Source organism: Aeromonas eucrenophila (assembly GCF_000819865.1).
GTDB classification, from domain to species: Bacteria; Pseudomonadota; Gammaproteobacteria; order Enterobacterales; family Aeromonadaceae; genus Aeromonas; species Aeromonas eucrenophila.
Window position 1 is genome coordinate 1 of the sequence record NZ_CDDF01000013.1, and the last position, 56167, is coordinate 56167.

Genomic DNA, 56167 nt, shown 5'->3' on the forward strand with positions numbered 1-56167 from the left:
AGAGCGTCACGCTTATCGCGCTGAGGAGGCGCATATTACGCCCCTCACTTCGAAAGTCAAGCGCTTGTTTTCGCTTTTCTTTCGGCGCCCACTTCACCAGGAAGCTAGCTCATCAGTCCGGCGTGTTCCGCCGTGCTGGTAGGGGCGCATTATAGGGAGCCAGCGCACGATGACAAGGGAAAATATGCAAAAAGATCCGTTTTTCGCGCTTTAGTGGCTCGAATGCCTATTTATCCAACAAAAAGCCCCGCATCAGCGGGGCTTCGGCCAGTAATGGCGCGGGTTTGCTATCTTTTTGACCAGAATTCCCGCGCAAAACTGCGTACCTTTTCCCAATCGGTGAACTCGAGGTCCTTGCTGGTATCCGTGCTGCCACCGGTCATCTTCATGATCAGCTGAATGATGCGGGTCTGCCACCAGTTATAGCGGGAGTATTGCAGCGCACCGGCGAAGACCCCCAGGGTTTTCGGCTTCCAGGGAGAGAGGCGCAGGAACTTCTTCATATAAGCATTGGTTTGTAGCGTCTGCTTCTCTGGCTTGCGCGCCGTCAGGTTGACGCAGAAGAAGGCGGCATTGGCCAGTTCCAGCTGTTCATGGTGAGCATTGATGAAGCTGAGCAGGCTGGGATGGAAGTTGCCATAGCGGATGGAGGCACCGATCAATACCTTGGCATACTTGCTGAGATTGCACTTGGGCAGAGTATGCAGATCCTGCATCACCACTTCGCATCCTGATATTTCCTCCAGCATGGCATCCACGATTTTCCGTGTTTGCCCGTCCCGGGAAGAATAAAGCACCAAAATCTTGTCCATACCTACCTCAACTACGCCAGAATGCGGGCGTAAACAGTACCAGAAGCGTGAAGATTTCCAATCGGCCAAACAGCATGGCGACGATCAGTATCCACTGCGCCGTCGCCGAGATCTTGCCGAAGTTGGCGGAGACCTCCCCCAGCCCGGGCCCCACGTTGGTGAAGGCGGCCGCCACGGCAGAGAAAGCCGTCACCTCGTTCAGCCCCGTCATCAGCAAGAGCAGCATAAAGATGAAGAACAGGATGATGTAGGTGGCGAAGTAACCCCACACCGCCTCGACGATCCGCTCCGGTACCGCGCGACGCCCCAGCTTCAGGGTATAGATGGCACGCGGGTGCACCAGTCGCTTGAGCTCGCGCATCCCCTGCAGGAACAGGATCATGAAGCGCATCACCTTGATGCCGCCCCCGGTGCTGCCGGCACAACAGCCAATAAAGGCAGAGAACATCAGCAGCATGGGCAGGAAGGAGGGCCAATCCGCGTAGCTGGTCGTGCTGTATCCCGTGGTGGTACCGAGAGATACCGCCTGGAACAGGCCGTGGTTGAGCGCCTCCTGCCAGGTGGCGTAGTGACCGTGGAACAACAGGGAGACGAAGCAGATCAGTATCAACACGCCCTGGATCCCCAGAAATACCTTGAGTTCGGAGTCGTGCAGATAACTGCTCAACCGCACCGGCTTGTGGGCAAACACCATGAAGTGCAGGGCGAAGTTGACGCTGGCCAGCAACAGGAAGACCACTGTGATCAGGTTGATGGCCGGGCTGTTGAAGAAACCGATGCTGGCGTCATGAGTCGAGAAACCGCCCACCGACAGGGTGGAGAAGGAGTGGCAGATGGCGTCGAACAGGCTCATGCCGGCCATCCAGTAGGCCAGGGCGCAGAGGGAGGTCAGCAACAGATAGATGAACCAGAGCGCCTTGGCCGTCTCGGCGATGCGCGGCGTCACCTTGTTGTCCTTGACCGGCCCCGGGATCTCGGCACGGTAGAGCTGCATGCCCCCGATGCCGAGCAGCGGCAGTATGGCGACCGCCAGTACGATGATCCCCATGCCCCCCAGCCACTGCAGCAGCTGGCGATAGAAGAGGAAGGCCTTGGGCAGGTTGTCCAGCCCGGTCAAGACGGTGGCGCCCGTGGTGGTCAGGCCGGAGAACGATTCGAAGAAGGCCTCGGAGACCGACATGCCGGGCACCTCGCCCAGCAAAAATGGCAAGGCCCCCACGCTGCCCAGCACGACCCAGAACAGCACCACGATGAGAAAGCCTTCCTTGGATCTGAGGTCTTTCTTCTGGTGACGGTTGGGGAACCAGAGCATGGCGCCGAGCAGCAGCGCGATGAAGAAGGAATTTACAAACTCGGCACCGCCGCCATCACGATACGCAAAAGCGACCAGCGCGGGCAGCAGCATGGTCGAACTGAACAGCGCGACCAGCAGGCCAACGATACGAATGATGCTCAGAACTTGCATTCTGGCTCCCTCTTCAGACTAAAAGAGCGATGGATTCTAGCCATCTAAGGGACGAAGAGATACCCGGCCATGGGTTCTATCGGTCAATTCCTGGGCCACTTGGCTCCAGATAGCGGTATCCCAGGCGATCTGCAAGCTGACCTGCTGACCATAGTCAGCCGCCAGCAGCTGGCCCTGATGGGCGGCGATCAACGCCTCCACCGCCCCCATGTCGGTATAGTCACAACAGATGAGAGAAGGTGTCTGCTGGCGCTTGACTCGAGTCTCGAGCAACTTGAGCGCCGCACCGACACCACCACCATAGGCCTTGACCAGGCCGCCGGTCCCCAGCAGCACGCCACCGTAGTAACGCACCACCACGGCGGCGATCTCGCCAATCCCCGCCCCCATCAGCTGGGCCAGCATGGGTTTGCCCGCCGTGCCCGAGGGTTCGCCATCATCGCTGAAGCCATAGACCTGGCTATCTTGGGGCGCTCCGGCGACGAAGGCCCAGCAATGATGCCGGGCCGTCGGGTGCTGCCGTTTCACTTCGCTTATCCAGGCTTTGGCGGCCTCCACCGTGGGCGTGTGGGCCAGCAGGGTGATAAAGCGACTCTTCTTGATCTCCTCGGTCAACTCCAGCGGTGCGGCGGGGATGGCGTAGTCTGCAACCATCAGATCCCTGCTTGCCGGGTCAGATTCTCCACCCCGTCCCCATGCAGCACTATGTTGTCTTCGATGCGAATGCCACCGAAGGGACGCAGCGCCTCTACCTTGTTCCAGTTGACGCGCTTGCCCTGCTCGCTCTGGCGCAGCGGCTCCAGCAGGCTGTCGATGAAGTAGAGCCCAGGCTCGATGGTGAACACCTGGCCCACCTCAATCACCCGGGTGCAACGCAGGTAGGGGAACTGCTCGGGGGCGGGCAGATGGGTGCCACGCTCGTCCTGCATGAAACCGCCCGCATCGTGTACCTGCAGGCCGAGGAAGTGGCCGAGCCCGTGGGGGAAGAAGGCGTTGGTCACGCCGGTATGGATCATCTCGTCCACCGACATGTCCACCAGCTCGACCGATTGCAGCAGCCGCGCCAGTCGGTGGTGCATCTGCAGGTGCAGCTCGCTGTAACGGCGGCCCGGCTTTATTTCCTCGATGATCTGCTGCTGTTGCGCATCCAGCGCTGCGATTAAGTCGGCAAACTCGCCGCGGCGCCAGGCCCAGGTGCGGGTGATGTCGGAGGCATAGCCGTGATAATCCACCCCGGCATCGATCAGGAAGGAGTGACGCTCCGCATCCGGCACCCGCTGGGTGGAAAGCTGGGTGTAATGGAGGATGGCCGCATTGCGGTTGATGGCGATGATGTTGCCATAGGGCGCCTCATTGGCCCCCTGCCCGACCGCCTTCATGTAGGCCAGGTTGATCTCGAACTCGCTCGCCCCCGCCATGAAGGCATCTTTGGCCGCGATGTGGCCGCGCACGCCGATGCGGTTTGCTTCCCGCAGGCACTCGAGCTCATAGGCGGTCTTGTAGGCGCGGTGATAGTGCAGGTAGTTGAGCACCGCCTCCGGGTTGGGTTGACCCAGCCCCAGCAGTTGGCCCACCTCGAGATGGCCCCCCAGATAAGCCCACTCCTGTTTGTCGGCGGGCAGGTGATCCGCCACCTGCTCCGGCCTCGTCAGGAAGCGGATATCGAAGAAATCGACCCAGAAGGCATTGGGCAGATCCGCCACCTTGTGCCAGAAGTCCACCGGCCGGTAGAACAGCAGCACCGGCTTGCTCACCCCGTCCACCAGCAACCAGCAGTGGGGGTTGTCCAGCACGGGCAACCAGGCCTTGAAGTGCGGATTGACCTTGAAGGGATAGTCCTGATCGTCGAGGAAGATGCGGTGGGTCTGGCCAGAGTGGATGGCCAGACCATCGAGCCCCTGCTGTTGCAGTATGTCGCGGGTGCGCTGCTGCAAGGTATCGAGATGCTGGGCAAAAAGTTGACTGTAGCTGCTCATGGCGTCCTGCTCCGGGCAAATGTGACTTCAGCATAACATCAAGCGGATCAAGGCTCGAGCCGTCAAGCTGTCGCTTCGTGAGGTAACGCATAGGTTACAGGGTTTTTGTTATGAAACGAAAACCAGTCATTAACAAATAAAGAACAATTCAATACACTGCCCGTAGACAGTCGATCTCAGCAGTCAGGAACGATTCATGCAAAACCTTTGTCTGTGGAAACCGGATCAGGACAGGATGCAACACTCCAACCTCCACCAGTTCATGGCCGAGGTTAACCACTTCCACGGCCTGCAGTTGCACAGCTACGCCGACCTCTATCAGTGGTCGGTCGAGAAGACGACCCGTTTCTGGCCGCTGGTGTGGCAACACTGCGGCGTCAAGGGCGAGCTTGGGGACATAGTGGCGGAGAACCGCCAGGAGATGCAGCGTGCCCGCTGGTTCCCGGACAGCCGCCTCAACTTCGCCGAGAACCTGCTGCGCCGTCAGGACGAGAGCCCGGCCATCATCTCCCGCATCGAGGGGGGCGCGAGCCAGACCTTGAGCTGGGCCGAGCTCGGCGATCGGGTCGCCCGCCTGAGTCAATGGCTGCGTGGCCAGGGCATAGGGCCTGGCGATGTGGTCGCCGCCTACCTGCCCAACATTCCCGAAGCCGTGATCGCCATGCTCGCCACCACCAGCCTGGGGGCGGTCTGGACCTCCACCAGCCCGGACTTCGGCGAGGCCAGCGTGGTGGAGCGTTTCGGCCAGACCCGCCCCCGCATCTTGTTCGCGGTGGATGGCTATCGCTACGGCGGCAAGGCCATCGACATCCAGGCCAAGGTGGCCAGCCTGGTCGGCCAGATCGACAGCATAGAGCAGACTGTGGTGATCCCCCTGCTCGGCAACCCCTTGCAGCTCGGCCAGGACTGGCGCCAGATCCTGGCGAGCCAGGCCGGGGCGACCCTGCGCTTCGAGTCCATGGGGTTCAACGATCCCCTCTATATCCTCTACTCCTCCGGCACCACGGGCAAACCCAAGTGCATCGTCCACGGCATAGGCGGTACCCTGCTGCAGCACCTGAAAGAGCACCAGTTGCATTGCGACATCAAGCCGGAAGAGCGGGTGTTCTACTTCACCACCTGCGGCTGGATGATGTGGAACTGGCTGGTGAGCGCCCTCGCCTCCGGCGCTACCTTGGTGCTCTACGATGGTTCCCCCTTCTACCCGGACGGCAACGTGCTCTGGGATCTGGCCCGCGATGAAGGAGTCTCGCTGTTTGGCACCTCGGCCAAGTACCTGGATGCCTTGCACAAGCAAGGCTATGCCCCGATCAAGACCCATGAGCTGCCGGCCTTGCGGCTGATCTGCAGTACGGGATCCGTGCTCTCCCCCGAAGGATTCGACTACGTATATCAAGGGATAAAGCAGGACGTGCTACTGAGCTCCATAGCAGGCGGCACGGATATCTGCTCCTGCTTCGTCATCGGCAATCCCATCAGCCCCGTCTATCGCGGTGAGAGCCAGGGGCGCGGGCTGGGGCTGGCGGTACAGGTGTTCAACGAGGCGGGCCAGCCGGTGCAGGGAGAGAAGGGAGAGCTGGTCTGCACCAAGCCGTTCCCGGCCCAACCCATCGGCTTCTGGGGAGACGAGAGCGGCGACAAGTATCGCGCCGCCTATTTCGAACGCTTCGACAACGTCTGGTGCCACGGCGACTGGATCGAGCTGACCGAACGCGGCGGCATCCTGTTCTACGGCCGTTCGGACGCCACCCTCAACCCGGGTGGCGTGCGCATCGGTACCAGCGAGATTTACCGCTACGTGGAGCAGCTCGACGAGGTGGAGGAGAGCATCGTCATCGGCCAGCAGTGGCAGCAGGACGAGCGGGTGGTGCTGTTCGTCAAACTCAAGGCCGGGCTCATGCTCGACGAGCCGCTGCGCGAACGCATTCGTCAGCAGATAAGGCAGCATTGCACCGCTCGCCATGTGCCCGCCCGCATCCTGCAGGTGGATGCCATCCCCCGCACCAAGTCCGGCAAGATAGTGGAGCTGGCGGTGCGCGAGGTGGTGCACAACAGGCCCGTCAACAACACCCACGCCCTCGCCGATCCCGCCGTCTTGAGCCAATACCGCGACCGGCCCGAACTGGCTTGCTGAATCCGACAACACAACATGAAGGCGCTCTCGGGCGCCTTCTTTCTATTCCGTCATCGGGGAACGGGTTTACATGAGATGTGTTAAACGAATGTTTTAAATAGGTGTTGTAATTGTCTTGTTTTGGATCAATATTGAGCCTCGCCCCCTGCTGGGGAGAAAGGAGCAAAGCCCCCCACCACGTGGGAATTAGGAGACACTCTCATGATCTACCAAGGCGAAACCCTGTCGGTCAGCTACCTCGAACACGGCATTGCCGAACTGAGGTTTGATGCCCCGGGTTCAGTCAACAAGCTGGATCGCGCCACCCTGCTCTCACTGAGCGAAGCGATCGCCACATTACAACAAGAACGTGAACTAAAAGGTCTGATCCTCACCTCCGGCAAAGACGCTTTCATCGTCGGCGCCGACATCACCGAATTCCTGGAACTGTTCGATCTGCCGCAAGAAGAGCTGCTCGGCTGGCTGAAGAAAGCCAACGACATCTTCAGCGCCATCGAAGATCTGCCGGTGCCGACCCTGTCCGCCATCAAGGGCCACGCCCTGGGCGGTGGCTGCGAGACCATACTCTCCACCGATTTCCGTCTGGCCGACACCAGCGCCAAGATTGGCCTGCCCGAGACCAAACTCGGCATCATGCCGGGCTTTGGCGGCACCGTCCGTCTGCCGCGGGTGATCGGCGCCGACAACGCGCTCGAATGGATCACCACCGGCAAGGATGTCCGTGCCGATGACGCCCTCAAGGTCGGTGCCGTCGATGCCGTGGTCGCCCCGCAAGCCCTGCAGGCCGCCGCCTTGCAGATGATAAAAGACGCCATCGCGGGCAAGCTGGACTGGCAGGGCCGCCGCGCCGCCAAGAAGGCACCGCTGCGTCTGTCCAAGCTGGAGGCCATGATGAGCTTCAGCACCGCCGCCGGCATGGTTGCCGCCGTGGCTGGCAAGCATTACCCGGCCCCGATGACGGCGGTCAAAACCGTCGAAGCCGCTGCCGGCATGAATCGCGATGAAGCGCTGGCCGTCGAGGCCCAGGGCTTCATCAAGCTGGCCAAGACCGATGTCGCCAAGGCGCTGGTCGGCATCTTCCTCAACGATCAGCACATCAAGGCGTTGGCCAAGAAGGCCGCCAAGCAGGCGAGCAAGGCCACCAGCCACGCCGCCGTACTGGGTGCCGGCATCATGGGGGGCGGTATCGCCTACCAGTCCGCCAGCAAAGGCATCCCGGCGGTGATGAAGGACATCAACGAGAAGGCGCTGGCGCTCGGCATGGGTGAAGCCACCAAGCTGCTCAACGGCCAGCTCGAGCGAGGCCGCATCGACGGCATCAAGATGGGCCAGGTGCTCTCCGCCATCACCCCGACCCTGAGCTACGACAGCGTCAAGCACGTGGACCTGGTGGTCGAGGCCGTGGTCGAGAATCCCAAGGTGAAGGCCGCCGTGCTCGGCGAAGTGGAAGCCATCCTGGGTGACGACGCCGTGCTCGCCAGCAACACCTCCACCATCCCCATCTCCCTGCTGGCCAAGGGCCTGAAGCGCCCCGAGAACTTCTGCGGCATGCACTTCTTCAACCCGGTGCACCGCATGCCCCTGGTGGAGATCATCCGCGGCGAGCAAACCTCCGCCGAGACCATCAACCGCGTGGTGGCCTACGCCGCCGCCATGGGCAAGTCCCCGGTGGTGGTCAACGACTGCCCGGGCTTCTTCGTCAACCGGGTGCTGTTCCCCTACTTCTTCGGCTTCACCAAGCTGGTTGCCGATGGCGCCGACTTCGCCGCCGTCGACAAGGTGATGGAAAAAGAATTCGGCTGGCCCATGGGCCCCGCCTACCTGCTGGACGTGGTCGGCATCGACACCGGTCACCATGCCGGTGACGTGATGGCGCAAGGCTTCCCGGCCCGCATGAGCAAGGATGGCCGTACCGCCATCGACGCCATGTATGACGCCAGCCGCTTCGGTCAGAAGAACGGCAAGGGCTTCTACGCCTACGAGCAGGACAAGAAAGGCAAGCCGAAGAAGGTGGCCGACGTCGCCGCTTACGAGCTGCTGGCGCCCATTGCCAAGCCGAAACAGGATTTCGACAAGGACGCTATCATCGCCCGCATGATGATCCCCATGATCAACGAGGTGGTGCTCTGTCTGGAGGAAGGCATCATCGCCACCCCGGCCGAGGCGGACATCGCGCTGGTCTATGGCTTGGGCTTCCCTCCCTTCCGTGGTGGCGTGTTCCGCTATCTGGACACCCTGGGTCTGGATCGTTACGTGGCCATGGCCGACCAGTATGCCAGCCTGGGCCCGCTCTACCGCGTCAGCGACCGCTTGCGCGAGATGGCCGCCCAGGGCAAAACCTTCTACTGATTGCGGAAAGGAGATCCATTCATGAAAGACGTAGTCATTGTCGACTGTATCCGGACCCCCATGGGCCGGTCCAAGGGCGGCGCCTTCCGCAACGTGCGTGCAGAAGATCTGTCCGCGCACCTGATGAGTTCCATCCTGCTGCGCAACCCCAACCTCGATCCGAACGAGATCGAGGACATCTACTGGGGCTGCGTGCAGCAGACCCTGGAGCAGGGCTTCAACATCGCCCGCAACGCGGCCCTGTTGGCCGGCATTCCGAAGCAGGTCGGCGCGGTCACCGTCAACCGCCTGTGCGGTTCGTCCATGCAGGCGCTGCACGACGCCTCCCGCGCCATCCAGGTGGGTGACGGGGATATCTTCATCATCGGCGGCGTGGAACACATGGGCCACGTGCCCATGAGCCACGGGGTGGACTTCCACCCCGGCATGGCGAAATCCGTGGCCAAGGCCTCCGGCATGATGGGGCTGACCGCCGAGCTGCTCGGCAAGCTGCACGGCATCAGCCGGGTGCAGCAGGACGAGTTCGCCGCTCGCTCCCATAGACGCGCCCATGCCGCCACTCTGGAAGGACGCTTCGCCAAGGAGATCGTGGGCCTGGAAGGTCATGACGCCAGCGGCGCCCGCTTCTTCTACGACTATGACGAGGTGATCCGACCGGAGACCACGATCGAAACCCTGGGCCAGTTGCGCCCGGTATTCGACCCGGTCAACGGCACCGTCACCGCCGGCACCTCCTCGGCCCTGTCCGACGGCGCCGCCGCCATGCTGGTGATGAGCGCGGACAGAGCCAAGGCGCTGGGGCTGACTCCCCGTGCCAAGGTGCGGGCCATGGCCATCGCCGGCTGCGACGCCGCCATCATGGGTTACGGCCCTGTGCCTGCCACCCAGAAGGCGCTCAAGCGCGCCGGCCTGACCGTGGGTGACATCGATCTGTTCGAGCTGAACGAGGCGTTCGCCGCCCAGTCCCTGCCCTGTGTGAAAGACCTGGGACTGCAGGATCTGGTGGACGAGAAGGTGAACCTGAACGGCGGTGCCATCGCCCTGGGTCACCCGCTCGGCTGCTCCGGCGCCCGCATCTCCACCACCCTGATCAACCTGATGGAAGAGAAGGATGCCACCCTGGGGGTCGCGACCATGTGTATCGGTCTGGGCCAGGGCATCGCCACCGTGTTCGAGCGGGTGTAATCACGCCCCCTGACTGGCTCACATCAGGGTCGGTCAGGGGATTGACCACACAAGCGATATCACCCCGCACCTTGAGCGGGGTGAACAAGCATTGTCACTTTTGGGGTCGGCCTTGCCGGCCCGTCATCGAGTCTGTGGGTGTCACCACACGGGGAACACCCTGCCGTCGGAATCTGCGCATTGGCCGCCCCGTTTGGGTCGGCCTTTTTTCGTTTTAACGCCCGATCATGCTCACTTCTGGGGCTATATTGCCCATAACCTCACATTAGAGGGGGGCCTTGCTTGCTTTTTGCCCCCTCGACAGGTTCAATCTGCACAAAAAATGGGTGGATGCACATACATATGTCAACGAGCAAACAACTGCTGATCGTCGACGACGACCAAGAGATCCGCGAGCTGCTCAACGAATACCTGACCCGGGCCGGCTTTCAGGTATTGACGGCGGCGGAGGGCAACGAGATGCACCGGCAACTCGCCGAGCACAGCCCGGACCTGATCATTCTCGATATCATGATGCCCGGCGACGACGGCTTTACCCTCTGCCAGCAGATCCGTCGCGACTCCCAGGTGCCCATCATCATGCTGACCGCGGCCTCTGACGAGGCGGATAGGGTGATCGGCCTCGAACTGGGGGCGGACGACTACATCGCCAAGCCGTTCAGCCCGCGCGAGCTGCAGGCCCGCATCAAGGCGCTGCTGCGCCGGGCCGAATTCCGTCAGCCGGAGAAAGAGAAAGAGCCGAGCCGTCGGCTGCGTTTCGCCGACTGGACCCTGGACACCCTGAGCCACCAGCTGACTCACGACGACGGCAGCCTGCTGGATCTCTCCGGCAGCGACGCCCTGCTGCTCGGCATGTTCCTGCAGCAACCCGGCGTGGTGCTGGACCGAGACACCATCTCGGACGCCACCCGTGGCCGCGAGAGCCTGCCGATGGAGCGGGGCATCGACGTGCAGATCAGCCGTCTGCGCCAGAAGCTGGGCGACAACGGCAAGAGCCCGCGCATCATCAAGACCATACGCGGCAGCGGCTACATGCTGATCGCCGAAGTCCACGAGATCCCATGAACGGCATGAAAGCGCAGACGTTCTGGCAGGCGCAGCGCCATCACAGCGGCCATTCGTCGATCGACAATAGGCGCGAGCTCCCATGAGCGGCCGGCGGTTCTGGCAGGCGCTGGTGCCGCGCTCCCTGCTGTCGCGGATGCTGCTGTTGCTGCTGCTCGCCATCCTGCTCTCCCAGACCATACTCACCGGCATCTGGATGCAGCAGATCCAGAAGCGGGAGCTGGAGGGCATGCTCAGCACCACCCGCAACCTGGCACTGTCGGCCGCCTCCACCGTCAGCTTCTTCAAGTCACTGCCCCTGCAATACCGTCACATAGCGCTGGACCAGCTGCGCAACATGGGTGGCAGCCGCTTCTTCGTGTCCCTGAACGAGGAAGAGATCCACATCAGCGCCATCCCGGACAGCGAGCGCAAGACGCTGGTGCTCAAGGAGGTGCAGGAGGTGCTCAGCCGCAAGCTCTCCGATGCCATGGCCATCAAGGTGGACTTCTCCCGCCCCGAAGAGCTGCACGTCTTCAACAACGACACCCTGCTGGCAGACTTGCCCTCCTCCTGGGCCCGCTACACCCTGTCGCTGGAACCGATCAATCCCCCGGTGCTGGTGACCCAGATCGAGATAGAGCCGGGAGAGTGGCTCTATCTGGCGGCCCTGCTGCCTGCCCCCTACATGACCCTGGATGACACAGTGATGCCGAGCAACCAGGTGCGCTTCATCGCCCTGATGACGGTGTTCCTCTGCTTCTTCACCTTCCTGCTGGTACGTTGGCAGACCCGGCCCCTGCGTCGCCTCGCCAAGGCGGCGGTCAACCTCGGCAAGGACATCGATCAGCCCTCCCTCAAGGAGGAAGGTGCCTCCGAAATAGTGGCGGCGACCCGCGCCTTCAACATCATGCAACAGCGTATCCGCCGCTTCATCGACGATCGGGAGCGGCTGTTCAGCTCCATCTCCCACGATCTCAAGACCCCCATCACCCGGCTGCGGCTACGGGTCGAGCTGCTCGATGACGAAGTTCAGATCGCCAAGTTCAACAAGGACCTGGACGAGCTGGAGCTGATGGTGAAGGGGGCGCTGCAGACGGTGAAAGAGACTGACATTCACGAGAACCTCGAGCAGATCGACGTCAACGCCCTGCTGGAGCAGATGGCGGAGTCCATGAACCTGCACCAGGACCTGCTCATCATCGAGGGGCACTGCAAATGGCCCTATCGCGGCAAGCTGCTGGCTCTCAAGCGCTGCATCGGCAACCTGGTGGACAATGGCATCAAGTACGGCCAGCGCGTGCGCATCATCGTCATGGACGATGAAGAGATGCTGATCCTGTTCATCATGGACGAGGGTCAGGGCCTGCCGGAGGATCAGCTCGAACGCATCTTCGAGCCCTATTACCGTTTGAGCACGGACGCTGCCGGCACCGGGCTCGGCCTCGGCATCGCCCGCAACATAGCCCACGCCCACGGCGGCGATCTGGTGCTGGAAAATCGCCCCCAGGGTGGCCTGCAGGCCACCCTCTCCCTACCAAGGCAGTAATGTTATGAAGTGGTTCCCGTTTGCTGTTGTCACCCTGCTCTCCCTGCCCGTCGGCGCCGCTCAGGTGGAGGTGCTGCACTGGTGGACCTCCGGCGGCGAGGCCAAGGCGGTGGAGGTGCTCAAGTCGGAATGGGCCGAGCGTGGCAATCAGTGGAACGACTTCGCGGTACAGGGCGGCGGTGGCAAGAGCGCCATGACGGTGCTCAAGAGCCGGGCTCTGGCGGCCAACCCGCCGGAGGCGGCGCACCTCAAGGGCTATGAGCTGCACGAGTGGGCCAGCCTCGGCTTCCTGCGCGACCTCAGCCCCATGGCCGAGCACCTCGGCTGGTATCCGCAGCTCTCCCCCATGGTGCGGGAGACCCTCAGCCAGAACGGTGCCCTGATGGCGGTCCCGACCGGCATCCACAGGGTCAACTGGCTGTGGCTCAACCGCAAGGTGTTCGAGCGGCTGGGGCTGCAACCGCCTACCGACTGGAACCAGTTCATGGCGGTGGCGGAGAAGATCAAGGCTCAGGGGGTGGCGCCGCTCGCCATCGGCAACGAGCCCTGGCAGCTGGCGGTGCTGTTCGAGACGGTGGCCCTCGGTGAAGGGGGCAAGACCTTCTATCGCAAGGCGTTTCTGGAACAGGACGAGGCCACCCTGACCGGACCCGACATGGTGCGGGTACTGACCCGCTTCCGCCAGTTGCGCGGTTTCGTGCCCGAGAAATACGCCGGGCTGAAGTGGCACCAGGCCACCAACCTGCTGGAGAGCGGCGGCGCCGCCATGCAGATCATGGGGGACTGGGTGAAGGGGGAGCTGAGTGCCGGCAACTACCGACCCGGAGAGGACATCGAGTGCCTGCCGAGCCCCGGCAGCCAGGGCATGTTCAGCTACAACCTGGACTCCATCGCCATGTTCAAGCAGCGGGATCCCGCCCAGTTGCAGGCTCAGGGTGAGCTGGCCCAGTTGCTGATGACGCCGAAATTCCAGGAGGAGTTCAATCGGGTGAAGGGCTCCATCCCCGCACTCACCGAACCGGACATGAGCAAGTTCGATCGCTGCGCCATCCGTTCCTATCAGGACTTCCAGCTGGCGGAGCGAGACGGCAACCTGCTGCCCAGCATGGCGGAGGGGATGGCCGTGCCGACCAACATGCGCCAGGCGATCATGGATGTGCTGAGCAGCTTCTTCAACGACTCCCGGGCCGACCCCGAGCAGACGGCGTTGCAACTGGAGCGAGCCATGCGCTCGACCCGCTCCGGCGCCGAGCAGAAATGACAAAGGCGGACCTGGTCCGCCTTTGAGTCATCGAAGCCTGAATGTTCAGGAGCGATCGTTCTCGTCCTCATCCTCGTCGTAGTAGTCGCTGAGCTCGATCCAGAGCCCCAGCCCTATCATCACCATGGACCCGAACCAGGTGCCGGTGTTTCCGATCGGGCTGCCCAGCACTATCATGGCGAACGACAAGAACCCCATGCCTGCGTAGGCTTGCAATCTGCCGTAGGAGACCTGCATATTCACACCTCCTTGTTGAATATGGTTCAATTTTTATATTACTCATCGGGCGGGGGCTGGATAGGGTCAGATCACATTTTGGTTACATATGCTGCATAACAGCCCTGTTGTTTGATTATTTTTTCGCCGTGAGTATCATTGGCAGCTGAATTGGTTGAAGGTTGATTATTGATGAGTGCTTTATTCTGCGACGCAACGCATGAGTTGGACGCAATCGGGCTTCGTTGCCCGGAACCTGTGATGATGGTTCGCAAGAAAGTGCGGCTGATGGCCGAGGGGGAGACCCTGCTGGTCAGCGCCGACGATCCCTCCACCACCCGCGACATCCCCAGTTTCTGCCGTTTCATGGATCACACCCTGATTGCCAGCGAAACCGAGCAGGCCCCTTACCGCTATCTGATCCGCAAGGGTCAATGATCTCCATGCAGGAAGAATCCATGACAACCATCACCCGAATCGGCACCACCCAGCGTTGGTCAGACGTGGTCATCCACAACGGCACCCTCTACGTGGTGGAAGTCCCCGCCACGGATGAAGCCGACATTCACCAGCAGACCCGCGAGGTACTGACCAGCCTGCAGCGCCTGCTGGAGGCCAACGGCTCCGGGGTCGACAAGATACTGATGGCCAACATCTATCTCAAAGACATCGGCGATATCGCCGCCTTCAACGCCCAGTGGGATGCCTGGTTGCCGGCGAGCACGGCCCCGGTACGCGCCTGCGTGCAGGCTCGCCTCGCCCACGAAGGCTACAAGGTCGAAGTGCAGCTGACTGCGGCGGTATAAACCGGAAGGGATCTATCTCCACGATAGGCAGGCAAATCGCCGCCCCCCATCCCCAGCCCTTCTCCCGCGAGGGGAGAAGGGAGAGAAGAACCCGAGCACCATTGGCTTCTGCGCCAATAGCAAAAGGCCCCGCCAGATTGGCGGGGCCTTTTTGTTTGCACGATCCGGACAGCTTAGGCGGTCGGGGTCAGGGTGATGGTCACCCGACGGTTCTGGGCCTTGCCCTCGGCGGTGCTGTTGCTGGCAACCGGCTGATCCGGGCCCACACCACTGGTGGCGATGCGGCTGCCGGTCACGCCCTGGCCGATCAGCTGGGCGGCGACGGCATCGGCGCGCTGGGCGGAGAGCTTCATGTTCAGCTCGCGGGAGCCGGTGCTGTCGGTGTGACCGACCACGTTCAGACGGGTCTTGTCGAACTCGGCGACCACCATGGCCACGCCGGACAGGGTGTTGGCACCGGCCGCCTTCAGCTGGGCGCTGGAGCTGTCGAAGGTGACGTTGTTCGGCATGTTGAGGATCAGCTGATCGCCATTGCGGGTCACGCTGACGCCGGTGCCTTGCAGCTTCTCGCGCAGCTTGGCTTCCTGCACATCCATGTAGTAGCCGATGCCACCACCCAGCGCGGCGCCGGCGGCGACGCCGGTCAAAATGCCCTTCTTGCGATCACCCTTGCTGGAGGACAGTGCCCCCACGGCGGCACCGGTGGCGGCGCCAGCCAGTGCGCCCCAGGCGCCCTTGGAGGTCTGGGATTCACCGGTATAGGGATTGGTGGTACAGCCGGTCATGGCGATGGTCAGTGCAAGCGCTGGAACGAGTTTCTTGAAATGCATGGGAAATACCTCTGAAAAAACCGACTCGGGCCGGATGGTCGCGCATTCTACCTCAGAGGGACGCCAGAGTGTGACGCGCGCATTGCGCGCCATGCACACAATATTCACACAACGAACAGGGGGGCCTGAGCCCCCCTGTTCATCGATCCCATTGCCTGCCCACGAGGGCAGTGAATCAATATTTGATGTCGCGAGCCTGGTCGCGCCCTTCCTGCTTGTTGTCGCGGTGTTTCTGGCGGCAATCGGCGTTGCCCACCAGACCATTGCGGCAATCTTGCTTGGCTTCACGGGAATCCTGACGGGTATCCTGGCGCACATCGCGGGCCTCACGACGCTGCTGCGCCTGCTTGGTGGCCTGCGCTGGCAGGGCAGTCAACAAGACGGTGGCGGCAAGCAGCATGAACACGGACTTCTTCATGGTGACTCCTAAAGTGGCTGAAACGCAGCGGATTGGCGTCTCTCAATTATACACGGGGCCCGGCGTTGGGCTGGCCAGCCCTGACTATCAATACTTGACGTCACGAGCCTCGTCACGGTTTTCTTGCTTGTTGTCGCGGTTGTCCTGACGGCAATCGGCGTTGCCCACCAGGCCCTCACGGCACTCCTGCTTGGCGTCACGGGACTCCTGACGGCCGTCCTGACGGATGTCGCGGGCATCCTGACGCTGCTCACCCTGATTGGTGGCTTGAGCCGGCACGGCGGCGAACAGGGTGCAAGCGGTCAACAGGGTGGCACTCAGGCGAGAGATGGAAATAGTCATGGGAACTCCAATAAATATAAGGGTTAATGGCGGGGGGAACGATCCCATCCCGACCTCAATATTTGATATCGCGAGCCGCTTCGCGCGCATCTTGCTTGTGATGGCGATGCTCCTGGCGGCAATCGGCGTTGCCAAGGAACTCTTCCTGACGGCAGTCGCGCTTCTGTTCGCGAGACTCCTGACGGACGTCCTGGCGCAGATCCCGCGCGTCGCGACGCTGTTGGGCTTGTTCGGTGGCCTGGGCTGGCAGGGCCGACAGGGTACAGCCGACCAGCAAGACTGACAGCAAAGCGCTGCGAGCCTGGTTAGGAGTTGAAATGTTCATGATGAGGCTCCCTGGTTGGTCGGGCTGAGGTCTGTGGTGCTGGATCAGTATTTGACGTCGCGGGACTTCTCGCGCACATCCTGCTTCACTTCACGCTTGTCCTGACGGCACTCGTAGTTGTCCTTATTGTTGGCCTCACGACAATCGATCTTGGCCTCACGGATCTCGGGACGGACTTCCTGACGAACATCACGGGCATCCTGGCGATCGGCCGCCTGGGCGGGCAGGGTCGCCAGCAGGGAACAACCCGCCAGGATCAGGGTGCCGAGGGTACGGTGACGAAATGAGTTCAGTGACATAGGTAAATCCTCGTGATGAATGTCCCAATTTTGAGCAGCAGTTACTGTATGCCGGCTGTACCGGGCGCCGAAAAGCGGGCTCCAGGCCCCGCAGGCAGGGGCCTGACGGAGGCTGGTGGCAAGATGATCGTTCATCAAGCCCGCGCCCTGCATGGAAGCGCGGCGGAGGATGCTGCCGACCGGGGATAAACCGAGCCACTTGAGTGCCTTCGCCATGGCGTCAGATCCTGACGAGCCGGCCGCAGGCCCCGGGACCAGAAAGAAAACAGGAGGCCGATGGCCTCCTGTTTTTTTGCGCTCCCGCACCGCCCTAGCATTGCTGGCAGGCGGCGTGACAGGGGCAGATGACGAGATGATCGTTCACCATGCCCACCGCCTGCATGAAGGCGTAGCAGATAGTGCTGCCGACGAACGTAAAACCCAGCTTCTTGAGGGCCTTGGCCATGGCATCCGACTCCGGCGAAGTGGCGGGAATATCGCCGTTGCCCTGGCGCTGGTTGACGATGGGGGCGCCGCCGACAAAGCCCCACAGATAATCTGCGAAGTCGATGCCCTGGGCCTCCAGCGCCAGATAGGCGCGGGCGTTTTTGATGACCGACTGCACCTTGAGGCGATTGCGGATGATGCCCTTGTCTTGCATCAGCCGCTCCACATCCTGCTCGTCGAAGCGGACGATGAGAGTGGGATCGAAGTCCGCATAGGCGCGGTAGTAGCTGTCGGTTCGCTTGAGAATGGTGATCCAGGAGAGGCCCGCCTGCTGGCCGTCGAGGCAAAGCTTGGCAAACAGCTCGCGCGGGTCGCGCACCGGCCGCCCCCACTGCTTGTCATGGTATTCGATGTATTCCGGGTCCTTGGTCACCCAGGCGCAGCGCAGTTCCATTTCTTGTCTCCTGTTATTTTTCTCTGTCCGACTCTCTGTCCGACAAGGGGATTTCGGCGGCGACATGAGAGGGCTTTCATCCCGGGCCGACCAGGCCCGGCGCAGCCCCGCCCCATGAATCCCCTACAATTTCGCCTATTATCCGACCATGCCAGACGGTATACTCCTTCGGTTCACATTCAGCAAATCTTGCTCTGATTTCACTTCGCGCGAAAAACACTATGCAAAAATTCGATGTCAAAACCTTTCAGGGCCTGATCCTGCAGCTGCAGGACTATTGGTCCCGCCAGGGCTGTACCATCATTCAGCCGCTGGATATGGAAGTGGGTGCCGGTACCTCCCACCCCATGACCTGCCTGCGCGCCCTGGGCCCTGAGCCCATCGCCTGCGCCTACGTGCAACCGTCCCGCCGTCCTACCGATGGCCGCTACGGTGAGAACCCGAACCGCCTGCAGCACTATTACCAGTTCCAGGTGATCATCAAACCGTCCCCCGACAACATCCAGGAACTCTACCTCGGCTCCCTCAAAGAGCTGGGCATGGATCCCGAGATCCACGACATCCGCTTCGTGGAAGACAACTGGGAAAACCCGACCCTGGGTGCCTGGGGTCTGGGCTGGGAAGTCTGGCTCAACGGCATGGAAGTGACTCAGTTCACCTACTTCCAGCAGGTTGGCGGCCTCGAGTGCAAGCCGGTCACCGGCGAGATCACCTATGGTCTCGAGCGTCTGGCCATGTACATCCAGGGCGTGGACAGCGTCTATGACCTGGTGTGGTCCGATGGCCCCCTGGGCAAGACCACCTACGGCGACGTCTTCCACCAGAACGAGGTGGAGCAGTCCACCTACAACTTCGAGCACGCCGACGTGGACTTCCTGTTCCACTGCTTCGAGCAGTACGAGAAGGAAGCCCAGCACCTGCTGGCACTGGAAAAACCGCTTCCCCTGCCCGCCTACGAGCGCATCCTCAAGGCCGCGCACTCCTTCAACCTGCTGGATGCCCGCAAGGCCATCTCGGTCACCGAGCGTCAGCGCTACATCCTGCGCATTCGCACCCTGACCAAGGCCGTGGCCGAGGCTTACTACGCCTCTCGCGAAGCGCTGGGCTTCCCCATGTGTCAGCGCACTGAGAACAAGCAAGGTTAAGGAACGGACATGGCACAACATACATTTCTGGTAGAGATCGGCACCGCCGAGCTGCCACCCAAGGCCCTGCGCTCCCTGGCCGAAGCCTTTGCCGACAACTTCAAGGCCGAGCTGACCAAGGCCGACCTGGCCTTCGGCGACGTCGAATGGTTCGCCTCACCGCGCCGTCTGGCGCTGAAGGTGAGTGCACTGGCCAGCGATCAGCCGAGCAAGAGCGTCGAGAAGCGCGGCCCGGCCGTCTCCCAGGCATTCGATGCCGACGGCAAGCCGACCAAGGCTGCCGAAGGCTGGGCTCGTGGCAACGGCATCACAGTCGAACAGGCCGAGCGTCTGGTCACCGACAAGGGCGAGTGGCTGGTCCACAACGCCAAGATCGAAGGTCGTCCGGCCAAAGAACTGTTGGGTGAGCTTGTAGCTTCATCTCTGGCCAAGCTGCCCATCCCCAAGATGATGCGCTGGGGCGACAAGACCATCCAGTTCGTGCGTCCGGTGTTCACCGTGACCCTGCTGCTGGACGGCGAGCTGGTGCCCGCCACCATTTTGGGTATCGACTCCGCCCGCACCATCCGCGGTCACCGCTTTATGGGCGAGCCCGAATTCCAAATCGACAACGCCGGCCAGTACCCGCAGATCCTGCTGGAAAAAGGCAAGGTAGTAGCCGACTTTATGGTACGCAAGGCCAAGATCAAGGCTGACGTCGAAGCGGCCGCCGCCGCCTTCGGTGGTGTCGCCGATCTGGACGACGCCCTGCTGGAAGAAGTCACCGCCCTGGTCGAATGGCCCGTGGTGCTGACCGCCAACTTCGAAGAGAAGTTCCTGGCCGTCCCCGCCGAGGCCCTGGTGCACACCATGAAGGGTGACCAGAAGTACTTCCCGGTCTACGACAAGAACGGCAAGCTGCTGCCGAAGTTCATCTTCGTCACCAACATCGAGTCCAAGGACCCGAGCCAGATCATCAGCGGCAACGAGAAGGTGGTTCGCCCCCGTCTGTCTGACGCCGAGTTCTTCTTCAAGACCGATCTGAAGCAGAGCCTGGCCTCGCGCCTGCCGCGCCTCGAAACCGTGCTGTTCCAGCAACAGCTCGGCACCGTCAAGGCCAAGGTCGAGCGCATCGAGACCGTTGCCGGCTTCATCGCCGAGCGCATCGGCGCCAACGTGGCTCAGGCCAAACGTGCCGGCCTGCTCTCCAAGTGCGATCTGATGACCAACATGGTCGGCGAGTTCGCCAGCACCCAGGGTGTCATGGGGATGCACTACGCCCGTCACGACGGTGAAGACGAAGTGGTGGCCGTGGCCCTGAACGAGCAGTACATGCCGCGCTTCGCCGGTGATGCCCTGCCGTCCGCTCTGGAAGCCTGCGCCGTCGCGTTGGCCGACAAGCTCGACACCCTGGCCGGCATCTTCGGCATCGGCATGCTGCCCAAAGGCGACAAGGACCCGTTCGCCCTGCGCCGCGCCGCCATCGGTGCCCTGCGCATCATGACCGAGAAGCAGCTGGATCTGGATCTGGTTGAACTGGTGGAAGAGGCGGTACGCGTCTACGGCGACAAGCTGACCAACAAGACCGTCGTCACCGACGTGGTCGACTTCATGCTGGGTCGCTTCCGCGCCGCCTATCAGGACGAAGGCATAGGTGCCGATGTGGTGCTGGCCGTACTGGCCCGCCGCCCGACCCGCCCGCTGGACTTCGATCGCCGCGTCAAGGCTGTCAGCCACTTCCGCAGCCTGGATGCCGCCCTGGCCCTGGCCGCCGCCAACAAGCGCGTCAGCAACATCCTGGCCAAGGTGGAAGGCGAGCTGCCGACCCTGGTCAAGCCTGAGCTGCTGCAGGACGCCGCCGAGAAGGCACTGGCCACCCAGGTTGCAGCACTGCAATCCGAGCTGGCTCCGCTGTTTGCCGCCGGTGACTATCAGGCTGCCCTCACCCGTCTGGCCGCCCTGCGCGAGCCGGTCGACACCTTCTTCAACGAGGTGATGGTGATGGCCGACGACGAGGCCCTTAAGGCCAACCGTCTGGCGCTGCTGAACAACCTGCGCAACCTGTTCCTGCAAGTCGCGGATATCTCCCTGCTGCAGTGATGTGGATTGAGTTAGTGAAATAAAAACGGCGCCGTTAAGGCGCCGTTTTTATTGGTGTCATATGTTTTGTTTTCTCATATAATACTTAGCTTTCTAAACTGGAGGTGCAAATGCCTAGTAATATACAACTTGTTCTCGAAAAAATGTCTCCTGACGTTTCAAACATTGTAATTACCGACGATAACATCGATAAAAACAATGTCAGCTCTGTTAAGGGGATATTTACTGCACACTCCTTATCCATGGGCTTTACAGAACAGAGTAGTGGTAATATGATTTCACTTTCTTTTGTTCTGACTTTTTCTTTTACAATTAAAGACAAAAAAGCCCGCAATAAAATAAATCAGTTACTTTTAAGTTTCAACAAGAGTGTTCCTGGCATAAAATCATATATTAGCCAACAAAACAAAGAAATATATTCAATAACATTTACTCATGAGGCTATATTCTCATCTGAAAACAGCGATAATGTTAGAACATCAATATCAAATACAATTATACCTATACTAAGCTATTGCCCATTAATGTTTAGTAATGAATTAACAAACTCCAAGATTGAACATAACAATATTGTAAGAGCATAGGTATTTATCTATGGGCATTGGCAATATATTACATTACAAGAATACAGGGAAGGTCGTTTCTCTCGTAATTACAGCTTTATACGCAGTCACATCATATTATTTCATGGCATTTATTAAGAAAAGCATTGATGAAAAAAGCATAAATACCTCACTTGCCATTATTCTTATTTTATTTGTTGTCGGTATAATTAACGTTATTAAAGATATTGCTACCGATGAATTAGATATGCAGTCACCAGCTAACAAAGAACGGGAAGCACATAATAAAACAAAGGAACTTCTATCAAAAAAAGAATCTGAAATTAAAGGCCTAGATAAATTACTTACTGAAAAAAAAGAAATAATACATGCTCTACAAAGCACGCTGAATAATACACTAATCAGTAAAAAAGACTCCGAAGAGGTTGTTGATGCCATTAAAGATATAATGATAAAAGTCAATCAGAACAAGAATGTCAATAATATTCAAAATATTAAGTCAAGTAAAGCTAATCCACCTCAAGACTATCTTTCTCTCTTCACCCCTCCCCCTAGTTAGCCTGTATTTACCTCGAATTATCATTCCCCCTCATCCCCAACCCTTCTCCCGCAAGGGGAGAAGGGAGCAAATTTCATCAACTCGGGGGCCGTAGGTTCGATTAGCACTGTAGAATCGGACCTTCGAGACACCAGTATCGTCTAAGGATGTCACTCTGCGTCCTCAGTGGCCTGCATCGGCACCATGATGCACCATAGCTATTGATCCTGCGACAAGGATCAATTATTTTTCCGCCCTCTTATTCAGCTCCAGTCAATATAAAAAAACCATGCCTTGATATAATGGTGCCGTATGTATCATCACATCTATACGAATAGTGCCGAGTCAGCACTGTTGCTCTATTAGAAAGGGTGATACCTCTCAAGAAAACAGATAATACCGCCACTCAAAAGGCGATCTTTATTTGACAACAAGCATCAATATCAAAACCAATACAATAAATAAACATACTGGCAATATTTACTATCGGTATCACTTTAAAGGACATCCGTATGCAACGTCACCTTATGGTGCTGGGCGCCGTGCTCGTACTGAGCGCCTGCTCTTCGACTCCCAACAGTGAATATATGAAAGAGGGCGCCTCCGAGGCCCAGAGAACGGATGCCCTGTCCGAATGCCAATATCAGGTCAAGCTCAACAAGATCGAGGAAGAGCAGCAGGAAGAGCTGATCAACCTGTGCATGCAGGGCAAAGGCTTCCGTCTGACCGCCATCGAGTAAGCTGCTGCCGTGATCGCCCTCTTGTCCCAATAAGAAGCCCCTATGATGACCGTCAGCGGGGCTTCTTTGCATTAGTCCTGAGGGCCCGCCACCGCCTGTTACGTCTGCACCCTCGCCGTTTCCGTGTACAATCCCCCACTCGTTCCAGCCTCTGTGACCCGACGGCAACCCCATGAACCGCACGCCCCTGTTGTTGATGATCTGCACCACCCTGTTGGCCGCCGCCGGCTGGTTCTTCTCCAAGGAAGCGATCCGCGAACTGCCCCCCGCCGCCTTTATCGGCAGCCGCTTCCTGCTGGCGGCCCTGATCCTGCTGCCCCTTGCCATCTTGTACGAACCCAGACCCAGCCGTGCCCAGCTGCTGCGCGCCCTCGGTTGCGGCTCCATGCTCGGCCTCAACCTGCTGCTCTGGGTGACCGCCATCAGCCAGAGCGATGCCCTCGGCAGCGGCGCCTTTATCATGAGCGTCGCCACCCTGATGGCGCCGCTGGCCGCCTGGGCCGGCTTCAAGACCCGGCCGGGCCGCCACTACTGGACCACGCTTCCCCTGGCCGTGGCGGGCTTGTTGCTGCTCTCAAGCGGCACCGACTGGGGTGTCTCCCGCTCCCTGCTCTGGTTTTTGGCCGCCGCCATGGCCCTCGGCACCCAGCTTGCGGTCCATCGTCACTTCGCCCAGTCGATCCCGCCGCGCTGGCTCACCTGCATCCAGCTGGCCATGACCGGCCTGATAGGAACCGTTCTCTCCCTGCTGACCGAGAGCTGGCCGCCCCTGATCAGCACCAGCACCTGGGGCTGGTTCGCCGCCAGCGTGCTGCTCGCCACCACCTTGCGCTACCTGCTGCTGACCCTGGCCCTGAGCAAGATGACCACCACCCACGCAGCGCTGTTGATGCTGCTCGAACCCGTCTGGACCCTGATGCTCAGCACCCTCTGCTATGGGGAGGCCCTCGGCGGCGCCAAGCTGGCCGGTGCCGGGCTGGTGCTCGGGGCTCTGGTGCTCTATCAGCTGCCCCTGCTGCGCAGCGGTGCACGGCTACCGGCGAAGGGGCCAAGCACCGACTAGCGTGGCACTCGTCGTGGCTTGAGCAGGGTTGTGCCGCCCCTGCTCACCGCCAGGTTGACGATCGGTTTTGTCGCAGACTCACGGCCGCACCGCGCGCCCCCTGCGTAAACACCGCGTTGACAAAATCCCCCCACCCGCCAAGCAATCCTCTGCATCCAATTCCACTGACGTTGCGTTTATCTGGCTGGCAGCCAAAGGGCATGATGTCCGCCTGCCAATACCCCAGATCTCGCAACATCCCCCACTCTCGCCTATGTATCGCGGCCTCATCAATTCGGTGGCGCCGCCGCCTGTTTCAGGCAACGCTTTCGCTCGAGGCCCCAAGCTGAGGGGCCCTGTCACAGGAGCAATGAGTAATGAAAAAAGCGGTAACGGCCGCCCTGCTGGCCATGATGATGGCCACCACGGCGCAGGCGGCAGACAAGGTGACCACGGTGCCGGTGCAATTCGCCAAGGGGGCGCACAGCGCCAAGGTGGATGGCAGCTTCTCCGGCTATGACAGCATCAACTACACCCTGAGCGCCAAGGCAGGCCAGACCATGACGGTCGACATCACCGGCAGCAACAACGCCAATTTCAATGTCTTCGCACCGGGGGATCTGCCCGGCCAGGCGGCGGCGCTGGGCAACGGCTATGTGGGTGCAAAATGGCAAGGCACCCTGCCCAAGTCGGGCAAGTACCTGATCCAGGTCTTCCAGATGCGCGCCACCGCCCGCAACGGCGCCAAGGTGCCCCATTCCCTGTCGGTCGGCATTCGCTAAACCGGCGCCTGCATTGCCCGTGTGAGCAACAAGAAGGAGCCCATGAGGCTCCTTCTTGGCACACGCCAACATAAAGCTCTTCTCGCGTGCACCCTCGTATCGGGGAGTGGGCACGACCCTCTCCCGCTGCTAGGGTAGAGCCATCCACTCATCGACGCTCGAGGCGTTATGCGACGCAAGACCCTGGCCCTGCTGCTGGCTACCCATCTGCTGGTAGGGGGCGCTGGCTTTGCCGCCGGCATCTATCTGCTGCCGATCCTGATAGCGCCACCCGCCCCGAGTGGCGAGCAGGTTGCGGCCAGCCAGGCGCAGGCGACCTATCAAGGCACCTTCAAGCGGGACTTGAAAGACAGCGATCGGCTGCACTGGGGAGAGGGGCGGGTGAGCATAGGGCCGGACGCCATCAGCCTGATGGGCCAGCTGGCACCTGGGCCCGACTATCAACTCTATCTGTCGCCGACCTTTGTGGAGACGGAGGCGGACTTCGTCCGCCTGAAGCCGCAGATGGTGCATATCGGGCCGGTGAAGACCTTCGACAACTTTATCGTGCCGCTGCCGACCAATGTGGATCCTGCTGACTACGACAGCGTGATCATCTGGTGTGAGACGTTCGGACAATTCATTACCGCTGCCCAGTATCAAAACCACTGATCATGCTGACTATCGGTGTGACCAGGGCAGCATAAAGCATTAAAACCCACAAAAACGGCGCCCGCAGGCGCCGTTTTGCTATTCCCCCGACTCGATGCGGGAGCTGAATATCATCTGCTTCAGCCGGTATAGGCCGGCAGCCAGCCCACCATGTTGAGCAGGTGGAAGGCGGCGGTCAGCACCCCGAACAGGATCACCAGGGCGATCATCAGCACCCCGCCCGGGGCACGGAAGCCTTCGCCCTTGTCACCCTGGGCCGAACGCACCTTCCAGGCCAGCAGGGGCGGAATGATGCAGGTCCAGAGGGTGGCCACGGCGCCCGCATAACCGATGGCGACCAGGAAGCCGAACGGGAACAGCAGGGAGAGCAGCAGCGGCGGCAGGAAGGTCAGGGCCCAGGACTTGGTACGGCCGCCGCGGTCGTTGTCGAACTTGAACAGATCCGCCAGGTAGTCAAACACCCCGAGCCCCACCCCGATGAAGGAGGAGAGGATGGCCGCCATGGAGAAGGCGTTGAGGGCGCTCGCCACCGCTTCGGATTCGATGACGGATCCCAGCGCCTTGAGCAGGGCATCCACGTTGCCGCCCTGCTCGATCACCGGACCGAACTCGCTGCGCGGCAGGTTGCCGAACACGCTGGCCAGCCAGATGAGGTAGAAGGCGAGCGCGATCACGGTGCCACCGAGGATGGCGCGACTGGCGCGGCGCTCCTCGCCGTAGTAGGCGCGCATGGACGACACCGAGTGGTGATAACCGAAGGAGGTGAGCGCCACCGGCAGCATCACCAGGGCATAGGGGGCGTAGCTGTGCTCACTGCCAACCCTGTCGAGCAGCAGATCCAGGCGGATGTTCATGGACATGCCGGAGATGCCGAAGGCGAAGCTCAGCCCCATCAGGATCACCAGCAGGATAGAGATGCGGTCCACCGCCCGGGTGGAGTGCCACACCACGAAGGAGAAGCCCAGGGTGAAGAGCACCGAGGCCCACTGGCTGCCGAGCCCGGTCATCCCCTCGATAATGAGGCCCGCCGAGGTGATGTAGGCGTAGAGCAGGATGCCGCCGACGAAATAGACGCTTAAGTTGTTGAGGGCGTTGACCTTGTTCCCCAGCAGATCCCGGGTCACGGTATCGAAGGAGACGCGCAGAGGATAGCCCCGATAGGATTCAAGCAGCATCCAGCCGGAGACCGTCATCACCACCATGGTCAGCGCCACCGCGAGCATGGACCAGAGGGCCCAGGCACCCGCCCCCGCACTCGGCAGCCCCAGCATGCCAGCTCCCACACAGACGCCGGCAATGATGCATGCCCCGCCCACCAACGATGGTTTATGTTCCATTTACTTCCCCAAAGACGATTGTTGATCTGGTCGCGACCGCGGACCGTTGCATCTGCTACGCCGGTTGTCATCGTAAGATCGCGCTCATCTGTACTATCGGTACCCAGCCGCTTGCTGCTGCGTCAGCGAGGCAAGACGTGAGGCTAGCTACCGATCCCAAGATGGCAGCAGGGCCGCCATTTTGGGGGTGTGACTTTACCCTGCTCACCCCCGGGTATCAAATGTTGGCGTCATCCCTGTGGGGTTATTCCCCGGCGAGCCCCCGTCTGCGGGAGGTGCGGCACTATACTCAAGCCGGTTTTCACGGCAAGGAGCCACCCCATGGACAGGAAGTTCGTCATCAGCGCCCTCTGCTATGCCCTGCTCGGCATGGTGCTCGGCATCTATATGGCCGCCAGCAAGGATCACAGCCAGTTCGTGACCCATGCCCACATCATGCTGGTCGGTTTCGTGGTCTCGTTTATCTATGCCCTCTGCCACCGATTGTGGCTCGGCAACCCTGGCGGACGGCTGGCGTGCATCCAGTTCTACCTGCACCAGCTGGGGGCGCTGGTGATGTCGGTTGGGCTCTACCTGCTCTACGGCCGGCTGATGCCGCCAGAGCGGCTCGATCCCTTGCTCGCCGTCTCCTCCCTGGCGGTGCTGATCGCCATGGGGATCATGCTGGCCCTGTTTATGCGACGCCAACCCCAGCCATAAGAAAACGGCGCCCGAGGGCGCCGTTTTACATCGTGACATCTAAGTATCCGACCCTCGATTCAGGGCCCTTATTTGGCAGCATAAGCAATTACCATGATTGCCTTTCACAACATAAGTCACTGCCTTGATGCCAAATGTCTTTACTCACCGTTTGCAGGGTGAAGGGAGGCAGCATAGTCCGCCCCTCGCCTTCGTCATGCCTCGATCAGGCTGCCTTGCTGTTTGCTGACGGTCGGCACCCCTGGCTCCACCTCTTTCAATCGGGCGGTGAAGTGGCGCAGCACCGCCGGCTCATAGATAAAGTCGAGACCCTTGACGTTTTTGGCGTTCTTCTTCACCTCGCCGAACGCCTCGATGACGAAGTCCATGTGGGTCTGGGTATAGGTGGCGCGCGGTATGGTCAGGCGCAGCAGCTCCGCCGGGCAGGGGTGCTGCTTGCCGGTGGCGGGATCGCGCCCCAGCAGCAATGAGCCGATCTCCACCGCCCGGATGCCGGCGACCTTGTAGAGCTCGCACGCCAGGGCGTGGGCCGGGAACTGATCCGCCGGAATGTGGGGCAACAGCTTGCCTGCGTCCACGAAGGCCGCGTGACCGCCGGCCTGCTGGCACACCACGCCGATGGCCTCCAGCCCGTTCACCAGGTACTGCACCTGGCCGATGCGATAGGCCAGCCAGTCCTGGCGCATGCCGTCGCGCAGGCCGACCGCGAGCCGCTCCATGGCGCCCCCCTCCAGGCCGCCGTAAGTCGGGAAGCCCTCCTGCACCACGCACAGGGTGCGGCACTCGGTGTAGACGTCCAGCATGCTGTCGTCCTTGAAGCAGAGCAGGCCGCCCATCTGCACCATGGCGTCCTTCTTGGCGGACATGGCGAGGCCATCCGCGTACTTGTAGGACTCCATGGTGATCGCCTCTATGCTCCAGTCGGCGTAGCCAGGCTCGCGCTGCTGGATGAAGTAGGCGTTCTCGGCGAAGCGGGCCGAATCCATGATCACCGGGATGTCGTACTTGCGGGCGATTTCATACACCGCCTTCAGGTTGGCGATGGAGACCGGCTGGCCGCCGGCGGAGTTGCAGGTTATGGTGCTGACGATGTAGGGCACGTTGGCCGGGCCCGCCTCCAGGATGGCCTCCTCCAGCTTCACCAGATCGAAGTTGCCCTTGAAGTCGGCGGTGACCGAGGTATCGAACGCCTCCTTGATATAGACGTTCTTCGCCACGCAGCAGTTGATCTGGGTGTGGCCCTGGGTGGTGTCGAAGAAGTAGTTGGAGAGCGCCACCATCTTCTTGCGATCCAGCCCCTTCTCCTGCTCCCGCTTCTTGATCAGCACGGGGATGTAGATCTGCTCGGCGCCGCGCCCCTGGTGGGTGGGGATGGTCAGCGAATAACCGAAGATCTCCTGCACCGCCTGCTGCAGCGCATAATAGCTGCGGCTGCCGCTGTAGGCCTCATCGCCGCGCAGCATGGCGGCCTGCATGTTCTGGGTGATGGCGCCGGTGCCGCTGTCGGTCAGCAAGTCGATGAACACGTCCTCGCTGTCCAGCAGGAAGGGGTTCATGCCCGCCCGGACTATGGCCTCGTCCCGGTAGGCGCGGGTGGTGCGCTTGACCGGCTCGATGACACGAATACGAAACGGCTCGGGAAGATGCTTGAAGTTTTCCATGGTATGGATATCCAACTTTAAATATTCAGGATGAGTCTCAGCCTCCGCCCTAATTAATAGTTGGCGGAAATAATGGCATGAGATCGGGTGCACGCCAGCGACCCACCAATCAATATGGCGAGCGAGGTTGCAGATTATTTAGATTCAGGAGTTTGGGCAGGCCTGGTTTATTGTCAGCAATAGCCAAGCGGCCACGGGGAATTACAGCGGGAAGAAGAAGGCGATCTTGTGATCCAGGGTAAACCACTTGGGGGAAGCAATCAGGGTAGCCATGTTATTGCTCATCTGGTGATTGAATAACGCCGAATTAACATGGGTCATTATGGTTGGCCTTTATTCATTCGCAATTGCCAGATGAGCAAATTGGGATGGCGTTAACAGTTTTATCGGGGGGAGGGATATATGGCCACTCCCCCGTTAACTCTATTGAGCCAGGAAAAACTCAATATTTCCCGGCCGAGCCGGCCTCAGTGGTTCAGCCAGGGTAGCCGTTGCAGCAGCCAGTGGCGCTGTTCCAACGACGTTTGGCTGACCCAGGTATCCAGCAGGCCATGGGAGAGCAGCGGCAGCACCAGCAGCAACAGGCAGAGCAACCCCAGCAGCCAGGCGGGGCTGAGCCGCCGACGCGGGCTGCCAAGGTGCAGTGCATCGGCCCGCTTGGGGCAGGCGGCGACGCAGCTCAGGCAGCTGGTGCACTCGAGGCTCTGCACCGCGATCAGCTGATGCACCTGGATGCGGGATGGGCAGGCCCGGCTGCACTTGTCGCAGTCGTGGCCCTGGCTACGCAGGCAGCGGGCCGGATCCCGGCGAATGCGCAGGGGAGTCAGCAGACCGAGCAAAGACAGCCAGCCGCCGTAGGGACAGAGGTAGCGGCAGAAGCCCTGCCGGAAGGCGACGGTGAGCAGCAGCACCCAGCCGAGGCAGAGGCTGGAGATCAGGTTCAGGTTGAAGAAGAAGGCCCCCATCTTCATGTCCGCCGCCTGATGGTAGGGGCTGATGAAGTAGCCGGGCAGGGCAATGCTTGGCACCGCGATCAACACGATAAACAGCAGGAAGCAGAGCACCAGGAACTTCTGGCCACGCAGGACAAGGTCCAGCCAGCGCGGCGGCGTCCACTCCCCCGGCAGCAGGCGCGAGCGCAGGCCGTGCAGCCACTCCCCCACCAGCCCGAGCGGACAGAACCAGGAGCAGAACGCCCGCCCCAGCAGCAGGGCCGACAGGCTGAGCACCAGCACCGTGATGGTCGCCGCCGGATGGTGGGGATCCTGAATGCCCTGGCTGAGCCAGGCCCGCAACCCGAGCCCGCCGGCGATGGGCAGGAAGCCGTCCACCACGTCCGGGCGCATCAGCAAGGGGGTCTCCCCCTGCCCCAGCTGCCAGATATAGATGCCGTACTGCACCGTCACCAGCCCCCAGCAGAACAGCAGCAGGTGGCGGGTCCACCCCCGCAGCGACTGGCTGTTGATCTCGGCCAGCGCCGGCAAGGGCCGGAGGCGATGCAGCAGGCCGAGGCCGCCGACCACCAGCCCCAGCGCGAGCCAGAGCACCGAGTCCGCCGCCACCAGCCAGACGGCACCGGCAAGCACGAGGGAGAGAGTCCAGACCCAACCGCTACGCCCCTGCCACAACAGCAGGACCAGATAGACCAGGCCAGAGGCCATGGTCACGGCTTCGATCACACTCATTCTTCCCCCACTGCGCTCATTCGGATCAGGGGCTCAGGATAACGAACATCTGAGTTGATTATTTTGATCTGCATGGGCAGTGGGGGTCATTCGCACCGATCGCCTCCCCCGGTGACTCACCCCTTGCGGCTGTTGAACCTTATTATTTCCGGCTGTTGAACAGGGGCTGATCCGACGAACCCTGCTCGGCCCAGAAGTGGATGTTGAAGCGGGCATCCTCGGACAGCTCGACCCTGTGCCAGTACTGGGGCGGACTGGTGGCAAACTGGCCGGCCCGGATCACCAGGCTTATCTCCGGCTCCTCGGCCTGCTCGTTGGCAAAGCCGTGGTAGGTGACTGTACCCTCCATCACGCAGAGCTGGCCGAACACGCCGGCCGCGGTGTTGTGATGGGTGAGCAGGGCCTGGGGCACGCTCTGACGGGTGAAGAAGGGAGTGGAGCGACGAACCACCCAGTGGGCGGGAATAAGGTGCAGTGACATCAGTTTTCTCCTCAGAGGGCCGGGTCGACCCGGCCTCAATCAATGAATCAACGGGGCAGCTGGCGCAGCAGCGGGAAGGCGGCACTCATCTGATCGCCCCCCACCACGAAGCCGCACAGCTCGCCATCGGCACCGTGGGCCTCGGCTACCATGCCCTGGCGATTCCAGCGGCATTGCCAGGCGAGATCCTCACCCAGGGTACGGCCTGCCAGTTGCAGCGGGTAGAGCGGCGTCTTCACCTTCACCAGCATGGGGGGCAGGGTCAGCGCGGTCGGCGTGCCGAGTAGGGTCTTGGCCAGGGCGTTGGCCCCCAGCACTATGGGTTGCAGGAAGGGAAGCAGCTGCCCCCGCCACTCGATGCCATCCCCCAGCGCGAAGATATGGGTATCGCTGGTCTGCAGCCTGTCATCGACCCGGATGCCACGGCCCACCTCGAGCCCGGCGCTCTCGGCCAGGGCCAGATTTGGCTTGAGACCGATGGCGGCAATCACCAGATCCTGTTCACTGATGCGGCCGTCGCTGAGGGTAACGAGCAAGCCATCGCTTGGACGATCCGGATCCTGCGGGCCTAAGCCGGCAATGCCCTGTCCCAGTTGCAGCTTCACTCCCTGCTCGCGCAGCGCCTGCAGCAACGGCTGGCTCAGGGCCGCCGGCAACAGGGTGCTCAGCGGGCTGTCGGCCAAGTCCAGCAGGGTGACCTCTTTCCCGGCGCTCGCCATGTCCATCGCCAGCTCGCAGCCAATGAGACCCGCCCCCAGCACCATGATGCGGCTGGCCTGCCGGATCCTGGTCTCGGCGGCGGCATATTCCTGCTGGCTGTTGAGGGTGATCAGCAACTCGGCTCCCGGGATGGGGGGACGGGCCGCGCTGGCACCGGTCGCCAGCACCAGCTGGCCATAGGGGAACTCCCCCTGCTCGGTCTTTACCACCCGCCGGGCGGGATCGATGGATCGCACCGGGCAGTGGGGCAGCAGCGTGATGCGCTGCTGCTCGGCAAATTCGGCACCGCTCAGTCGGGTCATGGCGGCGGCGGCGCAATCGCGGCTCACCACGTGGCTCAAGTCCGGCTTGTTGTACTCATCACCGCCATCGGCGGTGATAAGGCGGATGGGCTGCCCGGCATCCAGCTTGCGCAGGCTCTTGACCAGCTGCTGGGCGGCGAAGCCGCTACCGATCACCACAATCTCCCGGCTGGTGCCAGCGTCATTCAGGGTTGCTGCATTCATACGCAGGCCTCCAGCGCGCAGGGTTCGAACACCTCCTTGCCGATGCCGCAGCCGGGGCAGAGGAAGCTGTCCGGCACCCGGGCCCAGGGAGTGCCCGGCGCTACCAGCTGATCCGGCTCGCCCAGGGCCGGGTCATAGACCCACTGGCAGACCACGCAGAGCATGCTCTGGTCATCGTCCAGCGTGCTGGCAGCCGGGGCGGCGGCTTGAGAGGCCTGAGCTACCACCACAGGCGCCGCCGTCACGGCGGTTGTGGTGATCGGACGGGATGCCTCCAGCGGGTGCAGCGCCCACTGGCGGGCGAGTTGGCGGCCATGCTCGCGGCACTCGGCCAGCGCCGAGCCATCCGGCCGCCACTTGGTCTTGAGGGAGAGGCTGATGTCGAAGCCCGCGTCCATCAGCCGGGTCTGGATGCGGTCCACGGCGCCACCGGTCCAGCCGTAGCTGCCGAAGGCCGAGGCGCGCTTGTTACGGAACCGCAGGCCGGTGATCTCCTCGAGCATGCCCGCCACCTTGGGCATCATGACGTTGTTCATGGTGGAGGAGCCCACCAGAATGCCCTTGGAGCGGAACACCTGGGTCAGGATCTCGTTCTTGTCGTGGCGGGCCACGTTGAAGATCTTCACCGCCACGCCTGGGTCCACCTCGTGGATGCCCTGGGCGATGGCATCGGCCATCATGCGGGTGTTGTTGGACATGGAGTCGTAGAACAGGGTGATGCGGTCCTCCTGATACTGATCCGCCCACTCCAGATACTTGAGGATGATCTGGGTGGGATCCTCGCGCCAGACGATGCCGTGGGAGGTGGCCACCATGCTCACCGGCAGGTTGAAGCCCAGCACTTCCTTGATCTTGGCGGTCACCAGCGGGCTGAAGGGGGTGAGGATGTTGGCGTAGTAGCGCTGGCACTGCTCCATCAGCTCGGTCTGATCCACCTCGTCGTTGAACAGGTGCTCGTCGCAGTAGTGCTGACCGAAGGCGTCGTTGGAGAAGAGCACCGCATCTTCGGTCATGTAGGTCATCATGCTGTCGGGCCAGTGCAGCATGGGGGTCTCGATAAACACCAGCTGCTTGCCGTTGCCGATGTCCAGGCTGTCGCCCGTCTTGACCGGGTGGAAGTTCCACTCAGGGTGATGGTGGTGGCCGGTGATGGAGTCGATGGCGTTGTGGGTGCAATAGATGGGGGTGCCGGGGATGCGGGCCATCAGCTCGGTCAGGGCGCCGGCGTGATCCTCCTCGGCGTGGTTGATCACCACGAAATCGATGCTGGCGAGATCGATCTCTGCCGCCAGGTTCTGCACGAACTCCCGGCTGAACTTGTGATCGACGGTGTCGATCAGCACGTTCTTCCCTTCGCGGATGAGGTAGCTGTTGTAGCTGGTGCCCTTGTGGGTCTTGTACTCGGTGCCGTGGAAGTCACGAACTTCCCAGTCCCGTTGGCCGACCCAGTGAATGTTGTTTTTGACGTGGATGCTCATCAAGTTGTTCCTCAGAATACAATAGCGAATGTGCGACTGAACCAGCTATTGCAGTTGACGTGCCAACTTGTAACTCATTGTTTTTACAATGAACGCAAAACACTCATTGTCATTAAGACAGCCGATCTCTATAGTCAAAATCACAAACACACTGTCATTTGGACAATCACTGTGATCTCGACCGACAGCCTGGCGCGCATCGCCCTCGACCTGCAACTCGGCATCTCCCACCAGGACCGCTTTCACCGCCTGATCCAGAGCGTGCGCAGCCTGCTGCACTCCGATGCCTCGGCCCTGCTGCGCTACGAGGGGGGCCAGTTCATCCCGCTGGCCATCGACGGCCTGATGCAGGACGTGCTGGGCCGCCGCTTCGCGCTGGCGGATCACCCGCGCATGGAGGCCATCGCCCGCGCCGGCGACGTGGTGCGCTTCCCCGCCGACAGCAGCCTGCCCGACCCCTATGACGGCTTGATCCCGGATCACGACGACTTCAGGGTGCACGCCTGCGTCGGCCTGCCGCTGTTCGCGGATCAGGCGCTGATCGGCGCCCTGACCATAGACGGCATGAACCCGACCCAGTTCGACGGCATCAGCGACGAGGAGCTGCGCCTGGTGGGGGCCCTGGCCGCCGCCGCCCTCAGCAACGCCCTGCTGCTGGAGCGGCTCGCCCGCCAGAGCAGCGAGCCGCTGGCCCCCGGCGCCCAGCCCGGCCCGGGCCAGCCGGAGATGATAGGCCACTCCCCCGCCATGGCTCAGCTGCGCCACGAGATAGCCGTGGTCGCGAGCTCGGAGCTGAACGTGCTGATCCTGGGGGAGACGGGGGTCGGCAAGGAGCTGGTCGCCAAGGCGGTGCATCAGGGCTCGCCGCGCGCCAGCGCGCCCCTGGTCTACCTCAACTGCGCCGCCCTGCCGGAGTCGGTGGCGGAGAGCGAGCTGTTCGGTCACGTGAAGGGGGCCTTCACCGGCGCCATCCACAACAGGGCGGGCAAGTTCGAGCTGGCGGACAAGGGCACCCTGTTTCTCGACGAGATAGGTGAGCTCTCCCTGCCGCTACAGGCCAAGCTGCTGCGGGTGCTGCAATACGGCGACCTGCAGCGGATCGGTGACGACACCCCGCTCAAGGTGAACGTACGCATCCTGGCCGCCACCAACCGGGATCTGAAGCAGGCGGTGGTCGAGGGGCAGTTCCGGGCCGATCTCTATCACCGGCTGAGCGTCTTCCCGATCCACGCCCCCGCGCTGCGGGAGCGGCCGGACGACATCCCCCTGCTTGCCGGTTATTTTTGCGAACGCTGCCGGGTCAGCCTGGGGCTGGAGCGGCTGCGCATTCAGCCCCAGGCGCTGCAACTGCTCGGCCGCCATGACTGGCCTGGCAACGTGCGGGAGCTGGAGCACGCCATTCACAGGGCGGCCGTGCTGGCGCGGGCCGAGCAGGGCAACCAGGCCCCCACCCTCGCCAGTCACCACTTCAATCTGGCGGCCGGCCCCCTGCCCCCGTCCACCAGCCCCGGCGTGGCGCCGGTTGCCCCCTTGCCCGGCGGGCTCGGGCTGCGGGCCGCCACCGACGCCTTCCAGCTCACCCTGATAGAGCAGGCCCTGACGGCCCATGACGGCAACTGGGCCGCCACTGCCCGCGCCCTGGAGCTCGACAGCGGCAACCTGCACCGCCTAGCCCGGCGGCTCGGCCTCAAGGACTGAGACAAGGCGCGCAGCGCCCAAAAACAAAAACCCCCTCCTGACGGAGGGGGTTTTTCGTTGCACCTGATGCGCCCTGTCAGCGGCGCAGGGATCAGCGCAGGGATTTGACCGAGCGGCGGACGATCAGCTCAGGCTGAACCGTCATGGACTCGACTTCCAGGGCCTTGTTGCGGATCCGGCTCACCAGATGCTGCACCGCCAGCAGGCCGAGCTCGGCCTTGGGATGACGGATGGTGGTGAGCGGCGGGCTGGAGAAGCGCGCCATCTCCACGTCGTCATAGCCGATCATGGAGATGTCATCAGGCACCTTGACCCCGGCTTCCCAGGCGGCGCAGATGGCGCCGATCGCCATGGGATCGTCGAAGGCAAACACCGCGGTCGGGCGCGGGTTCAGGGCCAGGATGCGCTGCATGGCATCGAAGCCGCTCTGGCTCTCGTAGTCCCCCTCGAAGATCTGCTCGTCCTTCAGGGTCAGGCCATGTTCGCCCAGGGCATCGCGCACCCCGTCCAGCCGCTGCTGGGTGGTCGGCTTGGAGAGCTGGCCCGTGATGCAGACGATCTCTTTATGGCCCTGCTCCAGCAGATGACGCACCGCCAGACGCGCGCCTATGCGGGCGTTGTCGTTGATCACGTTGGCGAAATCGCACTCTGTGCCCCAGTCCAGCACCACCTGTGGCACGTTCTTGTGGATCCGCAGCATGTCGCGCAGCGGGGTGTCGATGTCGGTCCCCAGCACCAGCAGGCCATCCACCCGCTTCTCCATCAGCATGCGCAGATAGTGCTGCTGACGGGGCGGCTGGTTTTCGGTGTTGCACAGGATCAGGCTGTAGCCCTGCTCGAAGCAGTAGGCTTCCACCCCCTGCACCACTTCCGCGAAGAAGGGGTTGGCACTGGTGGTCACCAGCATGCCTATGGTCTTGGTCGAATTTATCTTGAGGCTGCGCGCCACCGAGTTGGGCGCGTAGTTGAGTTCTGCCACCGCCTCAAGCACTTTTTGAGTCGCATCTTCGCTGACCCGACGGGTGTGATTGAGTACATGTGAGACGGTGGAGATGGATACGCCTGCACGGGAAGCGACATCCTTGATAGTTGCCATCTCTGTCTCCTGAAGATCAAAAGCGGAACAGTAGCAGATTTCCCGAATAAAGGCTTGGTTTTAACGGGAGCTGCCAGCGAATTGTCAATGCTGGCTAATCTAGGCGGACATTTCTATTTGCGCAAACGAATTTTGGTCAAAATGAGAGCAGGCGCAGAGCGAAATATCGCCAGCTTTTTACTCTGACAATTGTCACCATGACAATTTGTTATATGTATGTTACGCCATCATGGCGATATTAAACTCCAAAAATAGACAACCAATAGCGCATTAGTTCTGAAAAATCACTACCACCCCCTCCCCGGTTAGTATCTTTAACATCTTGTCATCGCAGGGCGAGGGATGATAGAACCTTGTCTATTACCGGGCTGACGGGATACAGGCTCGGAATGATGCGCAAAAAACGAAACATTTCACTGATTAAGGGACGAATCAATGCATAACTTGAGCAAAATGGCAATCAGAGCAGCGGTTTCTTTGGCTCTGTTTGGATCGGTTTCCATGGCCAACGCGGCCGATACCATCAAGATCGGCATCGCCGGCCCGCTGACCGGCCCGGTCGCCCAGTACGGTGACATGCAGTTCACCGGCGGCAAGATGGCGGTCGAGCAGATCAACAAGGCGGGCGGCATCAAGGGCAAGCAGATCGAAGCCGTCATCTATGACGACGCCTGCGATCCCAAGCAAGCCGTGGCCATCGCCAACAAGGTGATCAACGACGGCGTCAAGTTCGTGGTCGGCCACCTCTGTTCCGACAACACCCTGCCCGCCTCCGACATCTATGAAGATGAAGGCGTGCTGATGATCACCCCGGCCTCCACCAACCCCAAGATCACCGAGCGTGGCTATCAGCTGACCATGCGTACCATAGGCCTGGACAGCGACCAGGGTCCGACCGCCGCCAAATACATCATCGAGCAGGTCAAACCCCAGCGCGTGGCCGTCATCCACGACAAGAAGCAGTACGGTGAAGGCATCGCCTCCAGCGTCAAGGCTGCGCTGGACAAGGCTGGCGTCAAGGTAGTGGCGTTTGAAGGCATCACCGCCGGTGACAAGGACTTCTCCGCCCTGATCGCCAAGCTGCAGAAAGAGAACGTGGACTTCGTCTATTACGGCGGCTACCACCCGGAGCTGGGTCTGATCCTGCGTCAGGCTGGCGAGAAGGGTCTGAAGGCCAAGTTCATGGGTCCGGAAGGCGTGGGTAACAAGGACATCTCCGCCATCGGCGGCCCGGCTTCCGAAGGCCTGCTGGTCACCCTGCCGAACAAATATGACCTGCTGCCTGCCAACGCCTCCATCGTCGAAGCGTTCAAGGCCAAGGGTCAGGACTCCTCAGGCCCCTTCGTCTGGACCACCTATGCCGCGGTGCAAACCCTGGCTGCCGGTATCGCCAAGGCGGGTGAAGATGATCCTGCTGCCGTGGCTGCCGCCATCAAGGCCGCACCGATCGACACCGTCATGGGTCCCCTGACCTGGGCACCGAACGGTGACCTGAAGGGCTTCGAGTTCGGTGTGTTCCAGTGGCACGCCGACGGTACCTCCACTCAACTCAAATAATCTGCCGGTTGGGGCGACGTGAGTCGCCCCTCCTTTCTTTGCGGGCAAGTACAGGGAACGCAGTATGTCCGAACACCTTCTTTATCTGGTTCAGCAGTTGCTGAACGGGTTAACCATTGGTAGCACCTATGCGTTAATCGCCATCGGCTACACCATGGTCTACGGCATCATCGGCATGATCAACTTCGCCCACGGCGAGGTCTACATGATCGGCTCCTATGTCGCCTTCATGGTGATGGCAGGGCTCGCCATGATGGGCATCGACAGCACTGTGCTGCTGCTGGGCGGCGCCTTCCTGGTCAGTATCATCATCACCGGCAGCTATGGCTGGACCATAGAGCGGGTCGCCTATCGCCCGCTGCGGGGCGGCAATCGCCTCATCCCCCTCATCTCCGCCATCGGCATGTCGATCTTCCTGCAAAACATGATGCGGATGGCCCAGGGCTCGCGCGATATCGCCATGCCCACCCTGATCTCCGGCGGCTGGAACTTCGGGGCCGAGGACGGCTTCCAGGCCAGCCTCTCCTACATGCAGCTCATCATCTTCGTGGTGACCTTCATCACCATGCTGGCGCTGACCCAGTTCATCGGCCGCTCCCGCATGGGCCGTGCCTGCCGCGCCTGCTCTGAAGACATCAAGATGGCGAACCTGTTAGGGATCGACACCCACGTGGTCATCTCCATCACCTTCGTGCTGGGGGCCGCCCTGGCCGCCGTGGCCGGGGTGCTGCTCGGCATGTATTACGGCGTCATCAACCCCTACCTCGGCTTCATGGCCGGCTTGAAGGCCTTCACCGCTGCGGTATTGGGCGGCATCGGCAGCATCCCGGGCGCCGTCATCGGCGGCCTGTTGCTCGGCGTAGTCGAGGCGCTCACCGCCGGCTACCTCAGCACCGAGTACAAGGATGTGATGGCGTTTGCCCTGCTGATCGCGGTGTTGTTATTCATGCCGACCGGCATTCTGGGTCGCCCGGAGGTCGAGAAGGTATGAAACATCTATTCATCCATGCATGTACCAGCTGTCTGGTACCGCTATTCATGACCATCACAGGCATCCTGGGTCGCCCGGAGGTCGAAAAAGTATGAAACGCCAATTTATTCATGCCTGTATCGCCAGCCTGATGCTGCTGGTGCTCTCCTTCTGGCTGCTCGGCTTCAAACTCGAGACCGACGGCAACCGCCTGCTGGTGGTGAGCCGGCTCGATGTGTCCCTCGCCTGGTTGCTGGGGGGCGCCACCATCGTCTTCTGGTTCCAGATGCTGCGTGGCCAGATATCCAGGCTGTTCCAGGCCTCCATCAGCGGCTTCTCCGTCGGCTTCACCAAGCTGGTGCTGCCAAGCCCGGAAGAGGCCCCCAAGCTCTATAACCTCACCGCCGTGCTGGTGTTGCTGTTCGCGGTGAGCTGGCCCTTCATGGCCTCGCGCGGTGCCATCGATCTGGCCACCCTGGCGCTGATCTACATCATGCTGGGGCTGGGGTTGAACGTGGTGGTGGGCTTGGCCGGTTTGCTGGATCTCGGCTACGTCGGCTTCTATGCGGTCGGTGCCTACAGCTATGCCCTGCTCAACACCTACTTCGGGCTGAGCTTCTGGGAGTGTCTGCCCATCGCCGGCCTGACGGCAGCCACCTTCGGCTTCCTGCTCGGCTTCCCGGTGTTGCGGCTGCGGGGGGACTATCTGGCCATCGTCACCCTGGGCTTTGGCGAGATCATCCGCATCCTGCTCAACAACATGACCAGCCTGACCGGCGGCCCGAACGGCATCTCCGGTATTCCCAAGCCGACCCTGGGCGGGCTGGAATTCAACCGTACCGTCAAGGACGGGGGCTTCGGCACCTTCCACGACTTCTTCGGCATCACCTACAACGCCAACCACAAGGTGATCTTCCTCTACCTGATGGCGCTGGTGCTGGTGATCGCCACCCTGTTCGTCATCAACCGCCTGCTGCGCATGCCGCTGGGCCGGGCCTGGGAAGCGCTGCGGGAAGACGAGATCGCCTGCAAGTCGCTGGGCCTCAACCCCACCATCATCAAGCTGACCGCCTTCACCATAGGCGCCTGCTTCGCGGGCTTCGCCGGCAGCTTCTTCGCCTCGCGTCAGGGCTTCATCAGCCCGGAGTCCTTCGTCTTCATCGAGTCGGCCATAGTCCTCGCCATAGTGGTGCTGGGCGGCATGGGCTCCCAGATCGGGGTGGTGCTGGCCGCCATCGTGATGACGGTGCTGCCGGAGCTGGCCCGTGAGTTCAACGAGTACCGCATGCTGATGTTCGGCCTGCTGATGGTGTTCATGATGATCTGGCGACCACAGGGACTGCTGCCGATGAGCCGCCCTCACCTGGAGCTACAAAAATGAGCAACATGAACAACACAAGCGGCAAGTTGCTGGATGTCTCTGATCTGTCGATGCGCTTCGGTGGCCTCTTGGCGGTTAACGGCGTCAAGCTGGACGTGGAAAGGGGGGAGGTGATCTCCATCATAGGCCCCAACGGCGCCGGCAAGACCACCATCTTCAACTGCCTGACCGGCTTCTACCGCCCGACTGGCGGCACCATCCGCTATCGTGGCGAGGAGATCCAGGGCCTGCCCGGCCACCTCATCGCCCGCAAGGGCATAGTGCGCACCTTCCAGCACGTTCGTCTGTTCAAGGAGATGACGGCAGTAGAAAATCTGCTGGTCGCCCAGCACAGGCACCTGAACACCAGCTTCGTCGCCGGTCTGTTCAAGACCCCGGCCTTCCGCCGCGCCGAGAAAGAGGGGCTGGAGCAGTCCGCCTTCTGGCTGGAGAAGGTGGGTCTCAAGGACCTCGCCAACCGCGCCGCCGGCAACCTGGCCTATGGCCAGCAGCGCCGGCTCGAGATCGCCCGCTGCATGGCGACCAAGCCCGATCTACTGATGCTGGATGAACCGGCCGCCGGCCTCAACCCCCACGAGACCGACGAGCTCAACGAGCTCATCACCAGCCTGAGGGACGAGTTTGGTGTCTCCGTTTTGCTGATCGAGCACGACATGAAGCTGGTAATGGAGATCTCCAACCGCATCTTCGTGGTCAATCAGGGCACGCCGCTGGCCCATGGCAAGCCGATTGATATCCGCAACAACCCGGCCGTGATCAAGGCCTATCTGGGCGAGTCGTAAGGAAAACAAGATGTTAGAACTTCGCAACGTATCGACCCACTACGGCAAGATCCAGGCGCTGCACGATGTCAGCGTCGAGGTCAAAGAGGGAGAGATAGTCACCCTGATCGGCGCCAACGGCGCCGGCAAGACCACCTTGCTGATGACGCTCTGTGGCGAGCCCAAGCCCAGCAGCGGCAGCATCTGGTTCGAGGGGGAGCAGATAAGCTCCCTCAGCACCGCCCGCATCATGCGCAAGGACATCGCCGTGGTGCCGGAGGGGCGCCGTATCTTCGCCCGCCTGACGGTGGAGGAGAATCTGCTGATGGGGGCCTTCTTCGTCGACAAGGAGGAACAGCACGGGTTGCTGGATCAGGTGTTCACCATGTTCCCGCGCCTGCACGAGCGACTCGAGCAGCGTGCCGGCACCATGTCCGGCGGCGAGCAGCAGATGCTGGCCATCGGCCGCGCCCTGATGAGCAAGCCGCGCCTGCTGCTGCTGGATGAGCCCTCCCTGGGGCTGGCACCCATCATCATCCAGCAGATCTTCGACACCATATTGCAGCTGCGGGAGAAGGGCATGACCATCTTCCTGGTGGAGCAGAACGCGAACCAGGCGCTCAAGCTGGCGGACAGGGGCTATGTGCTGGAGAACGGCCGGGTGGTGCTGCAAAACAGCGGCGCCGCACTGCTGGCAAACCCGGCGGTGCGTCAGGCTTACCTTGGCGGCTGACAACAGGCTGCCATCGTGCCCGTCATGAGCGGCACCAACCCAGGGCCGGATCGCCACCACTTCTGGTGCGATCCGGCCCTGCCATTTATCGAGACGCGGGCGGTGCAGGATGGCCGCCACGTCTGCTACGACAAACACAGCCACGCCCACTTCTCCATCGGCGCCATCACGGGTGGCCACAGTCACTACCTCAACCAGCGCAGCAATCAGGAGGTCGGCAGCGGCCACCTGGTGCTGATGAACCCGGAAGAGGTACACGCCTGCAACCCCATCGCCGACCAGCCCTGGTCCTATCTGATGTTCTACCTCGACACCGACTGGCTGCACGGCCTGCAGGAAGAGGCGGGACTGGGGGTCGAGTTCCGGCCCTTCGACATGACGGCGAGCCGGGATCCCGTGCTCTATCTGGCATTGCAGCGGCTGCATCGCACGCTGTTGCAGGGGCGGGATCCCCTGGCCAAGGAGGTAGCCTGCCAGCTGTTTGGCCACCAGCTGCTGGCCAGGCTGACCCCCGCCAGCTGGGATGATCGCCCGCCGCTGCACCTGCAAAGGGCCGCCGAGCTGATGCAGGACGACAGTGCCAGCGCGCTCAATCTGCAACAACTGAGCGCGGTCGCCGGGCTCAGTCCCTCCCACTTCGTGCGCGCCTTCAGCCACCATTACGGCATGACGCCCCACGCCTACCTGCTCGATCAACGCATCCGCCACGCCCGCACCCTGCTCAGGCAGGGGCAACCCCTGGCCGAGGTCGCGCTCGCGAGCGGCTTCGCCGATCAGGCGCACTTCCAGCGCCAGTTCAAACGACGGGTCGCCGCCACCCCGGGTCAATACAGGTTGCAGCTCAGCCCTCGGCCAACCCCAGGCAAGCGGCGCTGAACATCAGCAACAGGGCCATGGCGCGGTTGAACCAGCGCAGTCGACGGGGCTTGAGCAAGGCCTCCTGCAGACAACTGCCGGCATAGGCCCAGCAGGCGATGGAGCCCAGACAGATCACCAGATAAAGCGCGGTGAAGGAGACGACCTGCCCCATGCCACCGGCGCCGCCATAGGCCCCCATCCCCATGCTGGCAGCCAGCCAGGCCTTGGGGTTGAGCCACTGCATCAGGGCGCCGTACAGGAAGGCGGGTGGCTTCCCGTCAGCCCGCTCCACCCTGCCCCCGTCCATCACCAGCTGCCAGGCCATGTAACAGAGGAAGAGGATGCCGCCCCAGTGCAGGGTGCCAGCCGCCATGGGCCATTGTGACAGGGTGGCGCCGAGCCCCAACCCCATCAACAGGAGCAACAGGATAAAGCCAAGGGTCGCCCCCACCACGTGACGCAGGCTGGCACAGAAACCGTACTGGGCCCCCGTGCTGAGGGCGACCAGATTGACCGGACCTGGGGTGATGGACATGGCCAGGGCAAAGCCGGCCATGGATAACAACAGACTCGCGTCCATGGGTACTCCTCATCGATAGGGAGCCCCAGACTAGCCAGCGGGCGATGCCGGGTATTGAAGGAAATTGCGATCCCGCTCCCGCGGCATGAGAGTCCGCATTGCGGGCTTAGCGTCAGCCACCGCTTGCGGTAAACTGACCGCCAATCATCTATTTGCAGGACATCTCAATGGACCAGTTTGCCCATATCAGCGCCCAGGATGCCCACCAGAAGCTGGAGGCCGGTGAGGCCCGTCTCGTGGACATTCGCGATCCCCAGTCGTTCGAGGCGGCCCACGCGGTCGGCGCCTTCCACTTAACGAATGGTTCTCTGGTTCGCTTTATGAACGAGGTGGACTTCGACACCCCGGTGATAGTGATGTGCTATCACGGCAACAGCAGCCAGGGGGCGGCCCAATACCTGCAGCAGCAGGGTTATGACCAGGTCTACAGCCTGGATGGCGGCTTCGAGGCCTGGCGCAGGGAGTTCCCCATTCAGGCGGGGGACGCATGACGGAGGCAGGCAACTCACCCTCATCCGGCATGATCCAGCTGCTGGTGCTGGGGGACGCCCGCATGGCACAGGCATTGGTAGACTACCTCGCCACCCTGGGCATCTCCTGCGAGCTGACCCAGTCCGAGCTCGGCGTCTCTGTCTGGCTGGCGGACGAACGGCGCCTCGCCCAGGCCCAGCTGGAGGTGAAGCGCTTCCTGGCCGAACCGACTCACCCCCGCTACATGGAAGCCTCCTGGCAGTCCGGCCGGGCCGATGCCCGCATCGACTACAGCAAGGGGATGACGGACCCCATTACCGACTTTCTCCATCAGGCGGGGCCCCTGACCCTGGTGGTCATCATCGCCTGTCTGGCCATCTATGCCCTCGATGCCATCGGCCTGCCCATCTTCGACCAGCTGGCGTTCCATCCGACCCTGGCCCAGTTCACCGACTGGCAGGCGTGGCGCTACATCACCCCGGCCTTCATCCACTTCTCGGTGCTGCACCTGGTGTTCAACCTGCTGTGGTGGTGGTATCTGGGGGGACAGATAGAGCAGCGCCTCGGCAGCGGCAAGCTGTTTATCCTGCTGATCGTCGGCGCAGCCCTGCCCAACGTGGCGGAGTTCTTCGCGAGCGGCCCGCTGTTTGGCGGCCTCTCGGGGGTGGTCTATGCCCTGCTCGGTTACTGCTGGCTGCGCGCCAAGCTGCAACCGGATTGCGGCCTCAGCCTGCCGCCGGCGCTGATGGGCTTCATGCTGTTCTGGCTGGTGCTCGGCTTCTTCGACCTGCTCGGCACTCGCACCGCCAACATCGCCCATCTGGCCGGCCTCTTGGTGGGGCTGCTGCAAGGCTGGCTGGACAGGCATCACAGACCAGCCTGATGCTCTGCCATCCCGTGCTCTGATTGCCGAAAACGAAAACGCCGCCCCTTGGGGCGGCGTTGTTTTATGGCCGGCTAGCTTACTGCTTGAGCAGGCTGGCGTCGGTCACCTTGACCGCGGTGCCGCCACTCGCGAAGAAGCTGCCGAATTGGGTCTGCATCTCCGTGGTCACGGCGCCGGTCGGATCGAAGTTCTCATCCGGTGCTAGCAAGGAGCTGTGGCCACCGGCCACGAAGCGAGCCGCCTTGTGGTTGGCAGCCCCGCTGGCCGTCAGCGGTTGCAGTGCCAGCACCCGGAACAGCGGCTCTGTGCCCCCCAGCGGCGCGCTCGCGATGCTGTTCGGGATCACCTGATCCGACAGGCTCAGGGCGCCGTCACCGACGATCTCGGTGGCAAACAGCGGGAAGTCCGCCTTGATGCCGCTCGCCAGGTTGATCGGGTCAGCCGAATCCAGCACCGACTGGGCCGCGAAGACGTAGCTCTGCAGCGTACCGGCCGCGCTCGCCTGAGCGGTGGCGTCCAGGCTCGGCAGGAACTCGTTGACGAAGCAGCTCGCCACCGCCGTCTTGCAGTTCGGGGCATAGGCGGTGAAGGCCGCCTTCAGCTCGGCGCTGCCGCCGGTCAGCACGCCCATCTTGATGGTCGGGCCGAAGGTCGGCGAGTTCAGCAGCAGCGGCGCTATGCCGCCACCCGGCATGGCCAGGCCACCGGTGTCGAACTTGAACAGGGCATCCGCCTGGGGATTACCGATGGACTGGTTGGCGACCGCCAGCAGGTTGGCACCCGAGATGGCACCCAGGGAGTGACCCAGGAAGTGTACCTTGACGCCCGCTACGCCGATGGCTCCCTTGGCATTGGCCAGTCCCACCGCCAGACGCAGGCCCAGCAGATCCGCCACGCTCTGTTTCAGGTTGTCCCGCGCCACCGTCAGGTAGCTCAGGTTCAGATAGGGAGTCGGGTTCTCGGAGGTGGTCACGGTCGCCATGCTGCCGCTCAGGGCGAAGCCACGCTCACCGTGCAGCGGATGATCGATCACCACCACCGCGACTTTCTTGCCAGCCGCAGCACCGGCCGCGATCTGGCCCAGGGCCAGGGCGTAGGCGTTCTCCTTCACCGAGGTGACGCCGTGCTGATAGATGATCACATCGGTGATGGTCTTCAGGTCTGCCGTCGCAGCGAAGATCCGCATCGGTACGGACTGCACCTCTTCCAGCATCGGCAGCGGGTTGAAGCGGCCTATGTTCTGCTCCGCATCCAGCGGCTTACCGCCGGAGGTGAGGGTCACCCCAATCAGCTTGCTCGCCTCCGCCAGCAGCTCGGCCTGGCGGCTTGGATCAGCGATCAGCGCCCCCAGCAGGGCCGGATCCACGCCGGCGCCCACCAGGCCACCGATCACCTCGCTGTCCGAGGCTTTCAGGGCATTGGCGATGGCGTACAGGCTGGGGATGGCGCCGTGCCAGGACTGGGTCCTGGCCTTGTCCCAGGAACCGGCGGTGGCCGGCGAAGAGAGGAAGTAAGGTAGCTTGACCGTGCCGCTGTAAACCTTGGTGATCTGCGCCAGGCCGTTGAGCGGGGTACCGCTGCCGAAGGCGGTGGCGATCGCATCCTTCTGCTCTTGCGGCAGGAACTGCTCGGCCTCCAGCTGGGTCAGGAAGGCATTGCTGCCGGTCACCGCCAGGGTGTAGGTGCCGGGCAGACTGGTATTGCCCTTGGCATCCTGTTTCCACAGGACGGCGGCATCCAGCGTCGGGCTGCCCTTCAACACAGAGGCAGCAGCCCCTTTCACCGCCACCAGCACATCGGCACCGGACTGGGTACCGAACCAGTCGGAGAAGATCACGTGATCGCTGGTGATGCCGGTGGCAGCCTTGAACAGCCCTTCCTGCAGGGTGATCAGGCCGTTGATGGTCTGTTCCTGGGCATTGCTGCCGGTGTTGCTCTTGTAGTTGCTGTAGTCGCTGCCCGGCTTGAGGGGGTTACCGCTGCTGTCTTTGAGCGCATCGGTCGCCACTATCATGTAGTAGGAAGAGGGGTTGAGCGGCTTGAGCGGCACCAGGTTCAGCTTGCCGGCCGACTCGGCGACCACGAAGTCTACCCCGTAGACCAGCACCTTCTTCACACCACTCGGGCGCAGGGCGGCGCTGTCAAATGCCAGCTCCAGCAGATAGAGCGGGGCCACCGAGGCACCAAATTCGGTGGCCGTCGGCGCCTTGACGGTGATGCCGGAGGCTGTCACCGGCACTATCTGGATGGCCTGGGTCGTGGACCAGCCGTCCAGGGTGGAGAGTGCGGAGACCGGGTTGGAGAGATCCGCCGTTTCGGTCGAGAACTTCAGGGTGCCGTCGGTGGCGCGGGCGGCCAGGGCGCTGGGTCGGGTCGCATTGGAGCCACTCAGCAGGTAATCGAGATAGCTTGAGGTATCGCCTTTGTTATCGTCACTGCCACCACAACCGCTCAGTAGCGCACTGAGGACCGCTGCATAAATTAGCTTTTTTTTCATATCCTTATCTCTTTTATGTTGTTATCCATGATGAGCCTGACGGGGTAGCGTCCAAACCCGACCGAACCATATTAACAGAAACGCAACAATTTATAAGCATCTGGTCGGTCATCTGATCTGATTTTTTTGTGTACAACATCAAGGAATTGGCATTGACCCCGCCGGCGGAGGGTAACAGCATTCGGCGCAATTCCAGACCCGACCAGAGCCTGTTTGGGCCCGACACGCAAAAAGCCGCCCCGATCTCGGCAAAGAGGGGGATTTGTCGGTAGAATGGCCCATTGCTTAAGGAGAACCCCATGATCGACCCGAAGAAACTGGAAGAGATCGCCAAACAGGTACACAACGCCCTGCCGCCCGGCATTCGCAGCATGGGTGAAGAGGTGGAGAAGAAGACTCGTCAGGTGCTGCAGGCTCAGCTCAACAAGCTGGATCTGGTCAGCCGCGAAGAGTTTGATGTGCAGACCAAGGTGCTGCTGCGCACCCGGGAGAAGCTGACCGCCCTCGAGGCCAAGCTGGCCCAGCTGGAACAGCAACTCGGTGCCAAGGGCGAGTAATCACGCCGAACGTCGGGCTCGAACCACCTGCCTCGACGGCACATAAAACAAACCCCAGCCTGGCTGGGGTTTGTTGTTTTTGCTCCCACTAAGGGGCTCAAGCGTCGTCGCGAGAAGCCGTCAGCAAGGTGAGGTGAAGCGCAGCGCAGGAACCGGAGTGTATAGGAATACATGAGGCTTCCGAGCAGCACATAAGCCTTGATCACGGCTTCGCAGCAGGCGCTTAGATAAACTCGTAGGCGTCGCCGAAGATACGCTCCGGCTCGGCACCCAGCACCTTGAACTCTTCCCGCGCGGCACCCGCCATCTCGAAGCGACCCGCCACATAGATGTCGTAATCGTGCAGGCTGACGAAGTCATCCATGATGGCCTTGTGCACCAGACCCGTCTTGCCGGTCCAATTTGCCTCGGGTTCCTGCACCACGGGCACGAAGGTGAGGGGCGCATAGTCCCGCTCCCACTGCAGCATCTGCTCCTGCTCATAGAGCCAGTGCGCCTGGCGCACGCCCCAGTAGAGGAACACCGGGCGCTTGCTGTCGCTGGCGATCAGATACTCCAGGATGGAGCGGGCGTAGGAGAAACCGGTGCCCCCCGCCATCAGGATCAGAGGACGGGGCGAACTGTCGCGCAGGAAGGCCTTGCCCGCCGCCAGTTCAATCTCGATCTCGCCCTGCTCGCGCATGCGGGCCAGCACCTGGCCGGCGTAGGCGTTTTCAGGGGTGGCACCGATCTGCAGCTCCAGCACACCGGAGCGGGTCGGCGAGTTGGCGATGGAGAAGGGACGCTTGTCCGAGTCGCTCATCACCACCAGCAGATACTGGCCCGGCTTGAAGCTGATGGCTTGCTGCGGCGCCAGGGCCACGTGCCAGATGGTGTCGACATATTCGCGCAGTTCCTCTACGCGGCACTTGATACGTTGCATTCTTGTCCTTGTGACGGGCTCGCTCGGCCCGCTTCGCTCATTGATTCACTGTGATCTGGCGACCAGCGGCTGGTCAGGTCAGTCGAGCATACCCAATTCAGCCCGCTAATACCGATCTTTTGTGTCGGGACCAGCGGGCACACAGGCAGAGGCTCAGTCGAGGATCTTCAGCTCGGCCCAGATCTCATCGATCTTCGCGCTGACGGCGGCATCCTGGACTATGGGTTGGCCCCACTCCCGGTTGCTCTCCCCCGGCCACTTGTTGGTGGCATCCAGCCCCATTTTGGAGCCGAGCCCCGACACCGGCGAGGCGAAGTCGAGGTAGTCGATGGGGGTGTGCTCGATCAGGGTGGTGTCCCGCGCCGGGTCCATCCGGGTGGTAATGGCCCAGATCACATCTTTCCAGTCCCGGGCGTTGATGTCGTCGTCGCAGACGATCACGAACTTGGTGTACATGAACTGGCGCAGGAAGGACCAGACCCCCAGCATCACCCGCTTGGCGTGGCCGGGATAACGCTTCTTGATGGTCACCACTGCCATCCGGTAGGAGCAACCCTCCGGCGGCAGGTAGAAGTCCACTATCTCGGGGAACTGCTTCTGCAGCAGCGGCACGAACACCTCGTTCAGCGCCACCCCGAGCACCGCCGGCTCATCGGGCGGGCGACCGGTGTAGGTGCTGTGATAGATGGCATCGCGGCGCATGGTCAGGTGAGTGATGGTGAACACCGGGAACTCGTCCACCTCGTTGTAGTAGCCGGTGTGATCGCCGTAAGGGCCTTCCGGCGCCATCTCGCCCGGCTCCAGGTAGCCTTCCAGCACGATCTCGGCGCTGGCGGGCACCTCCAGATCGCAGCTCAGGGCCTTCACCACCTCGGTGCGGCTGCCCCGCAGCAGGCCGGCGAAGGCGTATTCGGAGAGGCTATCCGGCACCGGCGTCACGGCGCCGAGTATGGTCGCAGGATCGGCACCGAGCGCCACTGCCACCGGGAAACGCTCACCCGGGTGCGCCTCCTGCCATTCGCGAAAATCGATGGCACCGCCACGGTGATCCAGCCAGCGCATGATCAGCTTGTTCTTGCCGATCTTCTGCTGGCGATAGATGCCGAGGTTCTGCCGCTTCTTGTAAGGGCCGCGGGTGATGGTCAGGCCCCAGGTCACCAGGGGTGCCACGTCACCGGGCCAGCAGTGCTGGATCGGGATCTGGTCGAGATCCACCGCGTCCCCTTCCTGCACTATCTGCTGGCAGGGGGCGGAGGAGAGCCGCTTGGTCGGCATGTTGAGTACCTGCTTGAAGATCGGCAGCTTCTCCATCAGCTCCTTGAGACCGCGGGGCGGCTCCGGCTCCTTCAGATAGGCGAGCCAGGTCCCCACCTGGCGCAGGGCGCCGACGTTGGGCTGACCCATGCCCATGGCGACCCGATCCGGGGTGCCGAACAGGTTCGCCAGCACCGGCATGCCGTAGCCTTTGGGGTTTTCGAACAGCAGGGCGGGGCCACCCGCACGCAAGGTGCGATCGCTGATCTCGGTCATCTCCAGATAGGGGTCTATCTCGCGACTGATGCGCTTGAGCTGTCCGTTTTGTTCCAGCTGCGTGATGAAATCACGCAAGTCCTTGTATTTCATGCAGGTACCCTACCGGGTTCAGGAGGTGCCGCATTATAACCCCGGCCGCGCATCCGGTGTACCCGTATCGGGCAGCATGACGGACGAGGCGTGACGCCACTCCTGCCGGGTGAGCCTGTCGGCCAGCTGGGCCAGCAGCCTGGGCTCGTCCATCTGCAGCAGCAGACCGGCCACCAGGCCGCCATATTGATGCTTGCCGAGCTCGACCAGCAGATATTGCTGGGCCGTGTCCGGCAGCGGCGAGAGCTGGCTGAGCTGGTGCAAAGCGGGGATCATCAAGCGGTCGTTGCGGCTGGCGGAAATCAGCAGATCGCTCGCCTCCTGGCCTTTATAAAAGCGGGTAATAGTGTGCAGCGCCGCCACACTGTCGTGATCCACTGGCTGACGCCACAGTTTCTGGTAGAGGGCGGGATCGCCGGTGTGCTCGATGAGGTGCAGCAGCAGCTGGTTGTCCGGCAGGAAGAGGTTCAGGGAGGCCAACCGCCTTGCCTCACGCCTGAGCACGGGGGCGGGTTGGTCGTCGAGCACCGCCAGCAGCGCCTGCTGCTGCCGCGCCAGCTCCGGATTGCGGCTGTAGTAGAGTTGCTTGAAGTCGAAGCTGCCCTGCTCCAGCAGCTGGCGGTAGTTGTCCTGCCAGGCGAGCTGTTGCCAGCGGCTCAGCACCAGCCGCGCCTCGGCGGCAAAATCGTAAGCGGGCAGCTGAACCAGGAAACCGTCCACCTCCCCTTCCACCAGCCATTGCGGTGCCCTGGCGGCCTGGCCGCGCACCCAGGCCAGCAGCGCGGGGGACGGTGCCACCGCAGACTTGAGGCCGCCGAGCAGTTGATACAGCAGATACTCGCGCTGGCCCACCGCCAGAGTCTCGAGCAGGGAGTCCATGGCAGCAAACTGCCCCAGCTGCAAACGGCTGTTCAGATAATCGAGATGCCCCTGCACTCCCTCGTCCGCCACCAGCGGCGCCCGCAACTGCGGGGGAGAATCGGCCTGTACCGGGCCGGCCATCAGCCAGCCGAGCCATAAGAGAAATACCAGCTTCATGACGTCCCTGTCCTTGTGACATCGAGGCTTCACATACTACTCAGCTCGCCGGGAAATAGATAAACAAAAACCGCGACCAGGGCCGCGGTTTTGTCATGCCAGGATGCAGTTATTTCTGCTGACGCTTCATGGAGTCGAAGAACTCGTCGTTGGTCTTGGTGGCTGCCAGCTTGTCGATGAGGAACTCGATGCTGTCGATCTCGCCCATGGGGTGAATGATCTTGCGCAGGATCCACATCTTCTGCAGCTCGTCCGGAGCGGTAAGCAGCTCTTCCTTGCGGGTGCCGGAGCGGGTGATGTCGATGGCCGGATAGACACGCTTCTCGGCGATCTTGCGCGAGAGGTGCAGTTCCATATTGCCGGTACCCTTGAACTCTTCGTAGATCACTTCGTCCATCTTGGAACCGGTGTCGACCAGCGCGGTGGCGATGATGGTCAGGCTGCCGCCTTCCTCAACGTTACGGGCGGCGCCGAAGAAGCGCTTGGGACGGTGCAGGGCGTTGGCATCCACACCACCGGTCAGTACCTTGCCGGATGAAGGGATGACGGTGTTGTAGGCACGGGCCAGACGGGTGATGGAGTCCAGCAGGATGACCACATCCTTCTTGTGCTCGACCAGACGCTTGGCCTTCTCGATCACCATCTCGGCAACCTGAACGTGACGGGAAGCCGGCTCGTCGAAGGTGGAGGCGATGACCTCACCCTTGACCATGCGCTGCATCTCGGTCACTTCTTCCGGACGCTCGTCGATCAGCAGTACGATCAGCTCACAGTCAGGGTGGTTGTAGGCGATGCTCTGGGCGATGTTCTGCAGCAGCATGGTCTTACCGGCCTTGGGCGGTGCGACGATGAGGCCACGCTGGCCCTTGCCGATGGGGGATGCGAGATCCAGCACACGGGCGGTGATGTCTTCGGTCGAACCGTTGCCGCGTTCCATGCGCAGACGCTCGTTGGCGTGCAGCGGGGTCAGGTTCTCGAACAGGATCTTGTTGCGGGCGTTTTCCGGACGGTCGTAGTTGACGTCGTTGACCTTGAGCAGTGCGAAGTAACGCTCGCCCTCTTTCGGCGGCCGGATCTTGCCGGAGATGGTGTCACCGGTGCGCAGGTTGAAGCGGCGGATCTGGCTCGGGGAGACGTAGATATCGTCCGGGCCGGCCAGGTAGGAGCCGTCTGCGCTACGCAGGAAGCCAAAGCCATCGGTCAGGATTTCCAGCACACCGTCGCCAAAGATATCCTCACCACCCTTGGCGTGCGCCTTGAGGATTGCGAAAATAATGTCTTTCTTGTGCGCCCGAGCCAGATTTTCCAACCCCATGGATTCGCCAAGCTTGACCAGCTCGGACACAGGAGTGTTCTTTAATTCAGTCAGATTCATAGTGGTGAGAGTCTGTAAGCAAGGATTGAAATGAGGAGACAGTCTGCTGGATTGATGCTAATCGGGATTGACTGCCAGGCTGCTGTGAAGCATTGAATCGGCAAAATGGTTAGCAAACGAACGATAAACTAGCACCAATCGGGATGAGCGTCTAGGTGATAAAACACAAGGAGCGCATTATTGCAATGCGCTCCTTCTTAAATTATTACAGGTTACCGTCCAGGAACTCTTTCAGCTGAGTCTTGGACAGGGCGCCGACCTTGGTCGCTGCCACTTCGCCATTCTTGAACAGCAAGAGGGTCGGGATACCGCGAATGCCATATTTGGGCGGAGTGTCGGCGTTATGATCGATGTTCAATTTCGCCACGGTCACGCGACCGGCATATTCTTGGGCGACTTCGTTCAGGATCGGGGCAATCATCTTGCACGGACCGCACCATTCAGCCCAGAAATCGACCAGAACGGGGCTGTCGGCTTTGATTACATCGGCCTCGAAGCTGGCATCGCTCAGCTGAACAATCTTGTCACTCATCTCCAACTCCAGTCAGTAATTAAGGCTTTATTGATGGATCAACAAAGGCAATAGTTGCCCTATTTGAAATGATCCTGTTTATTATTGCAAGCCTAACCTGATAACCTACCGCCATGAGCAAAACACACTTAACGACCGAAAAATTCGCCCAAATGGGCCTCGAACCCGAAGTTCTGGCTGGTCTGGAATCAAAGGGATTTCACTATTGCACGCCCATCCAGGCACTGTCGCTGCCGCTGCTGGTAGAAGGCCATGACCTCGCCGGTCAGGCCCAGACGGGAACCGGCAAGACCCTTGCCTTCCTGGCCGCGACCTTCAACTATTTGCTGACGCACCCGCTGACCCAACCGCGCCTGATCAATCAGCCGCGCGCCATCATCTTGGCCCCGACCCGGGAGCTGGCGGTGCAGATCTACAACGATGCGGAAGGCATGGCTGCCTCCACCGGGCTGAAGCTCGGCCTCGCCTACGGTGGCGAAGGCTATGACAAGCAGCTGGCCGTGCTGGAACAGGGTGTCGACATCCTGATCGGCACCACGGGCCGCATCATCGACTACTTCAAGTCCAAGGTCATCGATCTGGGCAGCATCCAGGTCGTGGTGCTGGACGAAGCGGATCGCATGTTCGATCTCGGCTTCATCAAGGACATCCGCTTCCTGTTCCGCCGCATGCCGCCCGCCACCGAGCGTCTGAGCATGCTGTTCTCCGCCACCCTCTCCCTGCGGGTGCAGGAGCTGGCCTACGAGCACATGAACCACCCGGAACACGTGCAAATCGAGCCGGAACAGATGACGGGCGTGCGCATCAAGGAGGAGCTGTTCTATCCCTCCAACGAAGACAAGATGCTGCTGCTGCTCTCCCTGATGGAAGAAGAGTGGCCGGAAAAAGCCATCGTCTTCGCCAACACCAAGCATGTCTGTGAAGACGTGCATGCGTGGCTGGAGAACGACGGCCACCGCGTCGGCCTGCTGACCGGTGACGTGCCGCAGAAGAAGCGGATGAAGATCCTGGAAGAGTTCACCAAGGGAACGCTGGACATCCTGGTCGCCACCGACGTGGCCGCCCGTGGTCTCCACATCCCGGACGTGACCCACGTCTTCAACTACGACCTGCCCGACGATGCAGAGGACTACGTTCACCGTATCGGTCGTACCGGTCGTGCCGGCAAGAGCGGTCACTCCATCAGCCTGGCCTGTGAAGACTATGCCTTCAACCTGCCGGCCATCGAGGAGTACATCCACCACCCGATCCCGGTCAGCAAGTACGATCGCGAGTCGCTGCTGGATGACGTGACCGCCCCGAAACGGGTGTTCCGCAACCGCCAACCGGTGAACCGCAACATGCGGGATCGCCAGGGTGGTGGCAACAGCAACAACCGCCGCCGTCCGCCCCGCAAGAACTGATCAGGACTGGCCCAGTTGCACAACTCGCCGCTCTATGCCGCCATCGACCTCGGTTCCAACAGCTTCCATATGCTGGTGGTACGCGAGGTCGCCGGTGCCCTGCGTACCGTCACCAAGGTCAAGCGCAAGGTGCGCCTCGCCGCCGGTCTCGATCCCGAGTTTCGTCTCAGCCGTGCCGCCATGGAGCGGGGCTGGGACTGCCTGCGGCTGTTCTCCGAGCAGTTGCAGGACATCCCCTCCGACAATATCCGGGTAGTGGGCACCGCCACCCTGCGGCTTGCCACCAACGTCGATGAATTCCTGAGCGAGGCGGAACGGGTACTCAACCACAGCATCGAGATCATCTCGGGCGAGGAAGAGGCCAAGACCATCTACGAGGGGGTCTCCTGGACCTCCGCCGGGGAAGGCAACCGACTGGTGATCGACATCGGCGGTGCCAGCACCGAGCTGGTGATCGGCGAGCACAGCGAGGCCAAGCTGCTCAACAGCCTGCACATGGGCTGCGTCACCTGGCTGAACCAGCACTTCGGTGACGGCGAGCTGAGCGAGGCCCGCTTCAACCAGGCCATCGCCGCCGCCAAGGCGGTGCTGGAGAAGGTGGCAGCGGATTATCGTGCCCTCGGCTGGCGTACCTGTGTCGGTGCCTCCGGCACCGTCCAGGCGCTGCAGGAGATCATGCTGGCGCAAGGGAAGAGCGAACGGGTCACTCTGCCGAAGTTGCAGGAACTGATGGGTCAGGCCATCGCCTGCGGCAAGCTGGACAGGTTGCAGCTGGAAGGGCTGGCGGCCGAGCGGCTGACCGTGTTCCCCTCCGGCCTCGCCATCCTGATCGCCATCTTCGAGACCCTGGGGGTCGAGAGCATGACCCTGGCCGGCGGCGCCCTGCGCGAAGGCCTGATCTACGGCCTGCTCGGCAACAATCACGACTGTGACGCCCGGGATCGCACCGCCGACAGCCTGATCAGCCGCTATCAGCTGGACAAGGAACACGCCGAGCGGGTGCGCGATACCGCCGTCGAGGCCTTCACCCAGCTTCAACCGGCCTGGCGCCTCTCAAAGCGATACGGTCGCCCTATCCTGCGTTATGCGGCCCTGCTGCACGAGATTGGGCTCTGCATCGAGTACAAGAAGGCCCCGCAACACGCGGCCTACATCATCGACAACATCGACATGCCGGGCTTCACCCCCGCCCAGAAGAAGCTGTTGTCGGCCCTGCTGTTCAACCAGCGGG

At 61.7% G+C, this 56167-nt stretch carries 55 protein-coding genes and 1 pseudogene (1 of these 56 cut by a window edge); 29 read left to right on the plus strand and 27 right to left on the minus strand.

What is annotated here, in order from left to right:
• Positions 1-287: 287 nt before the first annotated feature.
• From hemG to pepQ, 4 genes are read right to left on the minus strand one after another with little or no spacing between them, the layout of a single operon-like run.
• Positions 288-812, minus strand: a complete 525-nt coding sequence (gene hemG / locus BN1124_RS13125; protein ID WP_042642615.1) for a menaquinone-dependent protoporphyrinogen IX dehydrogenase — start codon at positions 810-812, stop codon at positions 288-290.
• A 7-nt stretch (positions 813-819) separates the two neighbouring features.
• Entirely contained in the window at positions 820-2277 is a 1458-nt protein-coding gene (locus tag BN1124_RS13130) for a TrkH family potassium uptake protein (protein ID WP_042642617.1), read from the minus strand.
• Between the two features lie 36 nt (positions 2278-2313).
• On the minus strand, positions 2314-2931 hold the full coding sequence (locus BN1124_RS13135; protein ID WP_042642619.1) for a YigZ family protein: 618 nt from the start codon (positions 2929-2931) through the stop codon (positions 2314-2316).
• Positions 2931-4253, minus strand: coding sequence for a Xaa-Pro dipeptidase (pepQ, locus tag BN1124_RS13140; RefSeq protein ID WP_042642621.1), 1323 nt, complete (start codon positions 4251-4253; stop codon positions 2931-2933). The genes BN1124_RS13135 and pepQ overlap by 1 nt, the downstream gene beginning before the upstream one ends.
• Positions 4254-4449: 196 nt before the next feature.
• On the opposite strand from pepQ, the gene BN1124_RS13145 reads away from it, so the two are divergent.
• From BN1124_RS13145 to BN1124_RS13170, 6 genes are all read left to right on the plus strand, one after another.
• The gene (locus BN1124_RS13145; protein ID WP_042642623.1) at positions 4450-6387 is read left to right on the plus strand and encodes an acetoacetate--CoA ligase; all 1938 of its coding nucleotides are present in this window, start codon (positions 4450-4452) and stop codon (positions 6385-6387) included.
• Between the two features lie 201 nt (positions 6388-6588).
• Positions 6589-8736, plus strand: a complete 2148-nt coding sequence (fadB, locus tag BN1124_RS13150; protein WP_042642625.1) for a fatty acid oxidation complex subunit alpha FadB — start codon at positions 6589-6591, stop codon at positions 8734-8736.
• 21 nt (positions 8737-8757) lie between these two features.
• Entirely contained in the window at positions 8758-9921 is a 1164-nt protein-coding gene (fadA, locus tag BN1124_RS13155; protein ID WP_042642627.1) for an acetyl-CoA C-acyltransferase FadA, read from the plus strand.
• Between the two features lie 342 nt (positions 9922-10263).
• The gene (locus BN1124_RS13160) at positions 10264-10986 is read left to right on the plus strand and encodes a response regulator (RefSeq protein ID WP_042642629.1); all 723 of its coding nucleotides are present in this window, start codon (positions 10264-10266) and stop codon (positions 10984-10986) included.
• A gap of 82 nt (positions 10987-11068) precedes the next feature.
• Complete coding sequence (locus BN1124_RS13165) at positions 11069-12514, plus strand: ATP-binding protein (protein WP_042642631.1); 1446 nt, start codon at positions 11069-11071, stop codon at positions 12512-12514.
• A gap of 4 nt (positions 12515-12518) precedes the next feature.
• Positions 12519-13775, plus strand: coding sequence for an ABC transporter substrate-binding protein (locus BN1124_RS13170; protein ID WP_042642632.1), 1257 nt, complete (start codon positions 12519-12521; stop codon positions 13773-13775).
• 45 nt (positions 13776-13820) lie between these two features.
• Here BN1124_RS13170 and BN1124_RS13175 read toward each other — a convergent pair whose 3' ends face one another.
• Complete coding sequence (locus BN1124_RS13175) at positions 13821-14012, minus strand: hypothetical protein (protein WP_033132548.1); 192 nt, start codon at positions 14010-14012, stop codon at positions 13821-13823.
• Positions 14013-14183: 171 nt separating this feature from the next.
• On the opposite strand from BN1124_RS13175, the gene tusA reads away from it, so the two are divergent.
• Both tusA and BN1124_RS13185 read left to right on the plus strand, forming a co-directional pair.
• Positions 14184-14429, plus strand: coding sequence for a sulfurtransferase TusA (gene tusA / locus BN1124_RS13180; protein ID WP_042642635.1), 246 nt, complete (start codon positions 14184-14186; stop codon positions 14427-14429).
• A 20-nt stretch (positions 14430-14449) separates the two neighbouring features.
• A complete protein-coding gene (locus BN1124_RS13185) occupies positions 14450-14797 on the plus strand; it encodes a RidA family protein (protein ID WP_042642732.1) in 348 nt (115 codons plus the stop codon).
• Positions 14798-14970: 173 nt separating this feature from the next.
• Here BN1124_RS13185 and BN1124_RS13190 read toward each other — a convergent pair whose 3' ends face one another.
• The 7 genes and pseudogenes from BN1124_RS13190 to BN1124_RS13215 all read right to left on the minus strand — a co-directional run bounded on the left by BN1124_RS13190 (position 14971) and on the right by BN1124_RS13215 (position 17891).
• Positions 14971-15627, minus strand: a complete 657-nt coding sequence (locus tag BN1124_RS13190) for an OmpA family lipoprotein (protein ID WP_042642636.1) — start codon at positions 15625-15627, stop codon at positions 14971-14973.
• Between the two features lie 175 nt (positions 15628-15802).
• Positions 15803-16045, minus strand: a complete 243-nt coding sequence (locus BN1124_RS13195; protein ID WP_042642638.1) for a hypothetical protein — start codon at positions 16043-16045, stop codon at positions 15803-15805.
• Positions 16046-16132: 87 nt separating this feature from the next.
• A complete protein-coding gene (locus tag BN1124_RS13200) occupies positions 16133-16387 on the minus strand; it encodes a hypothetical protein (protein WP_042642640.1) in 255 nt (84 codons plus the stop codon).
• 55 nt (positions 16388-16442) lie between these two features.
• Positions 16443-16712: a hypothetical protein gene (locus BN1124_RS20955; RefSeq protein WP_082041629.1), complete on the minus strand. Its 270-nt coding sequence runs from the start codon at positions 16710-16712 to the stop codon at positions 16443-16445.
• A 44-nt stretch (positions 16713-16756) separates the two neighbouring features.
• Complete coding sequence (locus BN1124_RS13210; RefSeq protein ID WP_025328798.1) at positions 16757-17011, minus strand: hypothetical protein; 255 nt, start codon at positions 17009-17011, stop codon at positions 16757-16759.
• A 117-nt stretch (positions 17012-17128) separates the two neighbouring features.
• A pseudogene (locus BN1124_RS21765) lies at positions 17129-17317 on the minus strand (DNA-3-methyladenine glycosylase I); the annotation flags it as partial.
• 4 nt (positions 17318-17321) lie between these two features.
• Positions 17322-17891 (minus strand): DNA-3-methyladenine glycosylase I, encoded by a 570-nt coding sequence (locus BN1124_RS13215; protein ID WP_042642646.1) that lies wholly within the window; start codon positions 17889-17891, stop codon positions 17322-17324.
• Between the two features lie 221 nt (positions 17892-18112).
• Here BN1124_RS13215 and glyQ point away from each other — a divergent pair, with 221 nt between their 5' ends.
• The 8 genes from glyQ (at position 18113) to BN1124_RS13245 (ending at position 25431) form a co-directional block, all read left to right on the plus strand.
• A complete protein-coding gene (gene glyQ, locus BN1124_RS13220; RefSeq protein ID WP_025328800.1) occupies positions 18113-19036 on the plus strand; it encodes a glycine--tRNA ligase subunit alpha in 924 nt (307 codons plus the stop codon).
• A gap of 9 nt (positions 19037-19045) precedes the next feature.
• Entirely contained in the window at positions 19046-21115 is a 2070-nt protein-coding gene (gene glyS, locus BN1124_RS13225; protein WP_042642650.1) for a glycine--tRNA ligase subunit beta, read from the plus strand.
• Between the two features lie 110 nt (positions 21116-21225).
• On the plus strand, positions 21226-21699 hold the full coding sequence (locus BN1124_RS21345) for a hypothetical protein (RefSeq protein WP_156128354.1): 474 nt from the start codon (positions 21226-21228) through the stop codon (positions 21697-21699).
• A 10-nt stretch (positions 21700-21709) separates the two neighbouring features.
• The gene (locus BN1124_RS21350; protein ID WP_156128356.1) at positions 21710-22237 is read left to right on the plus strand and encodes a hypothetical protein; all 528 of its coding nucleotides are present in this window, start codon (positions 21710-21712) and stop codon (positions 22235-22237) included.
• A gap of 491 nt (positions 22238-22728) precedes the next feature.
• Positions 22729-22956, plus strand: coding sequence for a putative periplasmic lipoprotein (locus BN1124_RS13230; protein WP_042642652.1), 228 nt, complete (start codon positions 22729-22731; stop codon positions 22954-22956).
• A gap of 172 nt (positions 22957-23128) precedes the next feature.
• Positions 23129-24019: a DMT family transporter gene (locus tag BN1124_RS13235; protein ID WP_042642654.1), complete on the plus strand. Its 891-nt coding sequence runs from the start codon at positions 23129-23131 to the stop codon at positions 24017-24019.
• A 356-nt stretch (positions 24020-24375) separates the two neighbouring features.
• The gene (locus BN1124_RS13240; protein ID WP_042642656.1) at positions 24376-24780 is read left to right on the plus strand and encodes a hypothetical protein; all 405 of its coding nucleotides are present in this window, start codon (positions 24376-24378) and stop codon (positions 24778-24780) included.
• A gap of 168 nt (positions 24781-24948) precedes the next feature.
• Positions 24949-25431 carry a DM13 domain-containing protein gene (locus BN1124_RS13245; RefSeq protein ID WP_042642658.1) on the plus strand — a complete coding sequence of 161 codons (483 nt, stop codon included), beginning with the start codon at positions 24949-24951 and terminating at the stop codon, positions 25429-25431.
• Positions 25432-25550: 119 nt separating this feature from the next.
• On the opposite strand, the gene BN1124_RS13250 is transcribed toward BN1124_RS13245, so the two are convergent.
• Entirely contained in the window at positions 25551-26768 is a 1218-nt protein-coding gene (locus tag BN1124_RS13250; protein WP_042642660.1) for an aromatic amino acid transporter, read from the minus strand.
• Between the two features lie 321 nt (positions 26769-27089).
• Between BN1124_RS13250 and BN1124_RS13255 the strand changes: the two genes are divergently transcribed.
• Positions 27090-27467 carry a hypothetical protein gene (locus BN1124_RS13255; protein ID WP_042642661.1) on the plus strand — a complete coding sequence of 126 codons (378 nt, stop codon included), beginning with the start codon at positions 27090-27092 and terminating at the stop codon, positions 27465-27467.
• A 194-nt stretch (positions 27468-27661) separates the two neighbouring features.
• Here the strand turns inward: BN1124_RS13255 and tnaA are convergent, their stop codons facing one another.
• The 6 genes from tnaA to norV form a co-directional block, all read right to left on the minus strand.
• The gene (gene tnaA / locus BN1124_RS13260; protein WP_042642663.1) at positions 27662-29128 is read right to left on the minus strand and encodes a tryptophanase; all 1467 of its coding nucleotides are present in this window, start codon (positions 29126-29128) and stop codon (positions 27662-27664) included.
• Between the two features lie 201 nt (positions 29129-29329).
• Positions 29330-29449 (minus strand): tryptophanase leader peptide, encoded by a 120-nt coding sequence (gene tnaC / locus BN1124_RS20960; RefSeq protein ID WP_082041631.1) that lies wholly within the window; start codon positions 29447-29449, stop codon positions 29330-29332.
• A gap of 146 nt (positions 29450-29595) precedes the next feature.
• Positions 29596-30813, minus strand: coding sequence for a 4Fe-4S binding protein (locus tag BN1124_RS13265; protein WP_042642665.1), 1218 nt, complete (start codon positions 30811-30813; stop codon positions 29596-29598).
• Between the two features lie 142 nt (positions 30814-30955).
• The gene (locus tag BN1124_RS13270; RefSeq protein WP_042642667.1) at positions 30956-31294 is read right to left on the minus strand and encodes a TehB family protein; all 339 of its coding nucleotides are present in this window, start codon (positions 31292-31294) and stop codon (positions 30956-30958) included.
• Positions 31295-31341: 47 nt separating this feature from the next.
• Positions 31342-32520: an NADH:flavorubredoxin reductase NorW gene (gene norW / locus BN1124_RS13275; protein WP_042642669.1), complete on the minus strand. Its 1179-nt coding sequence runs from the start codon at positions 32518-32520 to the stop codon at positions 31342-31344.
• The gene (norV, locus tag BN1124_RS13280) at positions 32517-33998 is read right to left on the minus strand and encodes an anaerobic nitric oxide reductase flavorubredoxin (protein ID WP_042642671.1); all 1482 of its coding nucleotides are present in this window, start codon (positions 33996-33998) and stop codon (positions 32517-32519) included. Before norV ends, norW begins: the two co-directional genes overlap by 4 nt.
• A 171-nt stretch (positions 33999-34169) precedes the next feature.
• Here norV and norR point away from each other — a divergent pair, with 171 nt between their 5' ends.
• Positions 34170-35696 (plus strand): nitric oxide reductase transcriptional regulator NorR, encoded by a 1527-nt coding sequence (gene norR / locus BN1124_RS13285; protein ID WP_042642673.1) that lies wholly within the window; start codon positions 34170-34172, stop codon positions 35694-35696.
• Positions 35697-35787: 91 nt separating this feature from the next.
• Here the strand turns inward: norR and BN1124_RS13290 are convergent, their stop codons facing one another.
• Positions 35788-36792, minus strand: coding sequence for a substrate-binding domain-containing protein (locus tag BN1124_RS13290; RefSeq protein WP_042642675.1), 1005 nt, complete (start codon positions 36790-36792; stop codon positions 35788-35790).
• Positions 36793-37227: 435 nt separating this feature from the next.
• On the opposite strand from BN1124_RS13290, the gene BN1124_RS13295 reads away from it, so the two are divergent.
• From BN1124_RS13295 to BN1124_RS13320, 6 genes are all read left to right on the plus strand, one after another.
• On the plus strand, positions 37228-38349 hold the full coding sequence (locus tag BN1124_RS13295) for a branched-chain amino acid ABC transporter substrate-binding protein (protein ID WP_042642677.1): 1122 nt from the start codon (positions 37228-37230) through the stop codon (positions 38347-38349).
• A 64-nt stretch (positions 38350-38413) separates the two neighbouring features.
• Positions 38414-39340, plus strand: a complete 927-nt coding sequence (gene livH, locus BN1124_RS13300) for a high-affinity branched-chain amino acid ABC transporter permease LivH (RefSeq protein ID WP_033132525.1) — start codon at positions 38414-38416, stop codon at positions 39338-39340.
• 91 nt (positions 39341-39431) lie between these two features.
• Positions 39432-40700 carry a high-affinity branched-chain amino acid ABC transporter permease LivM gene (locus BN1124_RS13305; RefSeq protein ID WP_042642680.1) on the plus strand — a complete coding sequence of 423 codons (1269 nt, stop codon included), beginning with the start codon at positions 39432-39434 and terminating at the stop codon, positions 40698-40700.
• On the plus strand, positions 40697-41482 hold the full coding sequence (livG, locus tag BN1124_RS13310) for a high-affinity branched-chain amino acid ABC transporter ATP-binding protein LivG (RefSeq protein WP_269429051.1): 786 nt from the start codon (positions 40697-40699) through the stop codon (positions 41480-41482). Before BN1124_RS13305 ends, livG begins: the two co-directional genes overlap by 4 nt.
• A 10-nt stretch (positions 41483-41492) precedes the next feature.
• Positions 41493-42194: an ABC transporter ATP-binding protein gene (locus BN1124_RS13315; RefSeq protein ID WP_042642682.1), complete on the plus strand. Its 702-nt coding sequence runs from the start codon at positions 41493-41495 to the stop codon at positions 42192-42194.
• A 24-nt stretch (positions 42195-42218) separates the two neighbouring features.
• Positions 42219-43070 (plus strand): helix-turn-helix transcriptional regulator, encoded by an 852-nt coding sequence (locus tag BN1124_RS13320; RefSeq protein ID WP_042642684.1) that lies wholly within the window; start codon positions 42219-42221, stop codon positions 43068-43070.
• Here BN1124_RS13320 and BN1124_RS13325 read toward each other — a convergent pair.
• Complete coding sequence (locus BN1124_RS13325; protein ID WP_231553647.1) at positions 43036-43632, minus strand: LysE family translocator; 597 nt, start codon at positions 43630-43632, stop codon at positions 43036-43038. The genes BN1124_RS13320 and BN1124_RS13325 overlap by 35 nt on opposite strands.
• A 167-nt stretch (positions 43633-43799) precedes the next feature.
• On the opposite strand from BN1124_RS13325, the gene glpE reads away from it, so the two are divergent.
• Both glpE and glpG read left to right on the plus strand, forming a co-directional pair.
• Complete coding sequence (glpE, locus tag BN1124_RS13330) at positions 43800-44123, plus strand: thiosulfate sulfurtransferase GlpE (RefSeq protein WP_042642686.1); 324 nt, start codon at positions 43800-43802, stop codon at positions 44121-44123.
• Positions 44124-44152: 29 nt separating this feature from the next.
• Positions 44153-44986, plus strand: coding sequence for a rhomboid family intramembrane serine protease GlpG (gene glpG, locus BN1124_RS13335; protein WP_042642688.1), 834 nt, complete (start codon positions 44153-44155; stop codon positions 44984-44986).
• A 79-nt stretch (positions 44987-45065) separates the two neighbouring features.
• Here glpG and BN1124_RS13340 read toward each other — a convergent pair whose 3' ends face one another.
• Complete coding sequence (locus tag BN1124_RS13340; RefSeq protein WP_042642690.1) at positions 45066-47486, minus strand: VolA/Pla-1 family phospholipase; 2421 nt, start codon at positions 47484-47486, stop codon at positions 45066-45068.
• Between the two features lie 299 nt (positions 47487-47785).
• On the opposite strand from BN1124_RS13340, the gene ubiK reads away from it, so the two are divergent.
• Positions 47786-48043 (plus strand): ubiquinone biosynthesis accessory factor UbiK, encoded by a 258-nt coding sequence (gene ubiK / locus BN1124_RS13345; RefSeq protein ID WP_033132519.1) that lies wholly within the window; start codon positions 47786-47788, stop codon positions 48041-48043.
• A 223-nt stretch (positions 48044-48266) separates the two neighbouring features.
• Here ubiK and fre read toward each other — a convergent pair whose 3' ends face one another.
• From fre to trxA, 5 genes are all read right to left on the minus strand, one after another.
• Entirely contained in the window at positions 48267-48965 is a 699-nt protein-coding gene (gene fre, locus BN1124_RS13350) for an NAD(P)H-flavin reductase (protein WP_042642692.1), read from the minus strand.
• A gap of 153 nt (positions 48966-49118) precedes the next feature.
• Positions 49119-50588 carry a 4-hydroxy-3-polyprenylbenzoate decarboxylase gene (ubiD, locus tag BN1124_RS13355; protein ID WP_042642694.1) on the minus strand — a complete coding sequence of 490 codons (1470 nt, stop codon included), beginning with the start codon at positions 50586-50588 and terminating at the stop codon, positions 49119-49121.
• 33 nt (positions 50589-50621) lie between these two features.
• Entirely contained in the window at positions 50622-51626 is a 1005-nt protein-coding gene (locus BN1124_RS13360) for a hypothetical protein (RefSeq protein WP_042642696.1), read from the minus strand.
• Positions 51627-51735: 109 nt separating this feature from the next.
• Complete coding sequence (rho, locus tag BN1124_RS13365; RefSeq protein WP_042642698.1) at positions 51736-53001, minus strand: transcription termination factor Rho; 1266 nt, start codon at positions 52999-53001, stop codon at positions 51736-51738.
• 205 nt (positions 53002-53206) lie between these two features.
• Positions 53207-53533 (minus strand): thioredoxin TrxA, encoded by a 327-nt coding sequence (gene trxA / locus BN1124_RS13370; protein ID WP_025328829.1) that lies wholly within the window; start codon positions 53531-53533, stop codon positions 53207-53209.
• Positions 53534-53646: 113 nt separating this feature from the next.
• On the opposite strand from trxA, the gene rhlB reads away from it, so the two are divergent.
• Positions 53647-54936: an ATP-dependent RNA helicase RhlB gene (rhlB, locus tag BN1124_RS13375; protein WP_042642701.1), complete on the plus strand. Its 1290-nt coding sequence runs from the start codon at positions 53647-53649 to the stop codon at positions 54934-54936.
• A gap of 15 nt (positions 54937-54951) precedes the next feature.
• Positions 54952-56167, plus strand: the 5' portion of a protein-coding gene (gene gppA / locus BN1124_RS13380) for a guanosine-5'-triphosphate,3'-diphosphate diphosphatase (RefSeq protein WP_042642702.1). The gene runs 275 nt beyond the window's last position; 1216 of the gene's 1491 nt are visible here — the first part of the coding sequence; the start codon lies at positions 54952-54954; the stop codon falls past the right edge of the window.

Bases quoted from the DNA above. Each gene is read 5' to 3' on its own strand.
- hemG (WP_042642615.1), bottom strand. From the start codon at position 812: ATGGACAAGATTTTGGTGCTTTATTCTTCCCGGGACGGGCAAACACGG.
- BN1124_RS13130 (WP_042642617.1), bottom strand. From the start codon at position 2,277: ATGCAAGTTCTGAGCATCATTCGTATCGTTGGCCTGCTGGTCGCGCTG.
- BN1124_RS13135 (WP_042642619.1), bottom strand. From the start codon at position 2,931: ATGGTTGCAGACTACGCCATCCCCGCCGCACCGCTGGAGTTGACCGAG.
- pepQ (WP_042642621.1), bottom strand. From the start codon at position 4,253: ATGAGCAGCTACAGTCAACTTTTTGCCCAGCATCTCGATACCTTGCAG.
- BN1124_RS13145 (WP_042642623.1), top strand. From the start codon at position 4,450: ATGCAAAACCTTTGTCTGTGGAAACCGGATCAGGACAGGATGCAACAC.
- fadB (WP_042642625.1), top strand. From the start codon at position 6,589: ATGATCTACCAAGGCGAAACCCTGTCGGTCAGCTACCTCGAACACGGC.
- fadA (WP_042642627.1), top strand. From the start codon at position 8,758: ATGAAAGACGTAGTCATTGTCGACTGTATCCGGACCCCCATGGGCCGG.
- BN1124_RS13160 (WP_042642629.1), top strand. From the start codon at position 10,264: ATGTCAACGAGCAAACAACTGCTGATCGTCGACGACGACCAAGAGATC.
- BN1124_RS13165 (WP_042642631.1), top strand. From the start codon at position 11,069: ATGAGCGGCCGGCGGTTCTGGCAGGCGCTGGTGCCGCGCTCCCTGCTG.
- BN1124_RS13170 (WP_042642632.1), top strand. From the start codon at position 12,519: ATGAAGTGGTTCCCGTTTGCTGTTGTCACCCTGCTCTCCCTGCCCGTC.
- BN1124_RS13175 (WP_033132548.1), bottom strand. From the start codon at position 14,012: ATGCAGGTCTCCTACGGCAGATTGCAAGCCTACGCAGGCATGGGGTTC.
- tusA (WP_042642635.1), top strand. From the start codon at position 14,184: ATGAGTGCTTTATTCTGCGACGCAACGCATGAGTTGGACGCAATCGGG.
- BN1124_RS13185 (WP_042642732.1), top strand. From the start codon at position 14,450: ATGACAACCATCACCCGAATCGGCACCACCCAGCGTTGGTCAGACGTG.
- BN1124_RS13190 (WP_042642636.1), bottom strand. From the start codon at position 15,627: ATGCATTTCAAGAAACTCGTTCCAGCGCTTGCACTGACCATCGCCATG.
- BN1124_RS13195 (WP_042642638.1), bottom strand. From the start codon at position 16,045: ATGAAGAAGTCCGTGTTCATGCTGCTTGCCGCCACCGTCTTGTTGACT.
- BN1124_RS13200 (WP_042642640.1), bottom strand. From the start codon at position 16,387: ATGACTATTTCCATCTCTCGCCTGAGTGCCACCCTGTTGACCGCTTGC.
- BN1124_RS20955 (WP_082041629.1), bottom strand. From the start codon at position 16,712: ATGAACATTTCAACTCCTAACCAGGCTCGCAGCGCTTTGCTGTCAGTC.
- BN1124_RS13210 (WP_025328798.1), bottom strand. From the start codon at position 17,011: ATGTCACTGAACTCATTTCGTCACCGTACCCTCGGCACCCTGATCCTG.
- BN1124_RS13215 (WP_042642646.1), bottom strand. From the start codon at position 17,891: ATGGAACTGCGCTGCGCCTGGGTGACCAAGGACCCGGAATACATCGAA.
- glyQ (WP_025328800.1), top strand. From the start codon at position 18,113: ATGCAAAAATTCGATGTCAAAACCTTTCAGGGCCTGATCCTGCAGCTG.
- glyS (WP_042642650.1), top strand. From the start codon at position 19,046: ATGGCACAACATACATTTCTGGTAGAGATCGGCACCGCCGAGCTGCCA.
- BN1124_RS21345 (WP_156128354.1), top strand. From the start codon at position 21,226: ATGCCTAGTAATATACAACTTGTTCTCGAAAAAATGTCTCCTGACGTT.
- BN1124_RS21350 (WP_156128356.1), top strand. From the start codon at position 21,710: ATGGGCATTGGCAATATATTACATTACAAGAATACAGGGAAGGTCGTT.
- BN1124_RS13230 (WP_042642652.1), top strand. From the start codon at position 22,729: ATGCAACGTCACCTTATGGTGCTGGGCGCCGTGCTCGTACTGAGCGCC.
- BN1124_RS13235 (WP_042642654.1), top strand. From the start codon at position 23,129: ATGAACCGCACGCCCCTGTTGTTGATGATCTGCACCACCCTGTTGGCC.
- BN1124_RS13240 (WP_042642656.1), top strand. From the start codon at position 24,376: ATGAAAAAAGCGGTAACGGCCGCCCTGCTGGCCATGATGATGGCCACC.
- BN1124_RS13245 (WP_042642658.1), top strand. From the start codon at position 24,949: ATGCGACGCAAGACCCTGGCCCTGCTGCTGGCTACCCATCTGCTGGTA.
- BN1124_RS13250 (WP_042642660.1), bottom strand. From the start codon at position 26,768: ATGGAACATAAACCATCGTTGGTGGGCGGGGCATGCATCATTGCCGGC.
- BN1124_RS13255 (WP_042642661.1), top strand. From the start codon at position 27,090: ATGGACAGGAAGTTCGTCATCAGCGCCCTCTGCTATGCCCTGCTCGGC.
- tnaA (WP_042642663.1), bottom strand. From the start codon at position 29,128: ATGGAAAACTTCAAGCATCTTCCCGAGCCGTTTCGTATTCGTGTCATC.
- tnaC (WP_082041631.1), bottom strand. From the start codon at position 29,449: ATGACCCATGTTAATTCGGCGTTATTCAATCACCAGATGAGCAATAAC.
- BN1124_RS13265 (WP_042642665.1), bottom strand. From the start codon at position 30,813: ATGAGTGTGATCGAAGCCGTGACCATGGCCTCTGGCCTGGTCTATCTG.
- BN1124_RS13270 (WP_042642667.1), bottom strand. From the start codon at position 31,294: ATGTCACTGCACCTTATTCCCGCCCACTGGGTGGTTCGTCGCTCCACT.
- norW (WP_042642669.1), bottom strand. From the start codon at position 32,520: ATGAATGCAGCAACCCTGAATGACGCTGGCACCAGCCGGGAGATTGTG.
- norV (WP_042642671.1), bottom strand. From the start codon at position 33,998: ATGAGCATCCACGTCAAAAACAACATTCACTGGGTCGGCCAACGGGAC.
- BN1124_RS13290 (WP_042642675.1), bottom strand. From the start codon at position 36,792: ATGGCAACTATCAAGGATGTCGCTTCCCGTGCAGGCGTATCCATCTCC.
- BN1124_RS13295 (WP_042642677.1), top strand. From the start codon at position 37,228: ATGCATAACTTGAGCAAAATGGCAATCAGAGCAGCGGTTTCTTTGGCT.
- livH (WP_033132525.1), top strand. From the start codon at position 38,414: ATGTCCGAACACCTTCTTTATCTGGTTCAGCAGTTGCTGAACGGGTTA.
- BN1124_RS13305 (WP_042642680.1), top strand. From the start codon at position 39,432: ATGAAACGCCAATTTATTCATGCCTGTATCGCCAGCCTGATGCTGCTG.
- livG (WP_269429051.1), top strand. From the start codon at position 40,697: ATGAGCAACATGAACAACACAAGCGGCAAGTTGCTGGATGTCTCTGAT.
- BN1124_RS13315 (WP_042642682.1), top strand. From the start codon at position 41,493: ATGTTAGAACTTCGCAACGTATCGACCCACTACGGCAAGATCCAGGCG.
- BN1124_RS13320 (WP_042642684.1), top strand. From the start codon at position 42,219: ATGAGCGGCACCAACCCAGGGCCGGATCGCCACCACTTCTGGTGCGAT.
- BN1124_RS13325 (WP_231553647.1), bottom strand. From the start codon at position 43,632: ATGGACGCGAGTCTGTTGTTATCCATGGCCGGCTTTGCCCTGGCCATG.
- glpE (WP_042642686.1), top strand. From the start codon at position 43,800: ATGGACCAGTTTGCCCATATCAGCGCCCAGGATGCCCACCAGAAGCTG.
- glpG (WP_042642688.1), top strand. From the start codon at position 44,153: ATGATCCAGCTGCTGGTGCTGGGGGACGCCCGCATGGCACAGGCATTG.
- BN1124_RS13340 (WP_042642690.1), bottom strand. From the start codon at position 47,486: ATGAAAAAAAAGCTAATTTATGCAGCGGTCCTCAGTGCGCTACTGAGC.
- ubiK (WP_033132519.1), top strand. From the start codon at position 47,786: ATGATCGACCCGAAGAAACTGGAAGAGATCGCCAAACAGGTACACAAC.
- fre (WP_042642692.1), bottom strand. From the start codon at position 48,965: ATGCAACGTATCAAGTGCCGCGTAGAGGAACTGCGCGAATATGTCGAC.
- ubiD (WP_042642694.1), bottom strand. From the start codon at position 50,588: ATGAAATACAAGGACTTGCGTGATTTCATCACGCAGCTGGAACAAAAC.
- BN1124_RS13360 (WP_042642696.1), bottom strand. From the start codon at position 51,626: ATGAAGCTGGTATTTCTCTTATGGCTCGGCTGGCTGATGGCCGGCCCG.
- rho (WP_042642698.1), bottom strand. From the start codon at position 53,001: ATGAATCTGACTGAATTAAAGAACACTCCTGTGTCCGAGCTGGTCAAG.
- trxA (WP_025328829.1), bottom strand. From the start codon at position 53,533: ATGAGTGACAAGATTGTTCAGCTGAGCGATGCCAGCTTCGAGGCCGAT.
- rhlB (WP_042642701.1), top strand. From the start codon at position 53,647: ATGAGCAAAACACACTTAACGACCGAAAAATTCGCCCAAATGGGCCTC.